Consider the following 56,974-nt stretch of genomic DNA (forward strand, 5'->3'; position numbering starts at 1 on the left):
GGCTGCCGAGGTGGGGGCGGCCACGATGTCCGCGGGCAGGACGACGGCGGTGGCGCCGCGTGGTTCGGTGACGGCGGCTCGCAGGGCGTTGGCCACCGCTTCGGGGACGTTGTCCGGATCGTTGACCTCGCCGACGTACTTGGTGAACGGCTTGAGGGCGGCGGTGGCGTCCATCGACTGGTGGGTCCGCTTGAGCCGGTCCTTGCGGGGTACGGCCCCGCAGAGCGCGATCATGGGGTACTGCTCGGTGGTGGCCGTGATCAGGCCGGTGAGCGTGTTGGTCGTGCCGGGGCCGGAGGTGACGATGGTGGCACCCGGGATGCCGGTGAGGCGGCCGGCCGCGGCGGCCATGAGAGCGGCGTTGCACTCGTGACGGCAGACGACGAGCTGGGGGCCGCCGTCGGCCAGTACATCGTAGAGGGCGTCGATCTTCGCTCCGGGGACGCCGAAGACGTACTGCACGCCGTAGGCGGACAGGGTGTCGATCGTCGTCTGGGCGGACCGGGCTGTGGGGCTGTTCATGGAGATGCGCTCTCCTCAGGTGGGGCCGGGCTGGGTGGGGCCGGGCTGGGTGCTAGGTGGGGCCGGGCTTCAGGAGCCTTCTGCCTGGCGGATCTGGCGGTCGATGTCGGCCGGCGAGAGCCGGGCGCCGAGGAACTGGGGGGTTCTCGGCAGGCTGAGGTGGAGTTCGGAGGCGGCGCTGATCTCGATCGTTCCGCGTTCCATGCGGAGGTCGAGTGCGTGGCCTCCGTGGCGTCGGGCCTCGTCGATGAAGTGCAGGTGGTATCCGGCGACGGCGATGCCCTGCTCGTAGGCGGGGGTGCGGTAGCCGGCGAGGGTTCCGGCCGTGTCGTGGACGACCGCCTCCTGCTGTCCGGCGGTGGCCTGGGTCAGCGGCGGGTAGGGCGGTTTCTGCTCCATGACGGTCCGGGTGTGCACGGTGTCGAACGTCCCGGTCACGCGGACGGCGTACAGCAGATTGGGGCTGTCGATCATTTCGTCGATCTTCTGCGTGAGCGTCCGGCGGTCGCACGGTTCGGTGATCGTCACGCGGGTGTCGGGGACGAAGCGGGTGACGGCCGCGAACGGGGTCAGTTCGTCGCCCGAGGCGAGGCGCACGCTTCCGTCGCCGCGCAGGTGGTGGCAGACGCCGTCGAGCACGAGCATTTCGCCGTCGAGGCGGTTGAAGGTGCCGAGGCCGAAGTCGCCGTGTCTCAGCAGTTCGTCGATCGTCACGTCACCGTCGTAGACGCCGTCGAGCAGCGCCCCGATCGTGGACGTCTGGTAGACCTCGCCGGGGACGCCGGCATGGGATGCGTGGTGGACAAGAATGCTGCGCGCCCAGCCGCGGAAGTCCTCGCGGGAGCGCTCCTCGGATGCAGGCTTCATGGTCGGCGCTTTCTCCGCATCCACCGGGATGCGGGTGTTTCAGGACGGACAGGTGAACCTCGTTCGGGAACAGGCGAACCTTGTTTCCGATGGTCGGCGCGTCTGTTCGTCGGATGCATCCGTGGAATCCCCAGTGGTACGGGAGATCCCCGAACGTCCCCGGACATGACCGAACATTCCTGTACGTGCATGAACATGCCTGTATGTGAATGAACGTTCCTGTACGTGCGCGAACGTTCCCGGACGTGCCCGTCGGCCTCCCCGGGGCCGGCCGGGGCGTCGGAGCGCGGCCGAAACGGACGGAGGGCTACGTTCGACCTCACGACGGTGAAGGGAGCGCGGGCTTGCTGGGTCGGCAAAGAGAGTGCGGTGGCATCGACGGCCTGCTGCGGGCGGTCCGCTCGGGGGACGGCAGCGCGTTGGTGCTGCTGGGCGCGGCCGGGATCGGCAAGACGGCACTGCTGGACCACACCGCGCGACAGGCTTCCGACGCCCGCCTCGCGCGGATTTCGGGAGTGGAGGCGGAGAAGGAGTTCGCCTACTCGGCGCTGCAGCAGTTGTGCACACCCCTGCTGGACCTGCGTGGGCTGCTGCCGGCACCCCAGCGGGACGCGCTGGGCGTGGCGCTGGGGCTGGAACCGGGATCGGCCCCTGACCGTTTCGTCGTCGGGATGGCGGTTCTCGGGCTGCTGTCGGAGGCGAGCCGGCAGCGGCCGGTCGTGTGCCTGATCGACGACGCGCAGTGGGTGGACACGGTCTCTTTGCAGGTCCTCTCCTTCGTCGCACGCCGGCTGCACGCGGAGCCGGTCGGCATGCTGTTCGCCACCCGCACGGGGGACGAGGCCCTGGCCGGGCTGCCCCGGCTGGAGCTGAGCGGGCTGCGGGACGAGGACGCGGGGCGGCTCCTCGACACGGTTCTGCTCGCCCCACTGGACGAGCGCGTACGCGGGCGGATCCTCGCGGAGGCGCACGGAGTGCCCCTGGCCGTGCTGGAGCTGGCCCGCAGGGCGACACCCGGGCAACTGGCCGGCGGATTCGCGGTGCCCGATCTGTCCACCCCGAGCGCCCGCATCGAGAGCCTCTACGCCGACCGGGTCGCGGCGCTGCCGCACGAGTCCCGGCTCCTGCTGCTGATCGCGGCGGCGGAACCGCTGGGCGACCCTGTGCTGATCTGGCGGGCCGCCGCGCTGCTGGGCGTCGACCGGAAGGCCGCGGCGAAGACCCAGTCGTCGGGGCTGCTGGAGATCGCCGACCGCGTGCTCTTCCGGCACCCTCTGGTGCGTTCGGCCGTCTACCACGCCGCCCCGCCGGCGGAGCGGCGTGCTGTGCACAGAGCCCTCGCGGACGTCACCGACGCGCGGCGGGATCCGGACCGGCGGGCCTGGCACCGGGCGGAGGCGACGTTCGGCCCGGACGAGCGGGTCGCCGAGGAACTCGAGCGCTCGGCGGCCCGTGCCCGCTCGCGTGGGGGCGTCGCCGGGGCGGCGGCCTTCCTCACCCGCAGTGCGCAGCTCACGCTGGACCCCGCGGGCCGCGCCCGTCGTATGCTCGCCGCCGGTGAGGCGACCAGGCAGGCCGGTGAGTTCGACAGGGCCCTGGAGCTGGCGGCGGCAGCCGCGTCCGGGCCGCTCGGGTCCGCCGGCCGCGCACGCACGGAGCTGTTGCGCGGCCGGATCGCCTTCGCCCGCGACTTCGGCAGCGAGGCGCCCGCGCTGCTGCTCAGGGCAGCCGCTGAATTCGGCGCCGGCGATCCGAAAGCGGCACGCCTGACGTACCTGGAGGCGATGGGCGCCTCGTTGATCGCGGGGCGGCTGGGTGGCGGAGGCGGGCTGATGGCGACCGCGCGGGCCGCGCTGTCCGCTCCCCCGCCCGCGGACCGGTCGACGCCCGCCGACCTGCTGCTCGACGGCTTCGCACGGCTGGTCACCACGGGATACTCCGCGGGGGCGCCGCTCCTTGCGCGAGCGGTGCGGGCCTTTCGCGGCGAGGACATCGCCCCCGAGGAGAGACTGCGCTGGTCCTGGCTGGCCGGTCACGCCGCCGGACTGCTGTGGGACTTCGAGAGCTGGGAGGCCATCTCGGCGCGGTTCGTCGACTCGGGCCGGGAGTCCGGCACGCTCGCGATTCTCCCGCTCGCTCTCAGCACCCGGGCAGGGGCTCACCTGTTCGCCGGTGAACTCGCCGACGCGGCCGTTCTCTCCAGCGAGGAGGAGGCCATCTCCGAGGTGACGGGCAGCGGTATCGCCCCCTACGGCGCGCTGGGCGAGGCGGTGCTGCGCGGGCAGACGACCAAGGCCATGGCCCTGATCGAGTCGGGCGGCAAGGACGCGATGCGTCGCGGCGAAGGCGTGGGGGTCAGCTTCATCCAGTGGGCCACGGCGCTCGTCTTCAACGGGACCGGGGAGTACGACCGGGCCCGTGCCGCCGCCCGGGAGGCCGCGCAGGACGCCGCGGCGCAGCGGTTTCGCAACTGGGCGCTGGTCGAGCTGGTCGAGGCCGCGTCCCGCGTCGGCGAGAGCGCCGAGGCCGAGGATGCCTGCGAACGACTCGCCGCCGTCTGCGGCCGAACCGACTGGGCGCTGGGCATCACGGCTCGTTCACGTGCCCTGATCAGCCCGGACGAAGACGCCGAGGACCTGTACCTGGAGGCCGTCGACAGCCTCGGCCGCACGCGCCTGCGCCCCGATCTCGCACGCGCCCACCTTCTGCACGGTGAGTGGCTGCGCCGCCGGCGGCGGTTGTCCGACGCCCGTCGGCAGCTCGGACGCGCTCTGGAGCTGTTCACCGAGATGGGCATGGCCGGCTTCGCACAGCGCACCCGTCGGGAGCTGGCGGCTGTGGGGGTGCGCACGCGCAAGCCCGGTCGCGGCGTGCGCGCGGACCTGACCGCGCAGGAACTCCAGATCTGCCGGCTGGTCGGCCGAGGGGCCACCAACAACGAGATCGCGACGCGTCTGTTCATCAGCGCCAGAACGGTCGAGTACCACCTCCACAAGGCGTTCACCAAGCTCGGCGTGACCTCCCGCACGCAGCTCGCCCACCGTCTGGCCACGTCGGCGGATCCGGACGAGGGAACGGCGTGAGCAGGTCGCGGGGCTCTTGACGACCAGAGGTGACTAGGGATTCCACAGATTCCCCGTAGAGCCCCGCGAACCAGACTGACCTGGTCAGAGTTCAGTGCACGGCGTGGCATCCCTGGAGAACGCCATGACAACACAGACCATGAGAACGGCGGCCACCCCCCACCTCCTGAGTGATCCGCTGCTCAACCGCGGGGTGGCGTTCACGCAGGCCGACCGCGATGCCCAAGGCCTGACCGGACGTCTGCCCGCCGCGGTGCTCACGCTGGAGCAGCAGGCCCAGCGCGCGTACCAGCAGCTGGAGGCCCAGGGCAGTGACCTGGCGAAGAACGTCTACCTGGAGCAGCTGCACGACCGGAACGAGACGCTGTACTTCAGGCTGCTGACCGACCGCCTGGGGGAGCTTCTGCCCATCGTCTACGACCCCACCGTGGGCGAGGCGATCGAGAAGTACTCCCACGAGTACCGCCGGCCCCGGGGGGTGTTCCTCTCCATCGACCGGCCGGACGACATGGAGAAGGCCTTCAGCACGCTGCGGCTGGGCGCCGACGACGTCGACCTGATCGTCTGCACCGACGCGGAGGAGATCCTCGGCATCGGGGACTGGGGTGTGGGCGGGATCCAGATCTCGGTCGGCAAGCTGGCCGTGTACACGGCGGCGGCAGGCATCGACCCGCACCGCGTGGTGCCGGTGTCCCTCGACGTGGGCACCGACCGTGCCTCGCTGCTGGAGGACCCGCTCTACCTGGGCAACCGGCACCCGAGGGTGCGCGGCGCCGCCTACGACAGCTTCATCGAGAAGTACCTGAGGACCGCTTCGGCGATGTTCCCGGGTGCGCTGCTCCACTTCGAGGACTTCGGCCCCGGCAATGCGCGGCGCATCCTGGAGACCTACGGCGACACCTATCGCATTTTCAACGACGACGTTCAGGGCACCGGCGCGATCACGCTGGCCGCGGCCCTGTCCGCGGTCCGGGTGAGCGGCGTACCGATGCGCGACCAGAGGCTGGTCGTCTTCGGCGCAGGAACGGCCGGAGCAGGCATCGCCGACCAGCTGCGGGACGCGATGATCCGCGACGGGGCCGACCCCGCGCGGGCCACCGCCCAGGTCTGGCTGATCGACCGACAGGGCCTGCTGACCCGGGACATGGCGGACCTGCGCGACTATCAGCGGCCCTACGCGCGTGACCCCGCCGAGGTGGCCGGCTGGGCCGGGCAGGACGGTGCGGCCGGTCTGCTCGAAACGGTGCGGCAGGTCCGGCCCACGATCCTCCTGGGCACCTCCACGGTCCACGGCGCGTTCACCCGCGAGGTCGTCGAGTCGATGTCGGCAGGCGTCGAACGTCCCATCGTCTTCCCCATCTCCAATCCGACGTCCCGTATCGAGGCCATGCCGGCCGATGTGATCCGCTGGAGCCGGGGCCGGGCCCTGGTCGCCACGGGCATCCCGGTGGACCCGGTGGTGTACGAGGGTGTCACCTACCGGATCGGGCAGGCCAACAACGCCCTGCTGTACCCGGGTCTGGGTCTGGGCACCATCGTGTCGGGCGCGTCAAGGGTCACGCCGGGCATGCTGCTCGCAGCCGCCGAGGCGGTGGCGGGGCAGGTGGAGGTCGCCGAGCCGGGCGCGTCGCTGCTGCCTCCGGTGGAAGGCCTGCGCGACTCCTCCGCGATCACTGCCGCTGCCGTGGTCCGGGCGGCTGTCGCCGAGAAGGTGGCCACCGTCGAGCCGTCCGACGCCCTCGATGCCGTACGGCAGGCTATGTGGGAACCGGTCTACAGTGACGGAGGCCGGCCGTGACCGCGCGAAGCACGAGCGCCGCACCGGTTTCCGGGGAAGCGCCGAAGATCCTCGACCTGCCTGTCGGCCTGGTCGCCAGCGGCCTGCGCAGGGAGTCCGACTCCATGGGGACGATCGAGGTCCCGGCCGACCGCTACTGGGGCGCACAGACCCAGCGCTCCCTGGTCCACTTCTCCATCGGGAACGACCGGATGCCGAAGGCGGTCTACCACGCCTACGGCCATGTCAAGAAGGCCGCGGCGATCGTCAACGGTCGCGCGGGCAGGTTGCCCGTGTGGCAGTCCCGGTTGATCCAGCGCGTGGCCGACGAGGTCGTCGCGGGAGATCTGGACGATCACTTTCCGCTGTACGTCTGGCAGACCGGTTCGGGCACCCAGTCCAACATGAACACCAACGAGGTGATCAGTAACCGCGCCATCCAACTGGCCGGCGGCGAACTGGGCAGCAAGACGCCGATCCATCCCAACGACCATGTGAACATGGGCCAGTCGTCCAACGACACCTTTCCCACGGCCATGCACATCGCCGCGGTCAAGGAGATCCACGAGCACCTGCTGCCCAGCGTCACCGCGCTGCGCCAGGCGATCGAGGCCAAGGCCGACCAGTGGCGCGATGTGGTCAAGATCGGCCGCACGCACCTGGAGGACGCGGTTCCGCTGACCGTGGGCCAGGAATGGTCGGGCTACGCCCACCAGTTGGAGCAGGCCGTGGACCGGGTCACCACGTCCGCACAGGGCCTGTACGAGCTCGCGGCAGGCGGCACGGCGGTGGGCACAGGGCTCAACGCACCGCCGGGGTTCGCCGAACAGATCGCTGCGGAGATCGCCGCGGAGACCGGTTACCCGTTCACCACCGCGCGGAACAAGTTCGCCGCCCAGGGCGGCCTCGACGCCATGGTCGGTGCCTCCGCCGGGTTGCGCGCCCTGGCCGTGACGCTCATGAAGATCGCCAACGACATCCGGTGGCTCGCCTCCGGGCCGCGCTGCGGACTCGGTGAACTTCTCCTGCCCGCCAACGAGCCGGGCTCCTCGATCATGCCAGGCAAGGTCAACCCGACCCAGTGCGAGGCGATGGTCATGGTGTGCATCCAGGTCCTGTCCGAGGACAGCGCCATCGCCTTCGCCGGCTCCCAGGGCAACTTCGAACTCAACGCGATGCGACCGGTCATCATCAACAACTTCCTGCACGCGGCCACCATCGTCGCCGACGCGTGCACCAAGCTGCGCCGGTACTGCATCGAGGGGACTCGGCTCAACGACGACCGGATCGCCTCGTACGTGAACCGCTCCCTCATGCTGGTCACCGCCCTCTCCCCGGTGATCGGCTACGACAAGGCTTCCGCGATCGCCCACACGGCGGACCGCGAAGGAACAACCCTGCGGGAGGCCGCCCTTGCCAGCGGTGACATCACGGCCGAGGACTTCGACCGCATCGCCGATCCCCGCACCATGGTGCACCCGGGCTGAGCAGGCGAGCGGCCCCGGCCTCTCATCCCCAGTCCGACAGCCCCAGTCCGACCGCCTCAGTCCGACCGCCTCAGTCCGAAACTCATTCGAACCTTGTCCGAAAGGAAAGCCGTCATGACCGTCGACAACCAGAACTACGCCATCGGCAAACAGTTCCACTCCTTCCTGGTCGCCGGGAACTGGGACGGGATCCTTTCCCTGCTGCACGATGACGCCACGTGGACACTCCCCGGCGAGAACACCATCTCGGGGACAGCCGTCGGCGCCCATGCCGTGGTCGAGCGTGCCCAGAAGATCGCCGGATACGGCCTGAACTTCGAGCTGCTGCACATCCTGGTCAGCCGGGACAATGTGGCACTCTCCCTGCACAACACCGCGCGCAGGGACGATGCGGTGCTGGACGAGTACCTCGCGCCGGTCATGCGCCTGCGTGACGGCAAGATCGCCGGCATCGAGACCTTCCTCTCGGACATTCCGGGGATGAACGCGTTCTTCCGGTGAGAGACGAGACGATCCCGCCGCGTCTCGTAGGGGAAAGTGGACCTGCTCAAGGGATTCCCATGTCGCCTACCGACCGGTAGAACCACGAGCGACCCGTCCCCGAGGAGACGGCCCCGCCGTTCCCGGACGTCGTCGTCTTCTCCCGACTTCGCCCTTGGAGTCCACTTGCTGCGTGTCACCCTCGCGGCCGCTCTGGCAGCCGCGCTGCTCCCGGCCTCGGCACTCCCGGCCTCAGCGCTCCCGGCCTCGGCCGCCCATGCCGGCACCGCGCGTTCCACCGCCCCCGTCCTCACCGACGTACAGGGCCGGACGCTCACACTGCGCGGCTGGAACGTCGAGGACAAGGTGCACCGGGGTGACACCGCCCTGTCCGCCATCACGGAGCAGACCTTCCGCGACATGCGGGCCAAGGGTTTCGACTTCGCCCGCCTGCTCGTCTTCTGGGACGACCTGGAGCCGCGCCCCGGCCGGTACAGCCAGGGATACCTGAGGAAGATCGAGCGGGTGCTGGACTGGGCCGAACGCTATGACGTGCGGGTCGTCATCGACGCCCACCAGGACGTCTTCGGCCCCGCCTTCGGTCACCGCGGCATTCCGGAATGGGCCACGAGAACCGACGGGCTGCCGTTCGAGCCGCACCCCGACGACTGGTTCTCGGAGTACTACGAACCGGCGGTGCAGCGTGCCTTCACCCACCTGTACGAGGACGAGGACCTCCAGCGCGCGCAGGCCCGCATGTGGAAGGTGCTCGCCGGTCGTTTCTCCCACCACCCCGCCGTGATCGGTTACGACGTCATCAACGAGCCGATGGGAGAGCTGCGGCCGGGTGAGGACCTGCCGTCGGCGGCCCGCCGCATCGAACGCGACCAGCTGACGCCGATGTACAACCGTGTGGCGGACGCGATCCGTTCCGAGGACCGTGCCGGCTGGGTCTTCGTCGAGCCGACGCCGATCGTCGGGGAGGCCGTACCGACCGGCCTCGGCCGTGTGGACGACAAGAAGGTGGTCTACGCACCGCACTTCTACAACACGGCCATGGAGGCCGGCGCGGACTACGACCCGTCCTCGGGCTGGGTCGAGGCCTACGAGCAGGCCGTCACGCGGTACCCGGAGCAGTACAAGGTCCCCCTGGTGGTGGGCGAATGGGGGCCGCTCAACAACTCCCTGCCGAACATGGGCCGTTTCTACCGCGACGCCATGGCCTCACTCGGCCGGTACAGCTCCGGCTGGGCGGGATACGTGTGGTGCTACGGCGGCGGCTACTGCGCTGTCGACCAGGACGGTACCTTCCGCACGAACAAGGACCTCACCGCCGAACCGTACGCGGAAGCGGTCGCGGGCACCGTGAGGTCATCGGCCTACGACCCTGACGCAGGCGTGTACCGGCTGACGTACGACTCCTCCGCCCGTCCGGGCCCCCGGACCACCGAGGTCTCCCTGCCCTCCGAGGGCTGGAGCATCACCGTCCGCGGGAAGGCCACGGTCCGCCGCCACGGCCCGGGAAGGGCATGGGTGACGGCCACACCAGGGGCTCGCGTGACGGTGACGGTCACTCGCCGCTGAGTGCCTGCTTTTCTGACCGCGCCCAGGCGATGACGTGGATGGGGGCGAAAACTACACTCGCCGACGCCGTGATCACGCGGGCCCGCGGAGCAGAGGAACCCGACCATGCGGAATCCGTTCAGGGATGGCGGTCCGCTCGACGTCGCCATGGGATGGCTCAGTCCGCTGATCTCGATCGCTCTGCTGTGGAAGGGCATACAGATGGCCCAGAACGGGGCCTCGCTGTGGTGGCCGCTGACGGCAGGCATGGTGGTCGCTCTCCACTTGCATGGCCGGTATCGGCGCAGCCACCGGACGAAACGCCGGAGCAGTCTCCAGCAGGTCGGCGACGACGGTCCCGAGTCGTCCTCGTAGGCCGGCTCAGCCGGTGGCCGTCTGCTTCCTCGTCCGGCCAGGGACAGGCTCCCTCCGGGTCGGTTGCACCCGCCAGGCTCGGCAGTGCGCCGGGGTGGGGCTCCGGGATGGGGCTCCGGGCGTTCTGTCGTGCCCTGTGAGCCTGGTGGAGCCCCGCCCCGGATGCGTGCGCTGCCTACAACGGGGAGCCGGTCAGTTCGACCGCGCGCTCCTCCGGTACGGAGGTCCGCTCCCGCAGCAGCACGTGGGCGCCCCAGGTGACGGCGATGTTGGGGACGAGGGCGATGAGGCCCGCGTCCACGCTGCCGAGGTCGACGCCACCGAAGGTGAGCCAGGTGAGGACGGCGACGCCGGTGACGATGCCGAGGAGTGCCGGCAGGGCGCCCAACCTGACCCGGTCGCGCAGTCCGGCGACGGTCGCGGGGGCGAGTTGGGCGAGGCCGCCGAAGGTGAGCAGCAGCAGGTTGGCGAGGAGATCGGGCCGGTTCAGGCCGAGGAGCAGGGCCAGGCCCGCGGCGGCGAGCACGACGAGGTGGTTGGCGCGCAGCCGGCCCCGGGCGCCCAGGCGCTTCGGCAGCAGGTTGTGCGAGACCAGCGAGGAGATGCCCATGACGATGGCTGCCGAGGGCACCATCGCCGCTCCTGCCGCCGCGACCGCGACGACGCCGACCAGCCAGCCCGGCAGGGCCTGCCCGGCCATGGTGAGCAGGGCCTGGTTGGGTGCGGTGGTGCGGGGCAGTACGAAGGCTCCGGCGAAGCCGATGACGATGGGGATGGCGAGCGCGATCTGGTAGAGCGGCAGCCAGACGTAGTTCTTCTGCAGGGCGCGCCCGCTGCGTGCGGAGAGCAGGGCGGGCCACAGGTGCGGCATGGTGTTGAAGCCGGTGCCGATGCTGCTGATGAGCATGGCGCAGACGAACCAGGTTCCGTCGAGGCCATTCTGATGGAGCGTCAGCAGTTCGGGGTGGCTGTGCTGGATGCCCGAGAAGAGGCCGCCGAAGCCGCCGTGGATGCCGACCGGGACGGCGACGAGCAGCAGGATGAGGGCGACGACCATGAGGACGTCCTTGGCGTAGGCGGCGCGGGCGATGCCCCGGATGCCCGCCAGGAGGACGAAGCCCGCGGTCAGGGCGGTGGCCAGGACCATGCTGAGCTGGGCGCCTGAGTGGCTGCCGGTGGCCAGTTGGACGATCACGCCGAGTCCGGTGATCTGCAGTTGCAGATAGGGCAGCAGGAAGACCGCGCCGACGACGGCGACGACCTTGCCGAGCAGCGGGCTGCGGAAGCGCTCGGCGAAGAAGTCGGCCTGGGTGACGTAGCCGTGGTCGCGGCCGAGCTTCCAGAAGCGGGGGGCGAGGAAGTACATGGGGATCAGCCCCAGGGCGAGATAGCCGAGGGCGTAGACGGCGGCGACGCCACCGCTGAAGGCGAGCCCGGCCAGGCCCAGGAAGCTGAAGGTGGTGAAGAACTCGCCCGCCTGGAGGAACCAGGAGGTGAGGGTGGAGAAGCTGCGCCCGCCCACGGTCCAGTCGCCCAGGTCGTGGGAGCGGGCTCGGGCCCGTCGCCCGCTCGCGCCGAGGAGGGCCAGACCGAGCATGCCGGCGAGGGCGATCACCATCGTGCTGTTCATGCCGCGTCCCCCTCGTCCTGGTGCGTGCCGAAGCAATCGATCAGGCCGAGTGCGGCAGTGGTGCCGATGGTCCAGAGCACGCCCCAGACGACGGCGGCCGGCATGCCGAGCCACAGGCGTGTGGTGTTGACGAAGGGGAGGAAGGGGGTGGCGAAGAAGGCGACGGCCGGGACGGCGGCCACCGCGTATCGCATGGGTGGGGTCATCTGCTCGCTCCGATCGGACGCTCGCTGGGGACGGAGGGGAGGGCGGGCCGTATCCGGCCGTGGCCGGTGGCCGCCTCGTACGCGGCGCCGGCCCGCAGCAGTGCGGCCTCGGCCCTGGGGCGTGCGGCGAGTTGCAGGCCGACGGGGAGTCCGCCGGGAGTGAATCCGGCGGGGACGGACAGCGCGGGGACGCCGAGGACGGTGAGGAAGTAGGCGGAGCGCATCCAGTCCAGGTAGCTGTGCTGCGGCTGCCCGGCGACGGTGAGCGGGTACTCCCACTCGACGGGGAACGGCGCCACCTGGCTGACCGGGGCCAGGAGAAGGTCGTAGCGGTCGAAGAACTCGGCTGCCGCGACGTGCAGTCGGGAGCGTGACTCCACGGCGGCGGAGAGGTCGGCCTGGCTCAGCCGGCGGCCCTGCCGGATGTTCCAGGCGATGGCGGGCTTGAGCTGCTCGGGGTGGCTGTCGAGCAGTGCGCCGAGGCCGAGGTCGAACTCCTGGGCGCGCAGGGTCCGGAACACCTCCTCGGCGCCGTCGAGGGGTGGGCAGTCCTCGACGACGACCGCGCCGAGGTCGCGGAAGACCTGCAGCTGCGGTTCGAGGACGGCCAGTACGTCGGGTTCGACCGGCACGCGGCCACCCAGGTCGGGGGTCCAGGCGATGCGCAGGCCGCGCAGCCCGGCCGGGGCGGGCAGGGCGCGGAAGGCCGCACCGGGGGTGTCCAGGCTGGTCGGGCAGCGGTGGTCGGGGCCGGCCATGACGGAGAGCAGCAGCGCGACATCCCGTACCGTGCGCGCCATCGGGCCGGGTACGCCCAGGGTGTCCCACAGGTTGCGTGCCGGGTAGGCGGGCACCCGGCCGGGGGTCGGGCGCAGGCCGACGACGTTGCAGAAGGACGCCGGGTTGCGCAGTGAGCCGCCCATGTCGCTGCCGTCGGCGAGCGGCTGGAGCCCGGCGGCGAGGGCAGCCGCCGCGCCGCCGCTGCTGCCGCCGGCCGAGCGGGAGCGGTCGTAGGGGTTGCGGGTGGCACCGAAGACGGGGTTGAAGGTGTGCGAGCCCGCGGCGAACTCGGGCACGTTGGTCTTCCCGATGCGGATGGCGCCCGCCTGCTGGATGCGGCTGACCAGCAGTTCGTCCTCGTCCGGCACATGGTCGGCGAAGAGCGGGGAGCCGTGCGTGGTGCGCATGCCCGCGGTCAGGTGGGTGTCCTTGAAGGCGATCGGCAGGCCGTGCAGCGGGCCGGTCGGCTCACCGGCGGCGAGCCGGTCGTCGGCCACGGCCGCGGCGGCGAGCGCGCCCTCCGGGTCCACCGTGACGATCGCGTTGAGCTCCGGGTTGATCCGCGCGATGCGGTCGAGATGTGCCTGGACTACCTCCCGGGCGGAAAGTGCGCGCCGTTGGATCAGCTCGATCAGATCCGTGGCGTCGAGATAGCAGATGTCCTCGTTCATGTGGTCCTCGTCACGCGGTTTCTCGGTGGGCCACATCCTGAGCCGAGGAGACGAAACAAGTCAAGAGTTGCGTACCCTAGATGGAAACAGTCACGTCATGCTTGTCTCGTGAACGATTCCGCCTCTGATGACGAGGACAGCCCATGACTTCCCCCTTCACCTCCGCTTCCCCCGGCTCCGCTTCCCCGGCCACGGTGACGACACCCGCGGCTGGGGTCCGCCGTGAGCTGGTGACCCGGCTGGGGCGGCGGGCCGACGTACTGATCGAGAACGCGGGAACTCGACCCGGGCCTGGCGATCCTCTCCATCAGCGGCTTCGGACACGACGGACCCGGGGGCGGCGGGCCGGGTACGACCAGATCGCCCAGGGCGAGGCAGGGCTGATGAGCCTGACCGGGGAACCCGGCGCGCCCACCAAGCTCGGCACGCCGATCGCCGGCCTCCTCGCGGCCTCCTCGCGGCCTCCTCACGGGCTTCTTCGGCGTGACCGGCGTGCCGGCGGCCCTGTACGAACGGCGGGCGAGCGGACGCGGACGCGTGGTCCGCACCTCCCTGCTCTCGTCGATCATCGGCAGGGCATCTCGGCGACCGAGCTGTACCGCCGCGGTCTCGTCCACCGGCTCGTCCCCGACGGCCGGGACCTGACCGCGCGCCTGGCCGGGGTCGTCGCCGACGGGCTACACGGGTGACGGGCTACACGGGTGACGGGCTACACGGGTTCTGACAGCAGCCGGCGCAGTCGTGGCGTCGGTGTCGCGCTCCGCTTGAGCGCCTCCACGACGAACTGGGACTCCACCGCCTCCACGTGCGGGACCCAGGACGCGTGGGCCAGATAGTCCAGCAGCGCGTCCTTCGACGGCTGCACGACGTGCACCAGGAGCTGGTACTCGCCGGTGACCACTGCCGCGTAGCGCACCAAGGGGGACTCCACCACCAGCGTGCCGACGCGTTCCAGCGCGTCGGGACGCGTGCGGATCCACAGCAGCGCCTCCACCGGCAGGCCCAGGAGGGCGGGCTCCACCGAGGCCCGGATGCTCACCACACCCGCCTGGGACAACGCCTCCACGCGGCGCCGCGCCGTGGCCTCCGAGACGCCCGCCAGCGCGGCCAGCTCCTCGTGCGTATGCCGGCCGTCCTCGGCCAGGGCCGCGACGATCGCGCGCTCCTCCGGGTCCAGCTCCATGTCGGGTCTGCTCGCCGAGTCGTCGGGGGTGGGAAAGCGGCGCAGCTCCGCCACCTGCTGCGGGTCGAGGATGTCCGGGTGCCACTCGTGCACGGTGCGGAAGTACCGCAGCACGGGATAGACCTGCTGCGCCGTCAGACCGGGCAGTGCGGGAAGGTCGTCCAGCACCAGTTCGGCCAGCCGGCCCGGTGGGCACTGGAGCTCGGCCACGCAGTCCGAGGAGCCCGTGACGACATAGGTGAAGATCGTGTCCTTGCGCCGCGCGGTGGCCAGAGCGACCTGACGAGTGGCGTCGGGGACACAGCGCAGCCGCGCGATCACACAGTCCCCGGAGGGGACGAGCGCGGCAACCGTGACCAGCTGGTTCTCCAGCAACCGCAGCCCGCGCCGGGCGACGGTGCGCTCCGGCTCTCCCAGCACCCGGGCGATGTGCCGCCAGGAGGCGCGGCCGTCGATCTGCAGGGCGGCGATGATCCGCTGGTCGAGGTCGTCGACCGGCACGTCGGGAGAGGTCACGAATACACAGCCTAATACGCCGTGGACGCGCCCCACTTCGGCTGGACACCTGCCACCAGGGGCGGCTTTCGGACCACGCCGCCGCCGCTGGCATTCCTGACCGGGTCTTCGGCGACCGGAGTCCCGACCGCCGGCGCCCCGCGAGACGGCGAGCCCGAAGTCGCTTTCCGCATGGACGCGTTCGGCCCCCTCGACCCGGCAGCCCCACCCGGGCCGGCAGGGGGCCGAACGCGTCGGCGGACTCTAGGCGCGTCGGCCGCCTCGACGGTCCGCTCCGCGATCGGCGCCGCGATCGGAGCTACGCCCGCCGGTTCCGGCAGTGCCGCTCCCCGCTCCGCCGCCGGTCGCCCGCCGACCGGAGCCGCGGCCCGCCTTGGCGGAGGCCGCGCCGGTTGCCGTACCGGGCGAGGACTGGCGGCCGGACGTGCGGCCCGCGCCGGCGGCACCGCCCGTGCCCCCGCCGGATCCCGTCCGGCGGGCAGAGCCGCGTCCGACGGTCGCGGAGGTGCCACCGGCCCCCGTCGTGCCGGCCGCGGCCCGGCGGTCCGAGCCCCGGCTCTCCGTCCTGGTGGCGGCACCTGCCGTCGCTTTGGCCCCGCCGCCGCTTCGGCGCCGGCCGCCGGATCGCCTGCTGCCGGGCTTGGTGCCGTTCTTCCCGTCGGGGCGGGAAGCCGCCGGTGTCGCCGGCTGGGGGACCTCGATGGTGACGGCCACGCCGGAAGGCTCGCGGGCGCCGGTGAGGGTGGCCAGTTCCGCGTCGCTCGACGTGATGCGGGCCGTCCGGGGCCGGACACCCGCGTCCGACATGAGCCGGGTGACGTCCCGCTTCTGGTCGGGCAGGACCAGCGTGACCACACTGCCGGAACCGCCGGCGCGGGCCGTACGACCACCCCGGTGGAGGTAGTCCTTGTGGTCGGTCGGCGGATCGACGTTGACCACGAGGTCGAGGTCGTCGACGTGTATGCCCCGGGCCGCGACGTTCGTCGCCACCAGCGCGGTGACCTGGCCGTTCTTGAACTGTTCCAGGGTGCGGTTGCGCTGCGGCTGGGTACGGCCGCCGTGCAGTGCCGCCGCGCGGACGCCGACGGAGAGGAGTCGCTTGGCGAGCCGGTCGGCGGACCTCTTGGTGTCGAGGAAGAGGATGACCCGGCCGTCACGGGCCGCGATGCGCGTGGTGACGGCCTTCTTGTCGGTCTCGTCCAGGACGTGGAGCACGTGGTGCTCCATGGTGGTCACCGCTCCCGCCGACGGGTCCACGGAGTGCACCACGGGGTCGGTCAGGAACCGCTGCACCAGGCGGTCGATGTTGCGGTCCAGGGTGGCCGAGAAGAGCATGCGCTGTCCGTCGGGCCGTACGTTCTGGATCAGCTTGGTGATCTGCGGCAGGAAACCCATGTCGGTCATCTGGTCGGCCTCGTCCAGAACCGTGATGCCCACGCTGCCGAGCACGCAGTCGCCGCGTTCCACGAGGTCGTTGAGCCTGCCCGGAGTGGCCACGACCACCTCGGCGCCGCGCCGGAGGGTACCGGCCTGCTTGGTGATGGACAGCCCGCCGACCACGGTGGCCAGCCGGAGGTTCACGGCCGTCGCGTAGGGGGTCAGCGCGTCCGTCACCTGCTGGGCCAGCTCACGGGTGGGTACGAGCACGAGGGCGAGCGGTGCCTTGGGCTCCGCGCGCAGTCCGGCCGTACGGGCGAGGAGCGCCAGCCCGAACGCGAGGGTCTTGCCGGATCCGGTACGTCCCCGTCCCAGCAGGTCGCGGCCGGCGAGCGAGTTGGGCAGGGTGGCGGCCTGGATGGGAAACGGACTGGTCACGCCTTGCGCGGTGAGGGTCTTCAGCAGCCCCGCGGGCATGTCCAGATCGGCGAAGTCCTCGACGGCGGGAAGTGCGGGGGTCTTGCTTTCCGGCAGCCGGAACTCTGTCGGTGACGACGCGGACGGTGGGGGTGACGAGGCGCGCCGGTTCGACTTCTGGGGCCTGCGGGACATGCGGTGGTCTGCCTTCCTGGAAACAGCACAAACCGGGGTCCGCACCATACGGTGCGGACCCCGGTGAGCGGATACGCGTCCGGCGATCAGGCGGGGACGATGTTCTCCGCCTGCGGGCCCTTCTGGCCCTGCGTGACGTCGAAGGAGACCCGCTGGCCCTCCTGGAGCTCACGGAAGCCCTGCGTCGCGATGTTCGAGTAGTGGGCGAAGACGTCGGGGCCGCCGCCGTCCTGCTCGATGAAGCCGAAACCCTTTTCGGCGTTGAACCACTTCACGGTTCCCTGTGCCATGACCTTCTCCTTCTGTAGGCAGAGGCCCCATCCGGAGATGCCGGAAAACAAAATATGCGCCTGCAGGAGAAAGCATTCCCGTCAGGCGCACATAGGTTCATGGGTACCACAACTGCAACACCCAAACCGTAGCACAACTCCGGGCCCGCGGATGCATTCCCTCACCCGATCGACGCCAGGCAGAACTTAACATTCTCGAACATATTCCAACATCATCACCGCTTCCCGGTCGACCGTCCCGGCGCTCCCCGGACGGCGACCAGGACCTGGTCGCGTGGAACCGCGTCGTCACGTGGAACCGCGTCGCACCAGGGAAGGTGTTGCTTCCCGTCGCAGACGCGCGAACAGACCATTCCCGTCAACGGACTTGGCCGCGGAAATCCACGACTCCCCAGAACCCGGCCACCGTTCACGATTGATAATCTCCCCGAATGACCGCGAACTTCGACGAGGCCGTCCGCGCCCGGCTGCAAGCCCCCAACATCTGGTACGTCGGCACGGTGTTCGCCGACGGAGCACCCCAGGTCAGTCCGATGTGGGTGGATCTGGAGGGCGAGGGGGAGCTGATGTTCAACACGTCGGTGGGCCGCGTGAAGGAGGAGAACCTGCGCCGCGACCCCCGCGTCTACCTCTCGCACGCGGACGCCGTCGACCCCTTCGACCGCGTGCAGATCAGCGGTGTGGTGTCCCGCTTCGTCGAAGGCCAGGAGGCGCACGACCTGATGGACCGGCTGGCCCGCAAGTACCTGGGCAGCGAGCGCTTCGAGTGGATCATGCCGGGTGAGCAGCGGGTCGCGGTGATCGTGCGCCCGGTCAAGGTGCGGCACATCGTCGGGGTGGAGCGGTTCCGCCCCGGCGGCCCCGTCCCCGCCTCCTGACCGGCGCACCCGGGGGCGTTGATGCTCCTATTGCTGGTCAAGCGGTTTGGAGCCAGGTGCGGTAGGCGTGGGCGAGGTCGTCGAGTCGGCGGGTTCCGCGTTCGATGTCGGAGATTCTGGTGGGCCAGACGCCGAGGTGTCGTGCGGCGGCGGTGAGGGTGATGTTCTTGGACTGCCGGAGGGGGCGGAGGTCGGCGACTTCGGGAACGTTGACCGTGGTGGTCAGGCAGCGGAAGACCTCACGTGCGATGGCTCGTTTCAGCAGCCGGATGATCTCCTTCTTCGTGCGTCCGGCGGCGGTCTGCCGTGCGACGTATTCGCGGGTGCGGGCGTCGCTGCCCATGCGGACCAGGGCGATGCGGTAGAGAGCGGAGTTGGCGCCCCGGTCCCCGCCCCGGGAGAGGCGGTGGCGGTTGGTCCTGCCGCTGGAGGCGGGGACCGGGGCGGCTCCGCAGAGGGCGGCGAAGGATGCCTCGGTCCGCATGCGTTCGGGGTTGCCGCCTGCCGTGATCAGCAGTTGTGCGGCGGTGTCGGGGCCGACTCCGTGGGCGGCTCGCAGGCCGGGGTTGTCCGCGGTGACCGCAGTGTCCAGGGCCTTGGTGAGGGCTTCATGCTCGGCGGTCAGCTCCTTGACGCGCCGGGCAAGGCTCTTCAGCGCGGTCAGGACCGCGGCGTGGAGGGTGTCTCCGGCCGGCCGCAGCCGGGCCAGGGCATCGGCCCGGTCCATCGATTTCAGCGGGCCGTACTTGGCGCGGATGGCCTCGGGGGCGGTGACGAGGATGCTGCCGATCTGGTTGAGCGCGGCGGTGCGTGCTTTCACGGCGGAGCGGGCGGCGTTGTGCAGGGCGCGTATGCCGGTGACGGTGTCGTCCTTGGGCGCGCTGGAGGCCCGCCCGGACCGGGCGGCGCGGGCTGCAGCGTAGGCGTCGATGGGGTCGGACTTGCCGATCCGGCGGCGTCCGGCCTTGTCGGGGCGGTTGACCTCGATGACCTGGTGCCCTCGCGCGCGGGCGGCGCGGGTGAAGCCGGCCCCGTAGGAGGAGGTGCCTTCCACCCCGATCGCCGTGACATGGCCGTGGGCGTCGAGGAAGGCCAGGGCGGCGGCGTACCCGGCGGGGGTGGTGGTGAACTCGGCGTCGGCGAGGTGGCCGCCGTTGTCGCCGATGACAGCGACATGGAGGGTGTCGGTGTGGGAGTCGACGCCTCCGAACACCTTCTGGTCGGTGCCAGTAGTGTCTTCCGGGGCCTGTGCTGCCATGCTGGTGAACGCCTTCCTAGCCGGAGGTGGCGTCGGCCGGGTGGCTCAGACAGGACATTGAAGGGGCTTCTGACCAAGCTCCTATCAGGTCATGGTCCGCCCGGCCGGAGCCATGAGAACCAGGTTCCGGCGGCCGGGCAGAACAACGCGAAGACAGCCCAGCAGGGCGCCAGTCAGTGGCAGAGCCACGACCGCCGGAACCCGCGTACGAGTATCAATGTCAGTGGTGGGTGGCAGGATCGAACGCATGACGGACACCACGGCATTCGACTGGCGGTCGTTCCTGCTCAGGTGGAGCGGGGAGTGGGCGGATTCCCTGCCGGACGGGAAGACGCGGAGCGAGGACGACGTGACCGCACGGCGGTCGCGCTGGCTGGGGTTCCCGCCCGCGTCCGCAGAGCGGATCGCGGCCATGGAGGAGCGCCTCGGCCAGCGGATGCCGCCGTCGTACCGGGAGTTCCTCAAGGTCAGCGACGGGTGGCGGCACGCGGGCGGGTTCGTGTGGCTGCTGGCGGGGACCGCGGACGCGCGCTGGCACGACAACGAGTCAGGACTCGCGGACATCTTCGAGGAGTACCTGGACGAGGACGCGGGGCCCGAGGCGCGGCGCGACGTGGACCTCTGGCGGCGCGGACTGCAACTCGACGTCGAATCCGACGTCGTCCACGTCCTCATGGATCCCGAGGACATGGACGAGGACGGCGAGTGGGCCGTGTACACGTGGGCCGCCTGGCGGGCCGCGCCACCTGAGCGGCACGCGAACTTCCTCGAGTTCATGCGGGACATGTACCGGGAGTTCCACAGTCTGGGGGCTCACCGGGGCGCCGGCGAGGCGGAGTTCGCCAACGACACGACGCGAGAGATGGACTCCCTGGTGGAGGAGGCCCGGCTGGAGGTGCTGCGCGGCGACTGGGAGCGGGCCGCCGAGGCGCTGGACGAGGCCAAGGGGTACGGCAGACCGCGGGCCACCGGGCTGGGCGACCAGATACGCCGCCTGCTCGGACAGACCTACATGGTGTACTTCGACGGTCTGGTGACGGACCCGCGGTACGCGCCCGACCTCCTGCCACCGCTGGTCGCCGATCACGCGGCGCAGTCGTGGCGGGACGACGACACGCTGACGTTCCATCTGCGGGGCGCCGGCGACGACCTGGTGTCACTGGCCTACGCGACGCTGGAGCAGGTGCGCAGCGGCACGTACCGGTACACGGCGGCCGGACCGTTCGGCGAGGCGGTCGAGCGGGCGCGGGAGCTGGCGCGGTGGGGAGACACCGACGGGGCGTGGCGGACTCTGACAGACGCTCTGCCCTTGTGGGAGCCGCTGGGACCTGACCACCTGGTGCCGCTGGGGTGGGTGGCCGACCCCCTGCTCGGGCCAATGCTGACCCCGGAGCGGGGCCGCGAGATGCTCTCCGTGCCACGGGGTGGGCATGCGGGTGAGGCACCGAGGCCGACGGGCGGGCTCGATCCGGACGATCTGGCGTGGCTGGCGGAGCCGGACCCGGGCAACAACCGCAGGTCCTTCCGGTTCGTCCTGGTGGAAGGGGTGGAGCCGGAAGAGCTGCCCGGACGTCTCACGGACGGGGACGGCGCCGTGCTGGACGAACCCATGACCTTCCAGGAGGCGCGCGACAGGTCGCTCCACAACCGAAGGGTTTTCTCGTCCTACGACGACCGGGCGCTCATGGCGGTCGGGCGCGCCGGCACCGGCTGGAGTTTCGCCTTCGACGGCGATGCCGCTTCGTTCGAGCGGCGGCGGTTCGTCTCCCCGGCCGCGGGCGCCAGTGCCGGTACCCGTGCGGTGGTGGTGTGGAGCGGCCTGAGGAACTGGCACGGGGAGCCGTTCCTCCACCTTTCGGTGGCGCGAGACGGTGCCGAGGAGTACGCGTTCACGTACATGGGCGGAGAGATGCGGCAGAGCGGGGAGGTACCGCGGGCCCTGGACCCGAGCCGGTTCTTCGGCGCGCTGGAGGACGGGGCCGAGCCGGAACAGCCGTTGGTGGAACGGACGTTGGTGGAGCGGTCCGCGGTGGAGAGGGCGTTGCTGGAGGCGGTGGCCGACGAGTTCGGTGCGTCTTTGCCGCGTCACGCCATCGTGAGCGGGCGGCTGCACACCTTCACCACCCGCTCATGGACGCGGCCACCGAGGGACGGCGAGAGGTACGCGGTGATCCGCTTGGGTTCTGGAGGACCAACCGGGCCGCACGGATCCTAGTTCGATGACGGCTGCCGCCGTCAGGGGTCGGGTGAGTCGAGGATCCGGACATCGCCGAGCGGGATCACGGGGCTTCGCCGCTCCTCGATGACAAGGGCGCCCAGGTGTACCGGACGCGCACGCCGTGGTCGTGGAGCCAGGCGGTCTCGCGGTGCCGGAGTTCGTGCGCGGACTCCGGGGCGATGGCGCTGGGCCAGCGGACGAGTACGGCGGTGACGTGGCCCGTCTGTACCAACTGCCGCACCCGCCGCCATCCTCTGCGCCGGGCCGGGTCGGGCTCACCGTAGGTGTCGGTGACGACCTCGGCGATCGTCAGCCCGCGCTCCTGGGCGAACGCGTGGCCTTCCGTCTGCGCGCACTGTGTGGCAGCTCCGGGCACGCCCGGGGCTCGGTCGGCGCATACGTACAGCACGACGGGAGAAGCGGTTTCGCCATGGGGGCTCATGGGCGCCTTCTGTAGGTGGATCGAGGAGAAGGGACTCCTCGCCCCGCAAAGGGGACGTTGTGGGTCCGTGCGGTGCCGACCGGTGCCCATCGCTTCAGAGGTACGCGGACAACTCCGCCCAGACGACCTTCCCCCGGGCCCGCGTCGAGCACGCGGAGCCCCAGCGGTCGGCGAGTTGCTGGACGAGGTACAGGCCCCGCCCGCCCTCCTCGTCGGGGCCGGCCCGGTGCTGGGGGGAGCGGACCGGGGTGCGGCCGTCGTCGTGGAGTTCGATACGCAGGCGCCGCTCGTCGCTGGTCAGCGTGAGGCCGCACAGGACATGACCGCTGTCGGTGTGGAGCACGGCGTTCGTGGTCAGCTCGGAGACCAGCAGCACCGCGTCGCAGCAGGTGTCGCCGGGCACCTTCCAGGCGCGCAGCCGGTCGCGCACGGTGTCGCGGGCGGATCTCGCGCTGGTGCGCAGGGCGGGCAGGCCGAACCAGTACTCCCGACGCGGCACGGTCGGGGCTAAGGCGGTGTTCGCGGCGGGGGCTGAGGGCGTGGGCAGAGTCACGGATGTCGCCTTCCGGTGCCGTGCTGGGGAGGGCACGGTGTGGGGGTTCGGGCTGCGGTTCGAGCGGTGAGAGGCGCATGCCGGCGCCGGCGCCCGTGGTGGGGGTGCCCACGACGGCATCAGCACCGCGCGTCCCGTCCGGGCCGGATGCTGCGTCAGAGCTGTGACTCGACTGCTCACATGTCAACTATGCGCGTGATCGTGCTCATGCTGCAACCGGCTCCCTGATAATTTCAACTGCGCGGGTATCACCCTGGCGTCGTCATCAAGTCACTGCCAGAATGGTCTTGTTGATGAATTCTCAGGAGGTTGGGCGTGAGCGAAGCCCGTTCCGGCACCAGCGCGCCGACGGTCCTTCGCATGATCCTCGGCCGCCGGCTGCAGGACATGCGGGTGGACGCCGGTGCCTCGCTGGAGGACGCGGCGAAAGCACTGCGCGTGACGACTCTGACGATCCGCCGGCTGGAAAAGGCCGAGGTCGCGCTGAAGCCTCTCTACGTGGAGAAGCTCCTGGAGACCTTCGGCGCGGACCGTCAGGAGATCGACGAGTTCGTCGACCTGGCCGAACAGGCCAACGAGCCCGGCTGGTGGCACTCCTACCGCGACGCCGTTCCCAGCTGGTTCACCGCCTACGTCAGCCTGGAGACCGGCGCGAAGACCCTGCGCACCTACGAACCCCAGTACGTCACCGGCCTTCTGCAGACCCCCGGCTACGCGTGCGCCGTGCTGCGCGGCGGCTTGCCGAACGGTACCGAGGAGGAACTCGCGCGCCGCGTGGAGCTGCGGCTGCGCCGCCAGAGCCTACTGGAGCGCGAGGACGCCCCCACGTTGTGGGTGGTCATGGAAGAAGCCGTCCTGCACCGGGCGGTGGGCAGCCCGGACGTGATGCGGGAGCAGATCGAGCGGCTCCTGGAGATGTCCGAACTCCCGCACGTCAGCATCGACATCGTGCCCTTCGCCGCGGGCGCGCATGTCGGGGCATGTGCCCCGTTCACGTATTTCCGGTTCGAGGAACCCGAGCTGCCCGACATCGTCTACAGCGAACTCCTGTCGGCCTCCGTCTACCTGGACCAGCGCGCGGACGTCGTCGCCCATCTCGAGGCGCACGCCCGTATGTCGCTGCTGACGTCGTCCGAGGACAGCAAGGCGCTCTTGAACCGCATGCGCAAGGAGTACTCATGACGATCACCGACGAGGGCGTCTACAACGGGATGCCTGCCCGCGATCTCGGGGAACAGGGCTGGGAGCGTCCCTGGAGCGGGCCCAACGGCGGCCAGTGCGTCGAGACGAAACTGCTCGCCGACGGCCGCGTGGCCGTACGGCAGTCGACAGACCCGGCCGGGCCGGCGCTGATCTACGCGCCGGAGGAGATCGCCGCGTTCGTCCGCGGGGTCAAACAGGGCCTGGCCGATCACCTGGCCGCCGGGTGAACCGGCGGCGGGCAGCAGGGACGGCGACACCGGTCCCGGTCCTGGCCTTTGGGCCGACAGACACACCGATGAAAGGAAGCACATGACCACCAGGCAGGTCGGCCGGGATCTCGACACGAGCAGGCCGCACTCGGCCCGGATGTACGACTACTTCCTCGGCGGCAAGGACCACTTCGAGATCGACAAGGAAGCGGCCCTGGTCGCCGCCCAGGCGCATCCCGGCATCTACATGACGGCCCGCGAGAACCGGGCGTTCATGCACCGGGCCACCCGGGTCCTGGCGCAGGAGCACGGCATCCGCCAGTGGCTGGACATCGGCACGGGCATCCCGACCGAGCCCAACCTGCACCAGGTCGCCCAGTCCCTGGTGCCCGAGGCCCGCGTCGTGTACGCCGACAACGACCCCCTCGTCCTGAAGTACGCCGAGCGCCTCATGCGCAGCACGAAGCAGGGACGCACGGCCTACATAGAGGCGGACGTCACCGACGCCGACGCGCTGATGACCGCCGTGGAGGCCTCGGAGGTCCTGGACTTCGACCAGCCGATCGCCCTCTCCCTCAACGCGCTCATGCACTTCATCACCGACCCGCACGACCCGTACGCCGTCGTGCGCCGGCTGCTCGACCCGCTCCCGGTGGGCAGTGCCCTCGCCATGAACCACTGCACGCCCGACTTCGACCCCGAGACCTGGAACAAGGTCGCGGAGGTCTACACCAAGTCCGGGTCTCCGGTGCAGTTCCGTTCGCACGGCGACGTCCGTCGCTTCTTCGACGGACTCGACCTGATCGACCCCGGCATCGTCTGCTGCCACCGCTGGCGGCCCGACGGTTCCCGGACCGACGGGACGGAGCCCACGGACGCCCAGATCAGTCTGCTGGCGGGCGTGGGAATCAAGCGCTGACCGGGCCCGGCCGACAGCTCGACCGGCCGGGCACCGGGTCACCTCTCGTGGGAAGCCCACGCCCGGCTTCGTCTCGTACGCTCCGTCAGCGGACGAGCCGGTGCGGTCAGTGGACCAGTCGTACGGTCAGCTGACGACACGTGCGGTCAGCGGACGACCCGTACGGCGGGACGCAGCCGTGTGGTGAGGCCGGTCAGCAGGCGGTCGGTGTGCGGGAGTACACAGGAGCTGAGTGAAGCGGTCCCGATCGCCACGGCAACGCCGGTCCAGGCGATGGGGCCCAGTGGTGTGCAGCCGAAGAAGTGGCTGGCGACGGGGGTCTGGACGAGGGCGACGAGCACGGCCGCCGTTCCGAGGGCGGTGACCAGGACCAGCGGACTGCTGCGGCGTCCCGCGACGGTCTGGGTGAGCTGGGCGCCGACCACACCGCACAGGGCCATGGTGCTGGTGCGTCGTGCCGTACCCGGCGTGAGGGTGCCGATCAGCCAGGCGACGACCGCACCGATCCCGGTGGTCAGTCCGCGGTGCCGGATCTGCCGGTTCAGCGGTCCGCCGAGGACCGCAAGGCCGACGGGCCGGCCTTCGTCCGCGGTCGGCTCGTCGGCGGGTTCCGGGGAGTGGGGGGTGACCGCGACGGCCATCGCCGGGAACATGTCGGTGAGCAGGTTGACCAGCAGCAGCTGACGCGTCGACAGCGGCGACGTACCGGACAGCAGGGTGCCAAGGACGGAGAAGCCGACCTCGCCGGCGTTCCCGCCGAGCAGGATGCTGATCGCGTCGGCCACGCTGCGCCACAGGGCGCGGCCCTCGCCGATGGCCTCGATGAGGACGGACACGTCGTCGTTGGTGATGACGAGGTCGGCGGCGTTGCGCGCGGCTGCCGAGCCGCGTGCCGCGATGCCGACCCCCACGTCGGCGGCGCGGATGGCCGCGGCGTCGTTGGCGCCGTCGCCGACCATGCCCACCACGCGGCCCGCCTCCCGCAACGCCTCGACGACCTGGAGTTTCTGCTCGGGTGCCACGCGTGCCACGACGCCGCAGTTCTTGAGCAGGCGTGCCCGCCCCGCTCGGTCCAGCGCGGCCAGCTCGTCGCCCGTGGCCACCGTGACGTCCGGTGGCCAGCCGAGGGAGACGGCCACGGAGCGGGCGGTCTCGGGGTGGTCGCCGGTGAGCATCACGGGCCGTACGCCGGCCTCGCCCAGCTCCGCGACGAGCGGGGCGGAGCTGGCACGGGGGGTGTCGGCCAGGGCCACGAAGCCGATGAGTTCGAGGTGTTCCAGGTGCTCGTCCAGAGCCGTTGCCACCTCCCCCACGGCCAGCCGGCGCTGTGCCACGGCGATCAGCCGCAGCCCCTTTGCGGCAAGGGTGTGTGCCGTGTCGACGGCCGCCGGGTCGGCATCGGGGCAGCAGGGCAGGACGACTTCCGGCGCGCCCTTGACGACCAGCAGGTCCGTGCCGCCGCCGCGGGCCTCGCCGTCCGTCTCCGCGGCGCGTCCTACGGCGGCCGCGTAGCCCCGGCTCGCCTCGAACGGCTCGGCCCGCACCGTGGTCCACCCCGTTTCGCGCGGGGCCGCCGCAAGGACGGCCTCGTCGGTGGCGTGGGCGTGGAAGCCGGCCTGCTCGACGACGCGCGGGCAGGCACGGGCCGCGATACGCAGGACAGCCCGCGCATCGGGGCCGGACGCGGGGCGGTCGGCACCTGTGGCGGTGATGACGCGCAGGACGCGCAGCCGGTTCTCGGTGAGGGTCCCGGTCTTGTCGAAGCACATGGTGTCCACCCGCCCGAGCGCCTCCAGGCTGCGCGGTGTGCGCACCAGGACACCGAGCCTGCTGAGCCGCCGGGCCGCGGCCATCTGTGCCACCGTCGCCACCAGGGGCATGCCTTCGGGCACGGCGGCCACCGCGACCGCGAGACCGCCCTGGAGCGCGGTGCGCATCGGGCGGCCACGCAGCAGGGAAAGGCCGGCCACCGCGGCGCCGCCGGCGAGGGTGAGGGGCAGTACCTGACGGGTGAGCTGGTGCAGCCGTGCCTGCACTCCCGCCGAGGTGGGGACCCGGGCGGCGAGGGACGCGGCGCGGCCGGCCTCGGTCTGGTCGCCGGTGTGCACCACGACCGCACGCGCGTGGCCCGCCACCACCGTGGTGCCCTCGAAGACCATGCAGCTGCGATCGGCGACTGCCGCCTGTGGCACGGGGTCCACCTGCTTGCGGGTGGGCAGCGACTCGCCGGTCAGCGAGGACTCGTCCACCTCGAAACCGGTGACCTCCAGCAGCCGGGCGTCGGCCGGGACCACGTCGTTCGTCTGCAGCTCGATCACCTCGCCCGGCGACAACCGCGCGGCGTCGACGAGGGACGCCGGCGCCTCACCGGCCGCGGTGCCGGCGAAGCGTCGCGCCATCGGTCGCTGCCCCCTGACCAGCGCGGACAACGCCCGTTCCGCACGCAACCGCTGCACGCCGCCGACCAGGGCGTTCATCGCCACGGCGCCGACGACGAGGAACGCGTCCACGGCCGACCCCAACAGCGCGGACGCGGTCGCGCCGACCACCAGAACCGGGGTGAACGGATCGTCCAGCTCCGCCCACACGGCGCCCGCCAGTTGTACGCCCACGCGCGCCGGCGCGAACGCCGGGTACGCCACCGCGGCGCCCACGGCATGGCCGGCCCGAGCCCGTAGCACCGCCCATGCCGTGGGCGCGGTCCGCGACACCCTCGCCAGCCGGGCCATCACGTCGTCCGGGCGCAGGGCGTGCCAGGGCACCCGCGGTCTTGGGTGGGGGGTCGTGCTGACGGCGACGGGCAGCGCGGCGAACCAGCCCGACAGCAGCGACACGGCGGTCGCGACGGTGACAGGGCTGAGCCGCAGTTCGAGGGGGAAGGGGATCCGTTGGGACCGTGCCCCACGGGTGAGCACCAGGAGTTCGGCGAGCGTGGTGCCCGCCTCGGCGAGGAACCTGGCCCGTCTGCTGACCGTCCGCGCCGCGGGCACGGCGGACAACAGCCGCCAGACGCCCTCCAGTCCGCGCAGGGCCAGGATGTCCGCGCCCCAGACGACGGCGCTGCGCTCGTCGGTGACGGCGACGGCGATGTCACTGCTCAGCAGCCCGTGGAGCACGTCACGAGCGGACCGCGTCAACTCCCCTTCATTCGTGGATCGTTCGTGCGGGACGCGCGCCACTGTCAGGACCGTCCGGCCACGCTGCCGCAGATCGGTCAGCAGCTCGGTCAACGGGGCGTCGGCAGAGGCGAGTTGGTCGGCCAGGCTGCCGAACTCGCCGAGCGTGCGGTCGTCCACCACCACGACGTGCAGCCCGGCCTGGCGCGCCGCGTCCAGCACGGCCTCGGCCATCGGGTCGACCTCCCAGCCGACCAGGACGGTGCCGACGTCCATGCCGTGCTGCGACGCGATCATCAGTCCTGTGGCGGGCGGTTCCGTGGCGGGCAGTCCTGTGGCGGGCAGTCCTGTGGCGGGCAGTCCTGTGGCGGGCAGTCCTGTGGCAGGCAGTTCCGTCTCGCCGGGCCCCGCCTCACTAGCGCCCATGGCCGGTGCCCGGTCGTCGGGCACCGGCCGCAGCCCGAGTTGCTGATCGCCCAACGGTTGTGCCCCGTCCTCGGGTGCGTTCAGGACCGCCGTGGCCTCCAGCCACAACCGTTGGCGGTCCCAGCCGGACAGGCTGGGATGGACCTCGAGCACGGTGCGTCGCGTGCTGCGCAGCGCCTCGGGATGCAGGACCACGGTGTCCACGAGTTCCAGCCGGCGCAGCCGCTCGGGGTCGCGGACCAGGACGTCCTCGCGTGCCAGGGCGGTGCCGAGCGCCGCGGTGAACCCTGCCGGGCCGTAACGCGCGGCCTTGGGCGAACCACCCAGTACCGCCTCGGCCGCCCCGTCGAGACTGCGGGTGAACAGGAAGGTGGTGAGGCCGCCGCCCAGCATCCCGTTGACCGCGGCGTCGGCGTAGTCGTCGCCTGGACACGAACGCAGCCGCGGACGCTCGACATCACCTGCGGCGACCGTCAGCCGATGCGGGCCGCACAACGTGTCGTGCACGGCGTCGAACGTCGCGAGCTGCGCCAGGGACTCCACCAACTGGACTCCCCGCAGTGCCCCGTCGAGCAGCAGAGGACTCGGCGAACGCCCCATCCCACAGACGGCCGCATGGGCCGCGGCCAGCAGCAGATCGGCCGCGTCCGGGCCCACCACGCGGCTCAGCGCCGTCCTTGCCCGTGAGTCCTCGCGCAGCACCACGACCGCGGCCACCAGGGCCTCCGGCGCGCGCCGCAAGAACGCCAGCCGCGCCGCCACGGCGATGGCGACACCCGCGGTGTCGCACGCCAAGGCGAGAGCGTTGACACGCACGGCTCCCGCAGCGCCGGGGTGAACGTGTTCCAGTGTCTGCTCGCCGACCTGCACCAGCCCATGTTCGGCGGCCAGTTCGGACACCCTGTCCACCAGCTCCTCGCCGGCCGCGTTCTCGACGCTCTGCACGACCAGCCGCTCCAGTCCGCCGTCCCAGTAGGCGAACAGGACGTCCGGGTGCTCGGCCAGTTCTACGGCCACCTTCCTGCCGACAGCCTCCAGCCGCTGCGCCGTGGGAGGCGCCAGGTCCGGGTGCTGCCCCAGCGCGAAGTGCATCCGGGATCCGGCGCGCCAGTAACCGACCTGAGGGGTCGCCGCGTTACGGGCGGCCCTGCCGACCCGCAGCGCCGTCGCCGACACCGCCGCCGCGCCCGTCGCGGCACCGTGCACACCGGTGCGCACGAGGTCGGCGGCCGTGCGCATCGCGTCGCCGGCCGGAGGAAGGATCCCGCGCGTGGCTTCGACGGGGGCGGCGAGGGCGGCGTGGAGGGTCGCGGCCAGGGCGGGCAGCGTCAGCGAGCGGAGCAGCATCTGTCACCTTTACGGGCTTGCCGCTCGGCTTACGGGCCTGCCACTCGGCTTTACGGCCTTGCCGCCCGGCTTCACGGGCCTGCCGCTCGGCCGCGAACGGGATGGCGGTCGCCGGGACGGAACGGGGAGGGAGAGCGGTGAGGGTGAGCGGAGAGGGAAAGCGTGAGCGGTGAACGGTGAGGGTGAGCGGTGAGGGTAAGGGAGCGGTGATCGCGGGGGCGGAAGTGTGCGTCAGGACTTCTTCCGCACGGCTGCCTTGGCGAGCGAGGCGCTCGACGCGCTCGTGGCCGCGCGCTTGGCGGAGCGGGCCTTCGCCGTGGCCGCGGAACTCGTCGACTTCGCCGGACGGGTCTTCGCCCTCGCCGACGCCGACGCCGTCTTGGCCGGGCGGCTCTTCGCCGTCCCCGTCGCGGTCGACGCCTTGGCCGACTTCGCGGCCTGCTTCGTCCTCATCCCTTCGGCACGGGACCTCGCGGCGCTCTCGGCCTTCTCGGCCTTCTCAGCCCTCTCGGCCTTCTCGGCGTCCTTGGGGCGCGGCTGCGTGAGCCACACCACCGCGGCGCCCGCGACGGCCACCGGCCACTCGACCAGACCGACCACGCCGAGCAGCCCGGCGCCGGTGTACGCGGCGACCCGCCGCGCGTGGGGCGGGACGATCCCGACGGAGTCCAGGACGCTGTCGACCATCCCCTTGACCCGGTCGACGCCGGGTTTGACCTTCTCGGCACCGGGGACCTTCTCGACTGCCGTCATCACCGCCTCCACGGGACGCGCCAGTGTGTTCTGGGCGGGGTGCTTCGCCTTCGTGCCTCCTGAACCACGCGCCTGGGAACTGCCAGTCATGGTCGTTCTCCCTCCGTAGTGCAGGTGAGGCGCGGCCAGGGGCCGTGACGGCTCTCACCCTCCTTCCACCTTGACAAGATCGCGCAAATCGGGCAAGCCTGGACATGTCCGCATACCGCCGAGTGAGGTACCCGGCGGCAGACGTGTCGATGTGCCGATGTGCCGGGGCGTCGACGTGTTCCTGTCCGCAAGGAGGTGAGGACATGAGTACCGGACCCGGTCCAGAGCCGAAGTCCCGAACCCGTGACCGTCACCGCCTGACCGCGGCCCTCGCGCTCGCCGGCTGACCTGTCGTACGCCGTACCCTGCCCGCTCGGCCGGGCTCAGCGGTGTGTGCGGCGGCGGCGCCATGCGCGTACCCGCAGGGGTCAGGCCCCTGCTTCCCCGTGAAGGCCGCCATGCGCATCGAATTCACCTGGCCCCGCCCCGGCGCGGACGACGACCGCACCCTCACCCTGGCGCTCCCCGGCATCCCCGTGCCGCGGCTGGCAGGCGGCCTGCTCAGTCCCGCCGCCCTCCGCCGCGCCATCGCGTCCGCGGGCCCCTTCGTCACAGCCGCCGCCCACGCCGCCGGCGCCGGCCCCACCACCCGCGCCGCCCTCCCCTACGCCCTGCGCTTCGCATGCCGGGCACTCGACGGCGGGAGACATCCCACCGTCCCCGGTCAGAAGGGGCCCGCTTCGCCGGCCGCGCCGAGCACGGCACACAGACCCCCGCGGGCCAGGTGACTCCCCGTTCTGTTTTCCGCGGTCCTGCAAGAGGGCCGCTGGCCTTCCGGCCCGGCATGACTGTGTCCCCCTGTCGAGGGCATGACCTGGGGGGCACCGGGTCCGGGGGTGTTCGTCGGAGACGCTGATCAGAGGTCCGGCCACCGTCCGGTCCGGCGCAACGCCTGACAGCTCGCGGGCGCAGGTCTGCGTGACGTGGATGCGCGAGCACGACACCCGAGCCGAGGCCGGCGCGCCGTCAACACCGTGGAAAAGGCGCGATGTTCGAGACCGAAGGTGGGGACGTGTTCCTTGGCCTGGACGTCGGCAAGACGACCCACCACGGGCACGGACTGACCCCGGCCGGGAAGAAGGTCTTCGGCAAGCAGCTGCCCAACAGCGAGCCGAAGCTGCGGGCCGTCTTCGACAAGCTGACCGCGAAGTTCGGCGCCGTCCTGGTGATCGTGGACCAGCCCGCCTCATCGGCGCCCTCCCGCTGACCGTCGCCCGCGACGCCGGTCCCGTGCAGCCGCACATGCCGCTGGTGATACAGCCGGACGGCAAGGGCGTGGTCATGCGATCTGAGGCCCTGCGGGAGGCCACCCGCCGGGCCGCCGCGAAAGCGGCGGCCGGTCATCGCGGCCGACTTGCGCCGGGCGAGAAGCCGAACCGGAAGCGGATGGCGACGGTGGCCTATGTCATCGACACACGTCCCGCCCCCGGACGTCCGCACGACGTCATCCACCCGCCCGCCGGCCGAAGTGGCGAACGCCCCGCCCGCCCGGGACCGCGCGCCGAGAACAAGTGGTGCACCGCCTCGCCGGTCCGCCCGCCCGAGCAGGTGATCTCCGACGCCTTCGACCGGGCCGAGGCCCTGACCAGAAGCATCTGCGGCCGTGGGGCGTGCTGGTCGACGGCGCCCGCCACCAGCTCGACCCGATCACGGGTCCGGGTAGGAACGGAACAGAAAACCGGCATAGCTGTCAAAACTTTTGACGTCCGGTGTTCGGTGCACTCGCTGGAGGTGCCACCTGTTGGGGGAGCTTGCCACGATCGTCGGCGCGCGGCAGGGCGGGCGGCGTAGGTTGCCGCCCATGGCGAAGCATGTCCGTTGGGACGACGATGCTGAGGTCTCGGTCGTCCGTGACTGATGTGGAACGACGGTGGCTCAGGACGCTTCTGAGCGGAACCTGGCCCGGGTCACCGTCCGCGTACCGGGCGCTGCTGCCTTCCACCCGGCGAGACCAGGCCCGTCTCGTACGCGAGAACCACGGCCTGGGCGCGGTCGCGGAGGTTGAGCTTGGCGAAGATCCGCGCCACGTGCGTCTTCACCGTCGACTCGCTGAGTGTCAGCTCGCTCGCCAGCTCGCTGTTGGAGAAGCCATGCCCCAGCAGTGTCAGCACCTCCCGTTCGCGCGGCGTCAGCGGGGCCAAGTCGCGGTGCGGCGCCGGGGCTTTGGTGGAGGCGGCCGGGGTGGGGGCGCCGGTGGCGAAGCGTTCGACGAGTCGGCGCGTGATCGAGGGTGCGAGTAGCGCGTCCCCTGTGTCCACCAGGCGTATGGCGGCGGCGAGATGGGCCGATGTGACGTCCTTGAGTAGGAAGCCGCTGGCGCCTGCGGCGAGGGCGGCGTACACGTAGTGGTCGAGGTCGAAGGTGGTCAGCATGATCACCCGGCACCGGGGGACCTGGGCGAGGATCCGGCGGGCGGCCTCCAGGCCGTCCATTCCGGGCATCCGGATGTCCAACAGCGCGACGTCCGGCCGGTGTTGGAGCACCTTGGCGACTGCCTCGGTGCCGTCGGAGGCTTCGCCCACCACGTCGATCCCGCGGGCGGTCAGGATCATCCGGAACCCGGTGCGGACCAGCTCTTGGTCGTCGGCGATCACGACCCGGGGCCCGAGCTGGCCGGTTGAGGGCGCGTCCGTCACGGCCGGTCCAGCGGGATGCGCGCGCGGATGCGGAAGCCGCCGCCGATGCGGCGCCGGGCGTCGAGGTCGCCGCCGTAGACGGCGACCCGCTCGCTCAGGCCGAGCAGCCCGCGCCCCGTCCCGTCGGCCCGCCGCTCGGGACCAGCCGCGTCCCCGGTGAGCACGCTCGGCCCGCTGTTCAGCACTTCCACCCGCAGGTAGTGGTCCGCGTAGCGCACCGTCACCTCCGCCTTCACCCCGTCCCCGTGCTTGAGCGCGTTGGTCAGCGCCTCCTGGATGATCCGGTACGCCGTCACGTCGATTCCGGCCGGCAGTGGCCGCGGCTCGCCGGAGATCCGCGCCTCCACCGGCAGGCCGGCGAAGGCGAACCGGTCGATCAGCGGGCTGAGCCGACTGAGGCTCGGCTGCGGCGCGAAACCGTCCTGGTCCGGCTCGTCGGCGCCGTCCGGCGCGGGCGCGAGCAGGCCGAGCAGGTGTCGCAGTTCGGTCATCGCGTTCCGCCCGGCGGTCTCAACGGCGGTCATCGCGGCCGTTGCCTCCTCCGGCATGGTGGCCAGCACCTCACGGGCCGCACCGGCTTGCACAACCATCAGGCTCACGTTGTGGCTGACGATGTCGTGCAGCTCCGCGGCGATCCTGGCCCGCTCGGCGTCGACGGCCGTGCGCGCCGCGCTCTGCCGCTCCCGCTCGAGCAGCCAGCCGCGCTCGCCTATTGCCGCCCGGTACGCGCGCCGCGCCCGGGCGAGCGCCGCGGCCAGCCAGCCGGCCGCGCCTGCCGCCACCAGGGCGGTGATCCAGCCCGCTTCCGCTCCCCACATGCCGCCAGCTTCCCAGCTCACGCCGTGATCCACATCAACCGGGGGTGCCGCCTGTGTACATCCCCGGTACTACGGCCCTGGACAGTTACACCTGGGGTGGGACGCCAGCCCGCCCCGCCGCTCCTACCGTCGTGTGCCATGAGCAATGATCACGACGGGACCACCCGGCAGGACGGCGCGCAGCTCGTCGTCGAGCTGTCCGGTGTCCACAAGGAGTTCGGGGACGCCAAGGCTCTGGCCGGAATCGACCTGCGGATCCGAGCGGGCGAGGCGGTCGCCGTCATGGGCCCCTCGGGCTGCGGCAAGTCCACCTTGCTGAACATGGTCGCCGGCCTGGACCGGCCCACCTGCGGCACGGTCCAGGTGCACGGCCAGGACCTGGGGCAGTTGAACGAGACCGGGCTGGCACTGTTCCGCCGCCGGCACATCGGCATGATCTTCCAGTTCTTCAACCTCATCGACGACCTGCCGGCACTCGACAACGTCGCCCTCGCCGCCCAGCTGACCGGCATCTCCGCCCGGCAGGCCCGCCGGCGCGCCCTGGAGCTGCTGGACGAACTCGGAGTCGCCCACCGCGAGGACACCTACCCGGCCGCCCTCAGCGGCGGCGAGCGCCAACGAGTAGCCGTCGCCCGAGCACTGATGAACCGTCCGGCGCTGCTGCTCGCGGACGAGCCGACCGGAGCCCTGGACAGCCGCTCCGGCGAGCAGGTGATGGACCTGCTGATCGACCTCAACCAGATCGGGCAGACCCTGCTGATCGTCACCCACGACCCGCACCTGGCCACCCGCTGCGCCAGCCGGCTGGTCGAGGTCGCGGACGGCCGCGTCGCCCGCGAGCGTTCTTTGGAGCCCTCGGAGCACACGGCATGACCGGGGCGGTGTGGCGGGCCTCGCGCGCGGCCGTCAAACGGCGCAAGGTCCAGACGATCGTGATCGGACTGGTCGTCTTCTGCTCGACCACCACCATCCTGCTCGCGCTCGCCGTGATGAGCGCCGCCCGGGCGCCGTTCGACGCCGCCTTCGATGTGCAGCGCGGCGCCCACATGGTCGCGACCTTCGACGCCGCCAAGGCCCCGGCGGAGCAACTGGCCGCCAGCGCCCACCGGCCGGGCGTCGAGGCGGCCGCCGGGCCGTTCGCCCAGGTCACCTTGAACATCCCGACCGACTGGCTGGGCCACGCGCCCGGGTCGATCACCCTGGTAGGCCGAGCCGACCCGGCAGGCCCGGTGGACCGCGTGGAGCTGACCGCAGGCCGCTGGGCCACCAGGCCGGGCGAGGTCGTCGTCTACATGGGCTTCCGGGGCACCTTCGACAACCTGCTGGGCCAGACCATCGCGCCCACCGGTGCCCCGCCGCTCACCGTGGTCGGCATCGCCGACAGTATGAGCAATTCGGCGGGCGGCTGGGTCACCCCTGAGCAGATGGCCGCCCTGCATCCCACCGCCGAGCAGATGCTCTACCGTTTCACCGACGCTTCGAGCGACGACGCGTTGAAGGCAGGCTTGGCGAAGGCCACCGAGGGCCTGCCCGGGGATGCGCTGACCAGCGCGCAGTCCTACCTCACCCTCAAGCAGGCGTTCTCCGCCTCGGCCGACGCCTACCTGCCGTTCATGTCTGTCTTCGGCGCGCTCGGCCTGGTGGTCGCGGTATTGATCGTCGGAAACGTGGTCAGCGGTGCGGTGGTGTCCGGCTACCGCCACATCGGCGTGCTCAAGGCGCTCGGCTTCACCCCGCGCCAGGTGGTCGCGGTCTACATCGCCATGGTCTCGGTGCCCGCGATCGCCGGCGCCGTCCTCGGCACGGTCGCCGGCTGGGCGCTGGCCCGCCCGATCGTCGACATGGCCTTCACCGGGATCGAGACCGGCACCGCCGCGCTCGCGCCCCCGGCCTGGCTGCCCGTCGCCTGCCTGGTCGCCGTGCCCCTGCTGGTCGCCCTCGCCGCGTTCCTGCCGGCCTCGCGCGCCCATCGGATCTCCGCGGCCGAGGCGATCACCGCCGGCAGCGCGCCGCGCACCGGGCGCGGCCTGCGGGTCCAGCGCTGGCTCAGTGGCACGCGGCTGCCACGCTCGGTCAGCCTCGGCCTCGGCCAGCCCTTCGCCCGCCCGGCCCGGACGGCGCTCACCATGGCGTCCATCGTGCTGGGCGTGGTCACGGTAACCTTCGCCACCGGCCTGACCGGCACGCTGCTCGCCTCCATGCAGCCACCAGGCGGGGACAACGGCCGCACCTTCGTCCACGTGCAGGTCGGCGCCGCCGACGCCCACCAGAGATTGCCGAAGCTGACCGACGCCCAGATCGAGGCCGTGCTGCGCGCCACGCCCGGATCTGACCAGGTGACCTCGCGCGCGTTCGAACGGGTCGGCCTGGTCGGCTACACCCAGCCGGTGTTCGCCGACTTCTACGGCGGCGACGCCCTCGAGCGGCCACTGCACGTGGCCAAGGGGCGCCCGGCGACCGGGCTGGGCGAGGTGGTTGCCGGACCGGCGTTCCTGGACCAGCACGGACTCAAACTCGGCGACCGGATCACCCTGGACGTCAGTGGCCGGCTCCTGCCCGTGACCATCGTCGGCGAGCCCGTCCAGGGCAACGCCCGGGCCGTGGCGTCCAACGCGGCGATGCTGGCCGGGACCGGAGTGGAACTGCACGTGGTCGAGTACGTCGTGCGGCTCGCCCCCGGCGCGGACGCCGACGCCTACGTCAAGGCGGTCAAGGACGCCGATCCCGGCCTCTACCCGAACGTGGTGACGCACGACGTGAACGGCCCGATCGCCTCGGTGATCAGCTTCTCGACGATCTTCACCGTGCTGCTGTGCGTGGTCGCCGCCCTCGGCGTCTTCAACACCGTGCTGCTGAACATCCGCGAGCGCCGCCGGGACCTCGGCATGCTCAAGTCGATCGGCATGACCCCGCGCCAGGTGGTCGCGATGACGGTGATCTCGGTAGCAGGGCTGGGTCTGGTCAGCGGGATCATCGGCGTCCCGCTCGGGATGGCCGCGCACCGGCTGATCGTCGAGAACGTCACCATCCTGGTGTTCACGGACTCGATGATCAACGTGTGGCACGCCCCGCTACTGATCGCCGTCGCGCTGGCGGGCGTCTTCATCGCCGTCCTCGGCGCACTGCTCCCCTCACGCACGGCGGCCCGACTGCCGATCGCCGAGGTACTGCACAACGAGTGACGCACGCCCTGCCGGGCCGAGCGACGAGCGGGGGCGTCGCCCGGCCTGGTCGCGCGGGCGGAAATGCCCCGCGTGCAGTCAGCGCGAGCTGACGCTGTCTGTTGCTGCGGCCGGGCGGGGGCTGGGGATGCCGTCGCCCGGCCGCTCGGCGTTTTGCAGTGCGGCGAAGTCGGCGTGGGCGGCTTCGACGGCTTCGGGGTACGCCTGGGCCTTCTCGTGCTCGGCGAGCGCCCGGTAGATGCTGGCCAGGGAAGGGTTGTGGCCTTTGCGCTTGCCGGTGGGGATGATCAGGTCGGGCCGGATCTGCTCGACGGACTCGCCGTTCGCCCGCCGCCGGAGAACGGTGTGCAGCATGTCGTCGGTGATGACCGCGGGCCGGCCGCCGTGCTTGCCCTTGCGGGCCGCGGTGTCGAGTCCTTCCAGCGTCGACTCCCGGATGTTCTCCCGCTCGGTCTCCGCCATCGCCGCAAAGAACGCGAACAGCAGTCTCCCGGCGCCGCTGGGGTCGTACATCCCCTGGAGGGGGCCTGCGAGCATCTCCAGCACCAGGCCGTGCGCGGTGAGGTGGTCCGCAAGGGCTGTGAGCTCGGCGGCATCGCGTCCCAGCCGTTTCATCTCGTACACCGTGACGATGACCCGGCAGTGCGGGGCATGGGCCTTGATCTCCCGGGCGGCCTTGAGCGCAGCCTCGAACTGCGGGCGCACCCGCACCCGTGTGCTGATCTTCTCGCTGAAGATTTTGTCCCTCGGGATGCCGTGCTTGGCGAGGGCATCCAGCTGAGACTGGAGTTCTTGGCTCAGGTGCGAGCATCTCGCATACCCGATGCGGATGTCCGCGCTCGGGGTGTCCGGGTCGATCGGCGCCGGGGGCGGGGTGCCGGGCCGCCACGACTGCCCCGGGCCCCGGTCGGCCGGGGTCGGCACTCGTAGCAGCTTGGCGAGCCGAGGCACCTTCGTGAAGCGGCCTGTGTGGTAGGTGCCGGCGACCGCGCCGCCACGCGAGCGGCACGGCGAGCCGGGCTCGGCCGCGCAGCGGGGGCAGGGATGGCGCTCGACTTCGTCCGCGTCGGTCGCGGAAGGCTCTTGAGGGTCCGTCATGCCCCCGGATCTTGTCACAAACATTTCTCAGAAGGGGGCAGCTCACCTCTTTGAGTGAGAACGGGTTCTGAGAACTGATCCAAGATCAACGGCGTCCTGGTGGCCCGTTCTTGATCTTGCTCCGACAAAGGAACGTTTGTGAGAGCCGCTGCCGGCGTGGGTGGGCAAGCCCCACCGGGCCGCCCGGAAGGCCCCGCACACCCCTCCCGCCTGGGCTGCCCCATCTATCACATGGGGAAATGCTCTGGGCTGGAATCGCAGATCACCTCACGCTCCGCCGGGTCACCTGGCACCGTCGCGCGCGAATCACGCCGACGATCAAGGAGCGGGCGGTGCCGACCACCTTCTGAGCGAGGAACAGCGCAGGCGCTTCGGCCACTTCACCGAGGACCCGGACGAGGGACAGCTCGCCGGTTCCTTCCTGCTGGATCAAACCGCGCGGCGCCGGGCTATGGCCGCCCGCGGCGCGAGGAACCGGATCGGCTGGGCCGTCCAGCTCGGCATCATCCGCTACCTGGGCACCTTCCTGGAGAACCCCGAAGAGGTGCCCGCCGTGGTGGTCGCCTATGTCGCCGAGCAACTCGGTCTGGAGCCCGGTGCGTTCGCCGGGTACGGCAGCGGCGAGGCCCGCTGGGACCACCAGGACCAGATCCGCGAGGGCTACGGCTACACCAAGTTCGAGTTCGACCAGTGGTTCGCGCTCGCCCGCTGGATGTATCAGCGGGCCTGGATCGGCAACGAACGCCCCACCCTGCTGTTCGACCTGGCCACCAAGCGCCTGGTGGACAAGAAGGTGGTGCTGCCCGGGGTGACCGTGCTGGAACGGCTGGTGTCCGGCACCCGTGAGCGGGCCGAGAAACGCCTGTGGGCGACGCTGGCCGCCGCGCCCACCGCCGAGCAGGCCGAGCAGCTGCAACAGTTGGTCGTCGTCCCCGCGAGCAAGCGCCTCTCGGAACTGGACCGGCTGCGCCGCTCGCCGCGCGACATCTCGGCGCGCGGGGTGGGCAAAGCGCTGGAACGCTACGAGTCGCTGCGCTCCTTCGGCGGTCACGCCTGGGACCTGGACGCGATACCGCCGGGACGGCTCCAGGCGCTGGTGCGGTTCGCCAAGGCCGCCCGCGCCCAGGCCGTATCCGACCTCGCCGGGAACCGGCGCCTGGCTACTCTGGTCGCGTTCGCCGCGGTGATGCCGCAGCTTGCCGCGGATGAGGCAATCGAGGTCTTCGACCTGGTGATGGGCGACATCATCCGCAGCTCTGCCGCCAAGATGACCAAGGCGCGGCTGCGCACCCTCAAGGACCTGGATACCGCCGCGATCGAGCTGCGCAAAGCCTGGCTCGCCATCTGCGCCACCGCCGCCGATCCCGAGGGCGATCTGCGCGCGACGCTCGACTCCATGGAGGTCGGCCCGGTCCACGCGGCGGCCGAGGTCGTCAAGGTGCTCGCCCAGCAGCCCGACGACGGCGCCGAGCAGATGCTCGCCGCCCGCTATAACACCATCGCCCGCTTCCTTCCCAGCCTGCTCAAGACGTTCACATTCGAGGCGAGCCCGGCCGGCGAGCCGGTCCTGGACGCGATCGACTTCGTGAAGTCCCTCAAGGGACGGCGCCGCCCCATCCAGGCATGGGAGGTCCCCGCCAAGGTCCTCACCTCCGCCTGGCGGCGCCTGGTCTTCCCGCCTCCGCCGATGCCCGTGGGCGGCGTGGAGAAGCGTGCTTTGATCGTCGCGTCCGCCGAGGCCCTGCGCTCCGCGCTGCACCGGCACGAGGTGTTCGTGCCGGGCCTGCGCAAGTGGGGCAACCCCAACGCCCGCCTGCTGGGCGATGCCGCGTGGGAGGCGGCACGCACGAGGGTCTGCGAGGAACTCGACCTCGACCCCAAGCCCGACAAGATCCTCGCTGAGTGGACCGCCCGGCTCGACAAGGCCCACCGCGACTTCGCCGACGGCCTGGCCGCCAACCCCGCCGTACGCATCGAGCAGCAAGGAGGTCGCGACCGCATCATCCTCACCGGCCTCGACCGCCTGGACGAACCCGCCTCCCTGGTCGACCTGAACAAGGAGATCGAGGCGAGGATGCCCGCCGTCGACCTTCCCGAGATCGTGCTGGAGGTCAACTCCTGGGTGCCCTACCTCGGCGACTTCACCCACGTCTCCGAGGCCAACTCCCGCATGGCCGACCTTGAGCTGTCCGTGGCCGCGGTCCTCACCTCCGAGGCCACCAACGTCGGTATCGAGCCGATCGTCCACGACGGCGTCGATGCACTCAGCCGCGACCGGCTGTTCTGGGTCGAGCAGAACTACGTACGCGCCCAGACCCTCATCGCGGCCAACGCCCGCCTGGTCGACTACCACATGCGCCTGCCGCTGGTGCAGGCGTGGGGCAGCGGCGTGCTGGCCTCCGCCGACGGACTGCGCTTCGTCACCCCGATCCGCACCCTCAACTCCGGGCCGAACCCGAAATACTTCGACACCCGCCGACGCGGGGTCACGTTCTACAACTTCCTCTCGGACCAGTTCAGTGGCCCGCACGGCATCCTGATCCCCGGCACCCAGCGCGACTCCTTCCACATCCTCGACGGCCTGCGGGAACAGGAGACCGCACTGCGGCCCGTCGAGATCACCTCCGACACCCACGGCGCCAGCGAGATCGTCTTCGGCCTCTTCCGCCTCATGGGCTACCAGTTCTCCCCACGCCTGGCCGACGTCGGCAGTGCCACCCTCTACCGCGCCACCCCGGACGCCGACTACGGGCCGCTCAACCCGGTGACCCGCGACAAGGTCAACCTCAAGCAGATCACCGCCCACTGGGACGAGATGCTCCGCCTTGCCGGCTCCCTGCACTCCGGCACCATCAAAGCCTCCGAGGCCCTGCGGGTCCTCGCGCCGGGCGGCAAGCCCACCCCTACGGGAAGGCCGTCATGGAACTCGGCCGCCTGGACCGCAGCGCGTATCTGTCCTCGTACTTCACCGATGAGTTACTCAGGCGCCGGGTCAACACCCAGCTCAACCGGCAGGAATCCCGCCACGAACCTGCCCGGAAGATCTTCCACGGACAGAAGGGCGAACTGCGGCAGGCGTACAGGGAGGGACAGGAAGATCAGCTTGGGGCGCTGGGGCTGATGCTCAATGTCGTCGTTCTGTGGAACACGGTCTACTTCCAGAAGATCATCGCAGAGATGCGGGCCGAGGGCATCCACGTCCGTGACGAGGACGTCGCCCGCCTCTCACCGCTGAAGTTCGCGCACATCAACTTCCACGGCCGCTACAGCTTCGCTCTGCCCAACGAGGTCCAAGGCGGACAGCTCCGCTCCACCGTCAAGCCGGAGAGGACCGCCACCACGATCTAGGCGTCCCCGCCCGGCTCGCACTGGCACGCGCTCTGGGCGAGCCGGTAGCGGACCTTCTCGTGCGACAGACCCACCTGGCCGCCGATCTGCCGCAGCCCCCAACCCTCCGCTTTCGCCGCGGCCATCCCCTCGTCCAAGGCCGCGTCCGTCACCTCATCCAGCGCGGCCCGCAGCTGAACGAGCAGCCGCAGCCGGATCGCCGGAGCCAGTTCATCCAGACCGGCGCAGAACCGCGCCACATCTGACTTCAGGAAACCAATCGTCGGGTCATCGCTCACCCGCACACCCTGGCAGCACAGCTCACGGCCCGTCAAAAATTTTGACAGCTACGCCGGTTTTCTGTTCCGCTCCTACCCGGACCCCGATCAGTGCCGAGACTGGCCGCCGCGGCGTCACGGTCCACGTCCTGCTGGACTTCGTGCACGTCGCCGAGTACGTCTGGGCCGCCGCCCATGCCTTCCACAAACCCGGCACCACCGAGGCCGAAGCGTGGACCGCCGACCGTCTCACCACGATCCTCGCAGGTCAGGCTGCCCACACCGTCGCCGAAATGACCAGCCAGGCTGAGCGGGAGCACTTATCGCCGGCCCGACGCGAGGTTGTCGACGCCTGTGACTGCTACCTGACCGGCCACCTCGATCCACTCCGCTACGACACGGCGCTGGACAACGGCTGGCCGATCGCCACCGGCGCGGCCGAGGGCGCCTGCCGCCACCTGATCGCCGACCGCCACGACATCACCGGCGCCCGCTGGGGCCTGCACGGAGCCGAAGCCGTACTGCGACCGCGTACCGTCCTCTCCGACGGAGACCTCGCCCCCTACTGGCGCTACCACGCCGCCCGCGAACACGAACGCCCCTACCCCGCACCCGACCAGCGGAACGACGCACCCACCGCCTGATCCCAGCAGTCGTCCGAAATGAACTGCGCCCCACCGCCAGACCTACTTGAGGCGACGGCGGCCGACAGCGCGCGCAAGTTCACCGACCGGCGCCAGTATGTGTCCGCCATCGCCCGCGCACCACCACACGGCCGCACCGTCCTGCTCCGATCCGTGGACGCCGAGGTCATGCCGGGGACACACCGGCCAGACCTGCCAGGTCCGTTCGAGCAGGCTCTCCTGGATCAGAACCGCCAGGCTGGTCAGTGCCACGGCCGGGTCGTCGCACATGCTCGGCAGGACAGGACCGTCCCAGTTGAGCCGTGCGCCGTCGGCAAGACGGACACCGGCTCCGACCGGGAAACAGTCCTCCAGGATCTCGATCTCCGGTTCGCCCTCGATCCCGCGCGTGGGCAGATCGCGGGCCACGATTCGCAGCGCGGCGCGCAACGTCTCCAAACGCTCGGGGGCAAGGTCGAAGCCGGGATCGAAGCCCACGTTGTCCAGAACACGCCGGGCCAGGGCGGTCATCTCCGCCGGCGACACCTCGGCCTGGTTCCGCTCGATGACCTCCAGCACGGCGTCGGTGCAGTGGAACCAGTCGAGCAGTTCGCAGGCGAGGGCGACGACTTGCTGTGGGTCGAGATTGTCCTCACGCAGGCCGAGGTAGACCCTGCGCATCAACTGCTCGGTAGCCGCTTCGTACTCAGCCATGGCGTCGCTCACCAACCCAGAATCCCGACGCGTCACGGTTCCCTGCCGCATGGTTCCCCGGTATGACGTCTGACGCACTCACCAGCGGAACCATGACCTCACCATTTGATCGCGGCCGTCACTCGAAAGGAACCGCACCCAACCGACGGAGACCGCCACACCGCCGCCCGGCGCAACCTCTTCAACCGCATGCTCGGCTGCCTCCACCACTGCCTCACCAAGCGCACCGTCTATGACGAGGGCACAGCGTTCCCAACCTCTGGAACTCCTGCGCTGAGGGCCACCGCTTGAGGCTTTCAGTCCGGCAGGGGAAGGAGCCTGCCGCTCCAACGCTCGTCGTCCACGTCGTCGGGTTGCCGCAGGCGGATGTCAAAAGCGTTCTCTACCAGCGCCAGGACGCTGTGCAGGGGCGCGACCTGGCCAGGGATGAGCCCGAGGGGCCTCATGACGTCATCAAGTCTTGCGGGGTCCTGCCCGGTCGGTTCGATCGCCTGGAGGGTGTGGAAGCCGACGATGATCTCGCCGCCCACCGCGTACTTCAACCAGTGCATCGGCTTCTCGTCGCAGTGGAGCACCACGGCTTCCGTGCCCACGGAGACGCGACTCAAGATCCTCTCATCGAGTCCATGCACGCCGCCCTGTTCCCATGCCCACGTCCACAAGCCGTCGATGCCACTGGTGACGACGGGTTCTTCATCGTCGAAGAGGTCGTCACCCAAGTCGTCTGCCAGATCTACGGCGTCGCGAAGCGCAAGGGTCCCCTGATCCACCCCCATGCGGGTAAGCAGCTCCGCAGGAGGCAGATCCCGCACGAAGGTCAGCGTATAGACGGGGAAATCGCCCTCTCGGAACAAGTCCAGTCCGCTGCCAATCTCTGCACTGGTCATGCTGCGGATGCTGCCACACACCACCGACAGACTTCCCCGGCTGCCAGCCTTGACAGATCAACTGCGTCGGATGTCTCCTTCCCCGGTCCTGACGTCGATGCCCGGCGCCGGCATCAGGACCGCCGGCGAGGCCGCGGAAAGACCCACACCCAGGTCCTCCTCCGCCTCGCCCGCCAACGCATCAGCGCTTCCGCGGCCTCGGGAACATCAGTGAAGGAAGCAAGGTCACGCCCGGCACGAACACGTTGTGTCCATGAAGGAGACGACGCCTCAGCCAAGGCCGCCTCCAACCTACTCGTCATCTCTGGCACGCCCAGGCAGTCTCATGCCCCACGAAGAAGATCGAACCTCGGGCCGAAGTTGCCCACACGCTTGACGAAGAACACAGAGGCACCCCCCAGTCACGTCACCGGTGTGCCGGCTCCGATCGGCGAGCGGTGACGATCTCGCCCCACCGCTCGGCGAAGGCGCCCCACAACGCGCGCAGGCGTTCTTCCTCGCGGGCGACGTGAGCGACGACGGATGCCGGTTCGAGGCCCAGTGCCTCCAGGGCGCCGACGTCGGAGGCACCCCAGGCCGCGATGTCCGCGGCCAGGACTTCGGGGTGGAACTGGACGCCCCAGACGGCGGTTCCGATGCGGTAGGCCTGATGGGTACAGCGTTCGCTGGTGAGGAGGGGGACGGCGCCTTCGGGGAGGACGGACGTCTCCTCCCAGTGCCATTGCACAGCGCACGGGTTCGAGGTAGAGGTCGGGTTCGGGTTCGCGAGGGGGGCGAACAGGTCGTCGGTGGAGGCGGATTGAAGAGGTGTCAGTTCGCACAGGCCCACCTCCGGGCGGGCGGCATGACCGACCTCGCCTCCGCAGGCGACCGTGAGCAGTTCCATGCCGAGGCAGATGCCCAGGGTGGGCAGGTCCTGTGCCACCGCCTGGCGCAGCAGGTCGCACACCTGGGGCAGCCAGGGGGCCCGTTCGTCGTCGTAGGGGCCCATGGATCCGCCGAGGACGAGGAGTCCGTCGTAGGCGTCCAGATCGTGGGGAACGGGGTCGTTCGCCCACGGGCGGCACAGGTCGAGTGTCAGTCCCTGCGCGGTGAGGCGTTCACCGACCTGGGCCGGGCCGGTGCCGTTCTCGTGCTCCACGACGAGCACGCGGGGCGCGCTCACAGCCGTCCCGCCTCGACGATACGGCGCAGGAACGCGCGGGTGCGTTCTTCCTGCGGGTCGCCGAAGATCTGCTCGGGCGGGCCTTCTTCCAGCAGTACGCCTTGGTGCAGAAAACACACTTTGTGTGACACCTCCCGGGCAAAGCCCATTTCGTGGGTGGCCAGCAGCATGGTCATGCCGTCGTCCGCGAGTTCCCGGACGATGGCGAGGACTTCGGAGACGAGTTCGGGGTCGAGCGCCGAGGTGATCTCGTCGAGGAGCAGTGCGCGGGGCTGTGTGGCCAGCGCGCGGACGATCGCCACGCGCTGCTGCTGTCCGCCGGAGAGCTGGTCGGGCATGCGGTCGGCCTTGTCGGCGAGTCCGACGCGGGCGAGGAGGGTGCGGGCCCGTTCCTCGGCCTCGGCGCGGGGTACTCCGGCCACCCGTACGGGTGCGAGGGCGACGTTGCGTACGACGCTCATGTGCGGGAACAGGTTGAAGTGCTGGAAGACCATGCCGACGTCGCGGCGGAGCCGGTCCACGTCGGTCCCCCGGCCGGACGCGACGTCGCCGCCGACCCGGATCTCGCCGGCGCTGATGTCCTCCAGGCCGTTGATGCAGCGCAGCAGCGTCGACTTGCCGCTGCCGGAGGCGCCGATCAGGGTGACGACCTGGTGCTGTTCGACGTCCAGGTCGATACCGCGCAGCACCGGGGTGTCGCCGTAGCTCTTGTGTACGGCGTCGATCTCGATGAATGCCATGTCAGGCTCCCTTGCCGCGTCGCTGCTCACGGGCGACCAGTCGGTCCACCAGCCGGGCCTGCGGGATCGTGATGAGGACGAACAGCCCCGCGACCACGGTGACCGAGGACAGGTTGAAGTGGTTGGACGCGAAGATCTTCGACTGGTTGAAGGCGTCGATCGTGCCGATGACGTTCACCAGGGCAGTGTCCTTCTGCAGGCTGATGAAGTCGTTGAGCAGGGGCGGGACGACGCGCCGGGTCGCCTGGGGCAGCACCACGTGGCGCAGTGTGGCGCTCCGCGAGAGGCCGAGGGAACGCGCGGCGGCGCTCTGGCCCGGGGCGACGGATTCGATGCCGGCCCTGAAGACCTCGGCGACGTACGCGCCGTAGGTGAGGGTGAGCGCGAGGATCGCGAACCACACCGGGCTGAGCGAGCTGAGGAACGGCACCTCGGCGAGGGGCAGTCCGAAGCCGATCAGGTAGATGATGATGATCGCCGGGACGGCGCGGAAGCCGTCGATGTAGGTGGTCGCCAGGAGGCGCAGTGGGCGCCCGGCCCGGCCCGGTGCCATGCGCGCGAGGGCAAGTGCCAGTCCCCAGGCGAGGATCAGGACCTGGGCGACGACGGCGATGAAGAGGTTGGTGCCGAAGGCGGAGGCGGTCTCGCCGAAGCTGATGCCGATGACCTTGCCGTCGAAGAAGGTGCGTTGGACGGCGCGGTCGTTGGTGCACAGGAACCAGACCACGCCGAGCAGGACGAGTGCGGCCAGGCACCAGCCCAGCGTGGTCCAGGCGTCCTCGCGGGCCTCGGACGCGGCCCGGCGGGCATCGGTGCGCCGCTCCTGTCCCCAGGCCGTGGCGGCGGCACGTGCCGAACGCACGGCTCGTGTCGCGGGCTTGAGCAGAACGAGCACCGCGGCGGCCACCACGACGGCGCCGAGGATCACGGGTGTGCCGGAACCAGGCAGTACCCGGCTGACGGACACGGCGGTGAGGGCGGTCAGCGCCGTGGTGGCCAGGACGGCCGCCACGGCCGTGGCGGCGAGCGGCAGGGCCGGCGGGGGCGGCGTGCTCTTCGAGGGCTCGCCGCGCTCGGTCGTCAACAGGCTGGAGGTCATGGTCACTTGGCGCTCCAGAGCGGGATCGACTCCGGGTCGCCGCCGAAGGCCTTGGCCAGGAAGGCCGAGGAGAGCCCGTCGAGCGTTCCGTCCTTCTTCATCGACTCGATGGCGCCGTCGAGTGCGGAGGCGTTCGCGCTGCCCTTCGGGTAGAGCGCGCCGTACGACTCGCCGGTCTCGAACTGGCCGATGACCTTCAACTTGCCCTGGGACTCGTGTGCCTTGCCCAGCACGATCGCGACATCGGTGAGCGCGGCGTCGATCTGGCCCGCCTGGACGGCGGCCTGCAGTTCGACGTCTCCGGCGAAGACCTTCGGCTGCTTCTTCGGGTGCAGGTGCTGGTTGACGAAGTCGGCGCCGGTGGTGCCCTGCTTCACGCCGAGTTGCAGGTCGCCGATGTTGTCCTGGGTGACCTTGGAACCGGACTTGACCAGGACTCCGATGTTGGAGGCGAAGTAGGGGGCGGAGAAGTCGACGACCTTGCGGCGGGCGTCGGTGATGGAGATCTCCGCGAGCGCCATGTCGAAATTCTGCGTCTTGCCGGCGACGAGGGCGTCGAACGACACGTTGCGCACGGTGAGTTTGGGCAGGCCGGCCCGGTAGGCGAGGTTCGCGGCCATGCAGTACTCGTAGCCGTTGTCGATCTGGGCGACGGTGTCACCGTTCCACCAGCCGGGGCTGGGCAGGTCACCGACGACGGTGAGGGTGTCCTTCTGGACGGTCTTGAGGTGGATCGAGCCGCGGACGCCGGTCACCTTGCACTGGCCGTAGGTGCGGGACCCCTTGGAGTCGGTGGTGTGGGTCGTGGAGTCGCCCTCGCCGGACACGGCGCCACCGCAGGCGGTGAGGGCCGCGAGCAGGACGACGCCGAGTGCGGGCATGGCGAGGCTACGGACGGTGCGCATGGAGCTCCTAGGGGAAAGGGGCGTAGGCCGGTGATGCGCTACAGTGCCCAAAACGTTTTGGGTACGTCAATAGTCCGAGGTCAGAGAAACAAAAACGTTTTGGTATCCGGAGGGCGGGAACGACTTCCCCCTAGGCTCGTGGGCGCCGCCACCGATGCCGCGATCGGGACGAGGCGCCGCGGTCGGGACGACACGCAACCGGACGACAGGGGAGGGCGAGAGTGGGCACGAACAGCCGCAGATCGACACCGGACAAGGGAGCAGGCCGCCGGGTCGGCATCCGCGACGTGGCGGAGGCGACCGGCCTGTCCATCACCACCGTCTCCCACGCCCTGCGCGGCAAGGGCCAGATCGCCCCGGCCACCCGCGACCGGGTGCGCCGCGCCGCGGAGGAACTCGGCTACCGCCCCGACCCCGTCGCCCGCGGCCTGGTCTCCGGACGCACCGGCATCCTCGGCCTCGTCGTCGGCCACATGTCGGACCGCCCCTGGGCCAGTACCTACCGCCCCTACTACGCCGCCTTCTCGGCGGGTGCCACCATGACCGCCGTGGAACGCGACTACGCTCTCGTGGTCGTCCCCGGCGACCCGACCTCGGGTCTGTGGACACGGGTCCCCATGGACGGGCTGATCATCGTCGACCCCGTGCACGACGACCCGCTGCTCGCCGACTGTACGGGCCGCGGCATGCCCGTGGTCACCGACGGACGCCCCATCGACCCCGGATACGACGGCGTCCCCACCGTGGAGAGCGACCTGGAGCACGGCATGGCCGAACTCCTGCGCCACCTACGAGAATCCGGCGCCACCCGCGTCGGCCTCCTCTCCGGCCCCGAGCCCGACGCCTACACGCAGGACTGCGAGCGCCTGTACCGCCAGTGGTGCGCCGGGACCGGACAGGCTCCCCTCGTCGAAACCCCCGGGGCCGTCGAAGAACCCGTGGAAGCAGCCCTTCGCCTGCTCTCCTCCCCCGACCGCCCCGACGCCGTGCACGGCCTCAACGAGACCTACGGCCAGGCACTCGTCGTCGCCGCCCGCCGGCTCGGCCTCACCGTCCCCGACGACCTCATGATCAGCGTGATGCGGGAGAGCGCCGAATCCGCCGGCGCCGCCGACTGGGACGTCCCCCTGACCGCCCTCAGCCTGGACGCCCGTCGCCTCGGCGCCCAATGCGTCACGACACTCATCGACGTACTCGACGGCAAGAAGCCGGACAACGTGGTCGTACCGTGCACGGTGGTCGTACGCGGCTCGACGCGCCGGGGGTGAACACTGCGGGGCGCTTGCGCGGAGGGACTTGGGGTGGCGTCCGTGAGTTCGGTCGACCCCGGCGCTCGATGGCGGCGAATGTGCCATGGTGTGCGGCAGGTGCTGCCGAATGGCCGGCCGTTGTCACAGCGGGCCATTGAGATACTTCGGCCCATGGACACGACGAGTGCGGGGGCGGACGAGGTACGGCCGGACCGCCCCATGGAATGGGCGCTGCGCTCCGCGGAGCCGACGGACATCGAGGCGATCGCGGAGCTGCGGGCGACGGTGATGCGCCCGGACCTGGAGCGGTTGGGGCGGTTCGACGAGCATCGGGTCCGGCAGCGGCTACGGAACTCCTTCTCCCCGCAGCACACGTCGGTCATCGTGGCCGACGGCGCCTTCGCGGGCTGCATCACCGTACGGCCGACGGAGGACGGGCGGTGGTTGGAGCATTTCTATCTCGCTCCAGGCCTCCAGGGCCGCGGGCTTGGATCGGCTGTGCTGCGAACAGTGCTGGAACGGATCGACGCCGACGGTGTGCCCGTGCGCCTGAACGTCCTGCGGGGCAGCGCCGCGCGGCGGCTGTACGAGCGCCACGGGTTCACGGTCGACGGTCAGGACCCCATCGACGTCTCCATGGCGCGACGGCCGAACGCGGGTGCTCCGGCAGGGGGTTGACAGGGCATCAGTCGTTCGCCCGCTCGGCCGCGCTGCGTTCCACACAGAACTCGTTGCCCTCGGGGTCGTGCAGCGTTACCCAACCGGTTCCATCGGGCCCGCGGTGGTCGCCCTGGAGCGTGGCACCGAGCGAGAGCAGGCGCTCGACCTCCGCGTCCCGGGTGAGGTCCTGGGGTTGCAGATCCAGATGCACGCGGTTCTTCGCCGTCTTACGGTCGTCGACCCTGATGAACAGCAAGGTGGCCGCCGTCGACGTGACCAGGGCTGCCGGATCTCCGGGAAAGTCGTCGTCCGCGAGCGAGCCGTCCAGGGCCTGGGCCCAGAAGCTCGCGAGGACATAGGGGTCGGCGGCGTCGATCGTGACATGACGGATCAAGGAACTCATGCCCCGAGCCGATCATGAATTCCCCCCACCGTCCAGAGGCCGCCCACCTCGAATCCGACCACTTCGCGGACTACGGCCGGGCCGCTCCGCTCTGGGCGATCCGGCCTCCCGGGCCTACTACGACAGGAAGATCGCCCAGGGCAAGCACCGCACCCAGGCCCTGCTCTGCCTCGCCAGACGCCGAGCCGACGTCCTCTTCGCGATGCTCCGCGACGGCACCTTCTACCAACCACAGCCGTCAGCCCCAATCACCTGACCTGCGGGTCTGCAAGGAGAACGACTCGATCAGCCTCGACGTCGAAGCCGAGCGCCGGATGGCCATACTCGCCCTCCGGGTCCATGAGTACAGGCTTGCCCAACCGTCGCCCGATCTCCCGAAGGAAGCCGCAGAACACATCAAGTCGGTCCTGGCCCTGCAACTCCCGCAGGTCGACGTCGAAGTCGACTTCGTCGTCGGCGTGGAAACTGAAGATCGCCAACACATCGGCGGTCGGCCAGACCCGCAGGTCCGGGCACTCCGCATCCGCCGCACGGGACAGCACGGTCTCCGCCCGGGGCACCGGAAGCACTGTCTCTCCCTCGGAGTACTGGCACTTCCAGCCCTTCTCCGCGACAAGGTCGAGGACCGCCTGCCAGGCCTCCACCGAGGCATTCGGGACCCGCACGTCCGGCAACGACCCCATCAAGTCCAGGTCGAAGAAGCACTTCACGTCATCCCACAGCAGGTCGCTCACCCGCCACCCTGCACGCCTTCCAGGGCAGGGAAGGCGGTCTGACCAGGGCGGACGCCAGGGTGGGCCTCACCGTGGCCCCGACACCGGCGAGGGCGGCGCGGCTCACCGTCGCCCAGATCCGGGCCGCCCTCAAACGCAGCGGGCCCACCCGGTCTTTCGACACCGAGGCCGAACGCCTGCAAGGCGTCCTCCGCGCCGAGTACGCCCACCACCTCCCGGCCGTCGAGGACGCCTTCGGCCAGCAGCTGCTGGCCTTGCTCAAGCAACGCCCACTACAGGCGCCGACGCGAGCACGGAGACTGGCACAACGCCGCCCAGTGCCACCTGCTCAACCGCTTCCTCGGACAGCTCCACCACTGCCTGAAGACCCGGCCGCCGTTTGACGAACAGCGTGCCTCACACCACTCCTGGCGCCCTCGACCGAGCAGACAGCGTGACTGGCTGATCATCACGGACGTCACAGGCATCACTGGAGCCCTTCGTGGCTCCGGGCAGGCGCCATCACCTTGCGGAAGGGGAGCGCGGCGAGCAACGCGGCCAGGACCAGGAGTCCGCTCGTCCACAGCGGCCCGCGGTCGCCAACGGTGTCGAGGGTGGTCGTGGCGATGAGGGGGCCGACGGCCGCGCCGATGTTCAGTGCCGCAGTGGCATACGCCCCAGCCATGGTGGGGGCTCCGCCCGCCTCATAAAGGACCCTCGTGATCAACGTGCTGCCCACCGCGAACGACAGCGCGCCCTGCACGAATACGAGTGCGAGGAGAGCGATCTGGTTCTCGGCCAGCAGGGCCAGTGCCGGCCAGCCGACGAGCAGCAGCGGGCCGCCGACCGCGATGACCAGGCCGGGGCGCTGATCCGAGAGTCGCCCAGCAAGGGTGACACCGACGAACGAACCGGCCCCGAAGAGCACCAGCACGACCGATACCCACAGCCTGGCCAGTCCGGCACTGCCGGTCACAAGGGGAGCCAGGAACGTGAAGCTTGCGAAGGTTGCCGCGTTCACCAGCGCGCCGAGCAGCATGACGAGGAGCAGCCTCGGCCTCCTGAGCTGCGAGACCTCTGACCGCAACGCCGGTCCGTCGGCTTCGTCCGACTGCTCTGGGCGGGTGGGGATTCCCATGAGGACACCGAGAGTTGCGGGCAGACACAGGACGGCGACAGCCCAGAAGGTGACCCGCCAGCCGAGCATCGTGCCGAGCACGGATCCCCCCAGGAACGCCGGCGATCGTCGCCACCGTCGTGCCGGACAGCAGGACGGCCAGCGCACGCCCCTTCTTGCCCGGCGGAACCAGCCGGGCGGCGGTGGTCAGCGCAACGGCGAGGAATCCCGCATTCGCCACCGCGGCGACGACCCGGGTCACGAACAGGACCGCGAAGCTCGTGGTGACGGCGCCCACGGCATGCGCCGCCGAGAACACCAGAACGAACCCGAGGAGACTGCCCCGGCCGGGCCAGTCGCGGGCGAGCGCGGCTACCAGCGGGGCACCGACGATCATGCCGACCGCGAAGGCCGAGGTGAGGGTCCCTGCCGTCCCGACGCTTACGTCGAGGTCGGAGGCGATGTCCGGCAAGAGGCCGGCAAGCATGAATTCCGAAGTGCCCATGGCGAAGACCACCAGGGCAAGCAGATACAGCGGAAGAGGCATCGAGGGGCTCCGAGACGAGGAGAAGCACGAAAGGAAGACGTCTCGTCACCGCAGTCAGCACCCGCGGGCACACGTATCCGGCCCCACAACGCGGCGGGACGAAGTACTTCGAACTCAGTGGTTCAGGGGGCTGACGGCGTGACCGAAAGCCCCCACCTTGGCTGCCTCAGGGCTCGACATGACCCGCACGTTACCCGCAAGGGCCTCGACTCGCACCACACGACTTTGACCCACACCCCGCAGGGCTGGAGCATTGAGCGGGACGCCCCCGGGCGAAGGTCGTGAGGCTGCGCGTCGGGGCGGTCCCGGATGGCCGACCAGGCCGTAGCCGGCGGCCCGTCCCGGTGCCTCATGGTGCTGGGGTCACGGTGCGGTGAGCTCCTGGCGGCCCGTAGCCAGCAGGTCGCGCAGGCGGGTGTGTGGGAGTGCCGGGGAGCGGTGGTCGTCGCGGCCGGTCATCGTCTCGTTGGCTACGAGGGCGTTGAGTACGGCTTCCTCGACCGACTGCACGGTGGCTTCGAAGAAGGGGTCGATGCGGCCCCAGGGGACGAAGGTGAGCGACTCGTAGTCCTCGTCCGTCGCTGCGCCTCGCGGGAAGGTACTGCTCAGGGCGGCGTCGTTCGCGGTGGAGAAGGCGAGGAACAGGTCGCCGGAGAAGTGACTTCCGGAAGTGCCGGTCCGGCCCAGGCCGATGGGCACGCGCCGGGCCAGCGCCTTGCACTGGCCGGGCAGCAACGGGGCGTCGGTGGCGATGACGACGATGACCGAGCCCGCTCCGGACGGGGCCGGCCAGGAGGCGTTCGCCTCCATGGGGTTGTCGTCGAGCAGGGCACGGCCGACGGGTACGCCCGCGACCACGAGTTCCCTGCGGCTGCCGAAGTTGGCCTGCACGAAGGCGGCCACGGTGTAGGAGCGCGAGCCGTAGTCGACCACGCGTGACGCCGTACCCGAACCGCCCTTGAAGTCATAGCAGTTCATACCGGTGCCCCCGCCGACCGAGCCCTCGTCCACCGGGCCCGAGGCGGCGCTGTCCAGTGCCGCGACGGCGTGCTCGGGCCGGACGTGGGACCCGTTGATGTCGTTGAGGTAGCCGTCCCACGTCTCGCCCACGACAGGCAGGAGCCACTGGCGAGCCGCCTGCGGGTGATGGGCGACGACCCAGTCCACGACGCCCCGGTGCGCCGGACCCACGGCGTGCGTGTTCGTGATGACGACGGGCATCGCCAGCGCGCCGGTCTCCTCGATCCACGCCGTGCCGGTCATCTCGCCGTTGCCGTTGAGCGAGAACCATCCGGCGGCGCACGCGCGGCCGACCCCGTCCCTGCCGCGCGGCAGGATGGCGGTCACGCCGGTACGGACGGGGCCCTGCCCGGTGACGAGCGGGCCGGCGCCCTCGATCAGGGTGGTGTAGCCGACCTGGACGCCGGGGACGTCGGTGATCGCGTTGTGCGGTCCGGGGCGTCCGTCGAGGGGAATTCCCAGCGCACGGGCGCGCGGGCGGCCTGAGGGCGTGACCTGGGAGGGGTCGACGCGGTCGTCGATGCTCAGCAACGGGCGGCTCTCCTTGACAGTTGTCGGGGTGGAGTGGGTGGTGCGGTCGTACGGGCGGTCGGTCTTCGGCGTGGAAGCCGACGGCTTCAGAGTGGGAGCCGGCGTCTTCAGAGTGGGAGCCGGCGTCTTCAGAGTGGGAGCCGGCGTCTTCAGCGTGGAAGCCGCCGGTTTCAGTGTGGAAGTCGCCGGTTTCAGCGTGGAAGTCGCCGGTCCGCGGTCAGGTCGGGGCAGCCGGTGGCGGCCTTGGCGTAGGCGAGCAGCAGCTCGAAGGCGCGTCCGGGCGGTATCGACGCCTGACGGGAGATGATCATCAGGCCGTAGGCGTCTTCCAGGGCGACCATGTTGCACGCGATGTCGAAGGCGGATTCGGTGAGCGTGAAGTGCCCCTGGGCGCGGCCCGCCTCCAGGATGCCGGTGTACAGGGCGACCTGGCGGTCGTACAGGGAGTGGAAGAGCAGACGCATGTCGCTGTCGTCACGGCTGGCGATGGAGAACTCGTAGAGCGCGATGGTGAGTTCGTCGTCAGGGTCGTGCGGCAGGCCGTGCCAGGCGGTCTCCACCAGTCGGTCACGGGCGTCGTCGAGTTGCTGTGCGACGGCCGCGCGGGCGGTGAAGAAGCGGTCCATGGCCTGCCGGCAGGTCTGCCGCAGCAGCTCGTCGAAGTCGGGGAAGTAGTACTGCACGGAGCCGCGGGCCACCCCGGCGGCTTCGGCGACGTCGCTGACCCGCAGCCGCCCGAGTCCATGGCGGCTGACGGCGCTCATCGTCGCGCTCACGAGCTGCTCCCGGCGGGCGGACTGGTTCTTCGTACGGGCCATGGCCGCATTCTTCAGCAGGTGCGGCAAAGAATCAAGCAGCAGTCCTCTGGTCTTGACAGAGTCACTGTTCTTATCTTTGGCTTCAGCGCCAAAGAATCATTGACAGCGCTGGAGGCCTTGATGAGTGACGAGCTGAACCAGGCGATACCCACGCGGACGACACGGCCACCAGCAGCGCCGACAGGGCCGGCAGAGCCGGCACCAGTGACATCAGCGGCTGAGACAGCGGCGACAGAGGCTGCGGCGGCCGAGCCGGTGAAGTACGCGCAGGACCTGTCCCGTTCCCTGTCCCTGAAGGAGAACGTCCTCATCACGCTGTCGTCGGTGACCCCGGCGTCGAGCGTGTTCATCGTCATGCCCGCCGCGATCCAGGCGGTCGGCGGGGCTTCGGCGACCGCGTGCGTCATCGCCGCGGTCATCGCGCTGTTCACCGCCTTCTGCTACGCGGAACTGTCCAGCGCGTTCCCGGTGACCGGCGGCGAGTACGCCTTCGCGGCGCGCACCATCGGCAAGTCGACCGGGTTCGCGCTGCTGATGATGAGCCTGATCGGCGGTGTGCTGGTCACCGCCGTGATCGGGCTGGGGACGGGCGACTACCTCGGCGTCATATGGACGTCGATGTCGGGGCCCGGCGTCGGGATCGTGGCGCTCCTGGTGGCGGCCGGCGCCGCGGTGCTCAACATCCGCACCAACGCCTGGGTGACCGGCGTCTTCCTCGTCCTGGAGATGCTCGCTCTCGTCGTCCTGACCGTCCTCGGGTTCCTCCACGTCAGCCAGCCGGTGACGGTGCTGTGGACGGCGCAGACCACGGGCCACGGCGGGCTGAGCCCCGTCGGTGCGGGCGTGGTTCTCGCGGCGATCCCGACGGTGCTGTTCGCCTACAACGGGTACGGCACCGCGGTCTACTTCGCCGAGGAGACCCGGCACGCGACGTCCACCATCGGCCGGGCGATCATGGTGTCGTTCGTCATCACCGTGGCGGCCGAGATCATCCCCGTGACCGCGGTGCTCCTGGGGACCTCGGACCTGCGCCGGCTGGTCGCGGCGGACGCCCCGATCAACGAGTTCCTGACCAGCCGCGGCGGCTCCACGCTCAACGCGCTGGTGAGCTTCGGCATCGCCCTGGCGATCTTCAACGCGCTCATCGCCCTCTTCCTGCAGATCGGCCGGCTGTTCTACTCCTCGGCGCGTGACGGCTCCTGGCCCGATGTGATCGGACGGCCGCTGGCCGCCGTGCACCCGAAGCTGAAGACGCCCGTCGTCGCCACGCTCACGACCGGTGCCGCCACCGTGGTCGTCGCCTGGCTGGTCCCGATGAACACCCTCATCCTGGCCACCGGCGCCAACGTCGCGCTGCTGTACGTCCTTGTGGCGCTCTCCGCGCTGGCGGGCCGCAGGCGCGGCACCACGGCCGACGCGCCCTATCGCATGCCGCTGGGCCCGCTGTCGCCCCTCGCGGTGCTCGTCGTCATGGCCTACGTGCTCTACCAGTCCGTCGAGGCCGACTGGGTGCCCGTGGGGCTGTCCGTCGGCATGCTCGCGCTCGGCTACGTGTACTACTACGCGTATCTCCACCCGCGCCGCGACGAACGGTGGACGCTGCCGGCTCCCG

Annotated in this window: 48 protein-coding genes and 4 pseudogenes (2 of these 52 only partly in view); 24 read left to right on the forward strand and 28 right to left on the reverse strand. The window is 70.6% G+C overall.

Going from position 1 to position 56,974, the window contains the following annotated elements:
• Together alsS and budA are read right to left on the reverse strand one after the other, a co-directional pair.
• Positions 1-522, reverse strand: partial view of an acetolactate synthase AlsS gene (gene alsS, locus ACGFYV_RS21205; RefSeq protein ID WP_393879954.1) — the start only. 1,152 nt of this gene lie to the left of the window's left edge; the window shows 522 of its 1,674 coding nt (coding positions 1-522); it begins with the start codon at positions 520-522; the stop codon falls past the left edge of the window.
• A 69-nt stretch (positions 523-591) separates the two neighbouring features.
• Positions 592-1,389 (reverse strand): acetolactate decarboxylase, encoded by a 798-nt coding sequence (budA, locus tag ACGFYV_RS21210; protein WP_393879955.1) that lies wholly within the window; start codon positions 1,387-1,389, stop codon positions 592-594.
• Between the two features lie 344 nt (positions 1,390-1,733).
• On the opposite strand from budA, the gene ACGFYV_RS21215 reads away from it, so the two are divergent.
• From ACGFYV_RS21215 to ACGFYV_RS21240, 6 genes are all read left to right on the forward strand, one after another.
• Positions 1,734-4,472: an ATP-binding protein gene (locus tag ACGFYV_RS21215; RefSeq protein ID WP_393879956.1), complete on the forward strand. Its 2,739-nt coding sequence runs from the start codon at positions 1,734-1,736 to the stop codon at positions 4,470-4,472.
• Positions 4,473-4,596: 124 nt separating this feature from the next.
• A complete protein-coding gene (locus ACGFYV_RS21220; RefSeq protein ID WP_393879957.1) occupies positions 4,597-6,270 on the forward strand; it encodes an NAD-dependent malic enzyme in 1,674 nt (557 codons plus the stop codon).
• Positions 6,267-7,736: a class II fumarate hydratase gene (gene fumC / locus ACGFYV_RS21225; protein ID WP_393879958.1), complete on the forward strand. Its 1,470-nt coding sequence runs from the start codon at positions 6,267-6,269 to the stop codon at positions 7,734-7,736. Before ACGFYV_RS21220 ends, fumC begins: the two co-directional genes overlap by 4 nt.
• Positions 7,737-7,850: 114 nt before the next feature.
• On the forward strand, positions 7,851-8,237 hold the full coding sequence (locus tag ACGFYV_RS21230; protein ID WP_393879959.1) for a nuclear transport factor 2 family protein: 387 nt from the start codon (positions 7,851-7,853) through the stop codon (positions 8,235-8,237).
• A gap of 168 nt (positions 8,238-8,405) precedes the next feature.
• A complete protein-coding gene (locus ACGFYV_RS21235; protein WP_393880006.1) occupies positions 8,406-9,800 on the forward strand; it encodes a cellulase family glycosylhydrolase in 1,395 nt (464 codons plus the stop codon).
• 105 nt (positions 9,801-9,905) lie between these two features.
• Positions 9,906-10,154, forward strand: coding sequence for a hypothetical protein (locus tag ACGFYV_RS21240; protein ID WP_393879960.1), 249 nt, complete (start codon positions 9,906-9,908; stop codon positions 10,152-10,154).
• A gap of 175 nt (positions 10,155-10,329) precedes the next feature.
• Here the strand turns inward: ACGFYV_RS21240 and ACGFYV_RS21245 are convergent, their stop codons facing one another.
• From ACGFYV_RS21245 to ACGFYV_RS21255, 3 genes are read right to left on the reverse strand one after another with little or no spacing between them, the layout of a single operon-like run.
• Positions 10,330-11,784, reverse strand: a complete 1,455-nt coding sequence (locus tag ACGFYV_RS21245) for a sodium:solute symporter (protein WP_393879961.1) — start codon at positions 11,782-11,784, stop codon at positions 10,330-10,332.
• Complete coding sequence (locus ACGFYV_RS21250) at positions 11,781-11,990, reverse strand: hypothetical protein (RefSeq protein ID WP_393879962.1); 210 nt, start codon at positions 11,988-11,990, stop codon at positions 11,781-11,783. Before ACGFYV_RS21250 ends, ACGFYV_RS21245 begins: the two co-directional genes overlap by 4 nt.
• Positions 11,987-13,441: an amidase gene (locus ACGFYV_RS21255; RefSeq protein ID WP_393879963.1), complete on the reverse strand. Its 1,455-nt coding sequence runs from the start codon at positions 13,439-13,441 to the stop codon at positions 11,987-11,989. Before ACGFYV_RS21255 ends, ACGFYV_RS21250 begins: the two co-directional genes overlap by 4 nt.
• 492 nt (positions 13,442-13,933) lie before the next feature.
• Here ACGFYV_RS21255 and ACGFYV_RS21260 point away from each other — a divergent pair, with 492 nt between their 5' ends.
• Positions 13,934-14,086 (forward strand): hypothetical protein, encoded by a 153-nt coding sequence (locus ACGFYV_RS21260; RefSeq protein WP_393880007.1) that lies wholly within the window; start codon positions 13,934-13,936, stop codon positions 14,084-14,086.
• Between the two features lie 64 nt (positions 14,087-14,150).
• Here ACGFYV_RS21260 and ACGFYV_RS21265 read toward each other — a convergent pair whose 3' ends face one another.
• The 3 genes from ACGFYV_RS21265 to ACGFYV_RS21275 all read right to left on the reverse strand — a co-directional run bounded on the left by ACGFYV_RS21265 (position 14,151) and on the right by ACGFYV_RS21275 (position 17,419).
• Positions 14,151-15,140, reverse strand: a complete 990-nt coding sequence (locus tag ACGFYV_RS21265) for an Lrp/AsnC family transcriptional regulator (RefSeq protein WP_393879964.1) — start codon at positions 15,138-15,140, stop codon at positions 14,151-14,153.
• Between the two features lie 243 nt (positions 15,141-15,383).
• The gene (locus tag ACGFYV_RS21270) at positions 15,384-17,129 is read right to left on the reverse strand and encodes a DEAD/DEAH box helicase (protein ID WP_393879965.1); all 1,746 of its coding nucleotides are present in this window, start codon (positions 17,127-17,129) and stop codon (positions 15,384-15,386) included.
• Positions 17,130-17,215: 86 nt separating this feature from the next.
• Entirely contained in the window at positions 17,216-17,419 is a 204-nt protein-coding gene (locus ACGFYV_RS21275; RefSeq protein ID WP_030069301.1) for a cold-shock protein, read from the reverse strand.
• A gap of 431 nt (positions 17,420-17,850) precedes the next feature.
• Between ACGFYV_RS21275 and ACGFYV_RS21280 the strand changes: the two genes are divergently transcribed.
• Positions 17,851-18,297, forward strand: coding sequence for a PPOX class F420-dependent oxidoreductase (locus tag ACGFYV_RS21280; protein WP_393879966.1), 447 nt, complete (start codon positions 17,851-17,853; stop codon positions 18,295-18,297).
• A 37-nt stretch (positions 18,298-18,334) separates the two neighbouring features.
• On the opposite strand, the gene ACGFYV_RS21285 is transcribed toward ACGFYV_RS21280, so the two are convergent.
• Positions 18,335-19,555 carry an IS110 family transposase gene (locus tag ACGFYV_RS21285; RefSeq protein WP_393879967.1) on the reverse strand — a complete coding sequence of 407 codons (1,221 nt, stop codon included), beginning with the start codon at positions 19,553-19,555 and terminating at the stop codon, positions 18,335-18,337.
• A gap of 247 nt (positions 19,556-19,802) precedes the next feature.
• Between ACGFYV_RS21285 and ACGFYV_RS21290 the strand changes: the two genes are divergently transcribed.
• The gene (locus tag ACGFYV_RS21290; RefSeq protein ID WP_393879968.1) at positions 19,803-21,770 is read left to right on the forward strand and encodes an SMI1/KNR4 family protein; all 1,968 of its coding nucleotides are present in this window, start codon (positions 19,803-19,805) and stop codon (positions 21,768-21,770) included.
• A gap of 64 nt (positions 21,771-21,834) precedes the next feature.
• On the opposite strand, the gene ACGFYV_RS21295 is transcribed toward ACGFYV_RS21290, so the two are convergent.
• The gene (locus ACGFYV_RS21295; protein ID WP_393879969.1) at positions 21,835-22,149 is read right to left on the reverse strand and encodes a hypothetical protein; all 315 of its coding nucleotides are present in this window, start codon (positions 22,147-22,149) and stop codon (positions 21,835-21,837) included.
• A gap of 160 nt (positions 22,150-22,309) precedes the next feature.
• Positions 22,310-22,768, reverse strand: a complete 459-nt coding sequence (locus ACGFYV_RS21300; protein WP_393879970.1) for an ATP-binding protein — start codon at positions 22,766-22,768, stop codon at positions 22,310-22,312.
• Between the two features lie 315 nt (positions 22,769-23,083).
• On the opposite strand from ACGFYV_RS21300, the gene ACGFYV_RS21305 reads away from it, so the two are divergent.
• The 3 genes from ACGFYV_RS21305 (at position 23,084) to ACGFYV_RS21315 (ending at position 25,099) form a co-directional block, all read left to right on the forward strand.
• Positions 23,084-23,950 carry a helix-turn-helix domain-containing protein gene (locus ACGFYV_RS21305; protein ID WP_393879971.1) on the forward strand — a complete coding sequence of 289 codons (867 nt, stop codon included), beginning with the start codon at positions 23,084-23,086 and terminating at the stop codon, positions 23,948-23,950.
• The gene (locus ACGFYV_RS21310) at positions 23,947-24,198 is read left to right on the forward strand and encodes a DUF397 domain-containing protein (protein WP_393879972.1); all 252 of its coding nucleotides are present in this window, start codon (positions 23,947-23,949) and stop codon (positions 24,196-24,198) included. Before ACGFYV_RS21305 ends, ACGFYV_RS21310 begins: the two co-directional genes overlap by 4 nt.
• An 82-nt stretch (positions 24,199-24,280) precedes the next feature.
• Positions 24,281-25,099, forward strand: a complete 819-nt coding sequence (locus ACGFYV_RS21315; protein ID WP_393879973.1) for an SAM-dependent methyltransferase — start codon at positions 24,281-24,283, stop codon at positions 25,097-25,099.
• A gap of 146 nt (positions 25,100-25,245) precedes the next feature.
• Here the strand turns inward: ACGFYV_RS21315 and ACGFYV_RS21320 are convergent, their stop codons facing one another.
• A complete protein-coding gene (locus ACGFYV_RS21320; RefSeq protein ID WP_393879974.1) occupies positions 25,246-29,988 on the reverse strand; it encodes an HAD-IC family P-type ATPase in 4,743 nt (1,580 codons plus the stop codon).
• Between the two features lie 231 nt (positions 29,989-30,219).
• Positions 30,220-30,831 (reverse strand): hypothetical protein, encoded by a 612-nt coding sequence (locus ACGFYV_RS21325; protein ID WP_393879975.1) that lies wholly within the window; start codon positions 30,829-30,831, stop codon positions 30,220-30,222.
• A 398-nt stretch (positions 30,832-31,229) separates the two neighbouring features.
• Between ACGFYV_RS21325 and ACGFYV_RS21330 the strand changes: the two genes are divergently transcribed.
• Together ACGFYV_RS21330 and ACGFYV_RS21335 are read left to right on the forward strand one after the other, a co-directional pair.
• Complete coding sequence (locus ACGFYV_RS21330; RefSeq protein WP_393879976.1) at positions 31,230-31,559, forward strand: hypothetical protein; 330 nt, start codon at positions 31,230-31,232, stop codon at positions 31,557-31,559.
• A gap of 260 nt (positions 31,560-31,819) precedes the next feature.
• Positions 31,820-32,079, forward strand: a pseudogene (locus tag ACGFYV_RS21335) (transposase); the annotation flags it as partial.
• A gap of 659 nt (positions 32,080-32,738) precedes the next feature.
• On the opposite strand, the gene ACGFYV_RS21340 reads toward ACGFYV_RS21335, so the two are convergent.
• Together ACGFYV_RS21340 and ACGFYV_RS21345 are read right to left on the reverse strand one after the other, a co-directional pair.
• Complete coding sequence (locus ACGFYV_RS21340; protein ID WP_393879977.1) at positions 32,739-33,467, reverse strand: response regulator; 729 nt, start codon at positions 33,465-33,467, stop codon at positions 32,739-32,741.
• Positions 33,464-34,306 carry a sensor histidine kinase gene (locus ACGFYV_RS21345; RefSeq protein WP_393879978.1) on the reverse strand — a complete coding sequence of 281 codons (843 nt, stop codon included), beginning with the start codon at positions 34,304-34,306 and terminating at the stop codon, positions 33,464-33,466. The genes ACGFYV_RS21340 and ACGFYV_RS21345 overlap by 4 nt, the downstream gene beginning before the upstream one ends.
• A 117-nt stretch (positions 34,307-34,423) precedes the next feature.
• Here ACGFYV_RS21345 and ACGFYV_RS21350 point away from each other — a divergent pair, with 117 nt between their 5' ends.
• Complete coding sequence (locus ACGFYV_RS21350) at positions 34,424-35,158, forward strand: ABC transporter ATP-binding protein (protein WP_393879979.1); 735 nt, start codon at positions 34,424-34,426, stop codon at positions 35,156-35,158.
• Complete coding sequence (locus ACGFYV_RS21355; RefSeq protein ID WP_393879980.1) at positions 35,155-37,467, forward strand: FtsX-like permease family protein; 2,313 nt, start codon at positions 35,155-35,157, stop codon at positions 37,465-37,467. Before ACGFYV_RS21350 ends, ACGFYV_RS21355 begins: the two co-directional genes overlap by 4 nt.
• Before the next feature lie 78 nt (positions 37,468-37,545).
• Here the strand turns inward: ACGFYV_RS21355 and ACGFYV_RS21360 are convergent, their stop codons facing one another.
• On the reverse strand, positions 37,546-38,565 hold the full coding sequence (locus tag ACGFYV_RS21360; protein WP_393879981.1) for a recombinase family protein: 1,020 nt from the start codon (positions 38,563-38,565) through the stop codon (positions 37,546-37,548).
• Between the two features lie 160 nt (positions 38,566-38,725).
• Between ACGFYV_RS21360 and ACGFYV_RS21365 the strand changes: the two genes are divergently transcribed.
• Positions 38,726-41,686, forward strand: coding sequence for a Tn3 family transposase (locus ACGFYV_RS21365; RefSeq protein WP_393879982.1), 2,961 nt, complete (start codon positions 38,726-38,728; stop codon positions 41,684-41,686).
• Positions 41,686-41,913 carry a Tn3 family transposase gene (locus ACGFYV_RS21370; protein WP_393879983.1) on the forward strand — a complete coding sequence of 76 codons (228 nt, stop codon included), beginning with the start codon at positions 41,686-41,688 and terminating at the stop codon, positions 41,911-41,913. Before ACGFYV_RS21365 ends, ACGFYV_RS21370 begins: the two co-directional genes overlap by 1 nt.
• Here the strand turns inward: ACGFYV_RS21370 and ACGFYV_RS21375 are convergent.
• Complete coding sequence (locus ACGFYV_RS21375) at positions 41,910-42,191, reverse strand: hypothetical protein (RefSeq protein WP_393879984.1); 282 nt, start codon at positions 42,189-42,191, stop codon at positions 41,910-41,912. The two genes, ACGFYV_RS21370 and ACGFYV_RS21375, sit on opposite strands and share 4 nt — an antisense overlap.
• A 140-nt stretch (positions 42,192-42,331) precedes the next feature.
• On the opposite strand from ACGFYV_RS21375, the gene ACGFYV_RS21380 reads away from it, so the two are divergent.
• Entirely contained in the window at positions 42,332-42,814 is a 483-nt protein-coding gene (locus tag ACGFYV_RS21380; protein ID WP_393879985.1) for a hypothetical protein, read from the forward strand.
• Positions 42,815-42,856: 42 nt separating this feature from the next.
• Here the strand turns inward: ACGFYV_RS21380 and ACGFYV_RS21385 are convergent, their stop codons facing one another.
• From ACGFYV_RS21385 to ACGFYV_RS21410, 6 genes are all read right to left on the reverse strand, one after another.
• Complete coding sequence (locus ACGFYV_RS21385; RefSeq protein ID WP_393879986.1) at positions 42,857-43,519, reverse strand: hypothetical protein; 663 nt, start codon at positions 43,517-43,519, stop codon at positions 42,857-42,859.
• 284 nt (positions 43,520-43,803) lie between these two features.
• Positions 43,804-44,394, reverse strand: coding sequence for a DUF6461 domain-containing protein (locus ACGFYV_RS21390; protein WP_393879987.1), 591 nt, complete (start codon positions 44,392-44,394; stop codon positions 43,804-43,806).
• Positions 44,395-44,800: 406 nt separating this feature from the next.
• A complete protein-coding gene (locus tag ACGFYV_RS21395) occupies positions 44,801-45,559 on the reverse strand; it encodes a type 1 glutamine amidotransferase (protein ID WP_393879988.1) in 759 nt (252 codons plus the stop codon).
• Positions 45,556-46,299: an amino acid ABC transporter ATP-binding protein gene (locus tag ACGFYV_RS21400; protein ID WP_393879989.1), complete on the reverse strand. Its 744-nt coding sequence runs from the start codon at positions 46,297-46,299 to the stop codon at positions 45,556-45,558. Before ACGFYV_RS21400 ends, ACGFYV_RS21395 begins: the two co-directional genes overlap by 4 nt.
• Position 46,300: 1 nt before the next feature.
• Positions 46,301-47,398 carry an amino acid ABC transporter permease gene (locus ACGFYV_RS21405; protein WP_393880008.1) on the reverse strand — a complete coding sequence of 366 codons (1,098 nt, stop codon included), beginning with the start codon at positions 47,396-47,398 and terminating at the stop codon, positions 46,301-46,303.
• Positions 47,399-47,400: 2 nt separating this feature from the next.
• Positions 47,401-48,303, reverse strand: coding sequence for an ABC transporter substrate-binding protein (locus ACGFYV_RS21410; protein WP_393879990.1), 903 nt, complete (start codon positions 48,301-48,303; stop codon positions 47,401-47,403).
• A 221-nt stretch (positions 48,304-48,524) separates the two neighbouring features.
• Between ACGFYV_RS21410 and ACGFYV_RS21415 the strand changes: the two genes are divergently transcribed.
• Together ACGFYV_RS21415 and ACGFYV_RS21420 are read left to right on the forward strand one after the other, a co-directional pair.
• Entirely contained in the window at positions 48,525-49,571 is a 1,047-nt protein-coding gene (locus tag ACGFYV_RS21415) for a LacI family DNA-binding transcriptional regulator (protein ID WP_393879991.1), read from the forward strand.
• Between the two features lie 153 nt (positions 49,572-49,724).
• A complete protein-coding gene (locus ACGFYV_RS21420; protein WP_393879992.1) occupies positions 49,725-50,231 on the forward strand; it encodes a GNAT family N-acetyltransferase in 507 nt (168 codons plus the stop codon).
• 7 nt (positions 50,232-50,238) lie between these two features.
• Here the strand turns inward: ACGFYV_RS21420 and ACGFYV_RS21425 are convergent, their stop codons facing one another.
• Positions 50,239-50,616 (reverse strand): VOC family protein, encoded by a 378-nt coding sequence (locus ACGFYV_RS21425; protein WP_393879993.1) that lies wholly within the window; start codon positions 50,614-50,616, stop codon positions 50,239-50,241.
• An 85-nt stretch (positions 50,617-50,701) separates the two neighbouring features.
• Here ACGFYV_RS21425 and ACGFYV_RS21430 point away from each other — a divergent pair.
• Positions 50,702-50,872, forward strand: a pseudogene (locus ACGFYV_RS21430) (IS110 family transposase); the annotation flags it as partial.
• On the opposite strand, the gene ACGFYV_RS21435 reads toward ACGFYV_RS21430, so the two are convergent.
• Complete coding sequence (locus tag ACGFYV_RS21435) at positions 50,865-51,350, reverse strand: hypothetical protein (RefSeq protein WP_393879994.1); 486 nt, start codon at positions 51,348-51,350, stop codon at positions 50,865-50,867. The pseudogene ACGFYV_RS21430 and the gene ACGFYV_RS21435 sit on opposite strands and share 8 nt — an antisense overlap.
• On the opposite strand from ACGFYV_RS21435, the pseudogene ACGFYV_RS21440 reads away from it, so the two are divergent.
• Positions 51,350-51,746 (forward strand): annotated as a pseudogene (locus ACGFYV_RS21440) (IS110 family transposase); the annotation flags it as partial. The gene ACGFYV_RS21435 and the pseudogene ACGFYV_RS21440 sit on opposite strands and share 1 nt — an antisense overlap.
• Before the next feature lie 70 nt (positions 51,747-51,816).
• Here the strand turns inward: ACGFYV_RS21440 and ACGFYV_RS21445 are convergent.
• From ACGFYV_RS21445 to ACGFYV_RS21455, 3 genes and pseudogenes are all read right to left on the reverse strand, one after another.
• Positions 51,817-52,993, reverse strand: a pseudogene (locus ACGFYV_RS21445) (Cmx/CmrA family chloramphenicol efflux MFS transporter).
• Between the two features lie 363 nt (positions 52,994-53,356).
• Complete coding sequence (locus tag ACGFYV_RS21450; RefSeq protein WP_393879995.1) at positions 53,357-54,544, reverse strand: P1 family peptidase; 1,188 nt, start codon at positions 54,542-54,544, stop codon at positions 53,357-53,359.
• A 191-nt stretch (positions 54,545-54,735) separates the two neighbouring features.
• Positions 54,736-55,362 carry a TetR/AcrR family transcriptional regulator gene (locus ACGFYV_RS21455; protein WP_393879996.1) on the reverse strand — a complete coding sequence of 209 codons (627 nt, stop codon included), beginning with the start codon at positions 55,360-55,362 and terminating at the stop codon, positions 54,736-54,738.
• Positions 55,363-55,617: 255 nt separating this feature from the next.
• On the opposite strand from ACGFYV_RS21455, the gene ACGFYV_RS21460 reads away from it, so the two are divergent.
• Positions 55,618-56,974 carry the 5' portion of an APC family permease gene (locus ACGFYV_RS21460; protein ID WP_393879997.1) on the forward strand. It continues 20 nt past the right edge of the window, so 1,357 of the gene's 1,377 nt are visible here — the first part of the coding sequence; its start codon is at positions 55,618-55,620; its stop codon lies beyond the right edge, outside the window.

It is taken from the genome of Streptomyces sp. NPDC048297 (genome assembly GCF_043201585.1).
GTDB lineage: Bacteria > Actinomycetota > Actinomycetes > Streptomycetales > Streptomycetaceae > Streptomyces.

Coding starts and splice junctions, on each gene's coding strand:
- ACGFYV_RS21270 (WP_393879965.1), bottom strand. CDS start 17,129: ATGTCCCGCAGGCCCCAGAAGTCGAACCGGCGCGCCTCGTCACCCCCA.
- ACGFYV_RS21315 (WP_393879973.1), top strand. CDS start 24,281: ATGACCACCAGGCAGGTCGGCCGGGATCTCGACACGAGCAGGCCGCAC.
- ACGFYV_RS21220 (WP_393879957.1), top strand. CDS start 4,597: ATGACAACACAGACCATGAGAACGGCGGCCACCCCCCACCTCCTGAGT.
- ACGFYV_RS21230 (WP_393879959.1), top strand. CDS start 7,851: ATGACCGTCGACAACCAGAACTACGCCATCGGCAAACAGTTCCACTCC.
- ACGFYV_RS21275 (WP_030069301.1), bottom strand. CDS start 17,419: ATGGCACAGGGAACCGTGAAGTGGTTCAACGCCGAAAAGGGTTTCGGC.
- ACGFYV_RS21320 (WP_393879974.1), bottom strand. CDS start 29,988: ATGCTGCTCCGCTCGCTGACGCTGCCCGCCCTGGCCGCGACCCTCCAC.
- ACGFYV_RS21410 (WP_393879990.1), bottom strand. CDS start 48,303: ATGCGCACCGTCCGTAGCCTCGCCATGCCCGCACTCGGCGTCGTCCTG.
- budA (WP_393879955.1), bottom strand. CDS start 1,389: ATGAAGCCTGCATCCGAGGAGCGCTCCCGCGAGGACTTCCGCGGCTGG.
- ACGFYV_RS21360 (WP_393879981.1), bottom strand. CDS start 38,565: ATGACGGACCCTCAAGAGCCTTCCGCGACCGACGCGGACGAAGTCGAG.
- ACGFYV_RS21325 (WP_393879975.1), bottom strand. CDS start 30,831: ATGACTGGCAGTTCCCAGGCGCGTGGTTCAGGAGGCACGAAGGCGAAG.
- ACGFYV_RS21400 (WP_393879989.1), bottom strand. CDS start 46,299: ATGGCATTCATCGAGATCGACGCCGTACACAAGAGCTACGGCGACACC.
- ACGFYV_RS21370 (WP_393879983.1), top strand. CDS start 41,686: ATGCTCAATGTCGTCGTTCTGTGGAACACGGTCTACTTCCAGAAGATC.
- ACGFYV_RS21455 (WP_393879996.1), bottom strand. CDS start 55,362: ATGGCCCGTACGAAGAACCAGTCCGCCCGCCGGGAGCAGCTCGTGAGC.
- ACGFYV_RS21420 (WP_393879992.1), top strand. CDS start 49,725: ATGGACACGACGAGTGCGGGGGCGGACGAGGTACGGCCGGACCGCCCC.
- ACGFYV_RS21255 (WP_393879963.1), bottom strand. CDS start 13,441: ATGAACGAGGACATCTGCTATCTCGACGCCACGGATCTGATCGAGCTG.
- ACGFYV_RS21250 (WP_393879962.1), bottom strand. CDS start 11,990: ATGACCCCACCCATGCGATACGCGGTGGCCGCCGTCCCGGCCGTCGCC.
- ACGFYV_RS21290 (WP_393879968.1), top strand. CDS start 19,803: ATGACGGACACCACGGCATTCGACTGGCGGTCGTTCCTGCTCAGGTGG.
- ACGFYV_RS21280 (WP_393879966.1), top strand. CDS start 17,851: ATGACCGCGAACTTCGACGAGGCCGTCCGCGCCCGGCTGCAAGCCCCC.
- ACGFYV_RS21245 (WP_393879961.1), bottom strand. CDS start 11,784: ATGAACAGCACGATGGTGATCGCCCTCGCCGGCATGCTCGGTCTGGCC.
- ACGFYV_RS21350 (WP_393879979.1), top strand. CDS start 34,424: ATGAGCAATGATCACGACGGGACCACCCGGCAGGACGGCGCGCAGCTC.
- ACGFYV_RS21425 (WP_393879993.1), bottom strand. CDS start 50,616: ATGAGTTCCTTGATCCGTCATGTCACGATCGACGCCGCCGACCCCTAT.
- ACGFYV_RS21285 (WP_393879967.1), bottom strand. CDS start 19,555: ATGGCAGCACAGGCCCCGGAAGACACTACTGGCACCGACCAGAAGGTG.
- ACGFYV_RS21355 (WP_393879980.1), top strand. CDS start 35,155: ATGACCGGGGCGGTGTGGCGGGCCTCGCGCGCGGCCGTCAAACGGCGC.
- ACGFYV_RS21390 (WP_393879987.1), bottom strand. CDS start 44,394: ATGACCAGTGCAGAGATTGGCAGCGGACTGGACTTGTTCCGAGAGGGC.
- ACGFYV_RS21330 (WP_393879976.1), top strand. CDS start 31,230: ATGCGCATCGAATTCACCTGGCCCCGCCCCGGCGCGGACGACGACCGC.
- ACGFYV_RS21405 (WP_393880008.1), bottom strand. CDS start 47,398: ATGACCTCCAGCCTGTTGACGACCGAGCGCGGCGAGCCCTCGAAGAGC.
- ACGFYV_RS21240 (WP_393879960.1), top strand. CDS start 9,906: ATGCGGAATCCGTTCAGGGATGGCGGTCCGCTCGACGTCGCCATGGGA.
- ACGFYV_RS21310 (WP_393879972.1), top strand. CDS start 23,947: ATGACGATCACCGACGAGGGCGTCTACAACGGGATGCCTGCCCGCGAT.